56 protein-coding genes and 1 tRNA gene (1 of these 57 running past the window's edge) are annotated in these 55,070 nt (G+C 68.1%); 32 read left to right on the forward strand and 25 right to left on the reverse strand.

Translation table 11 applies throughout. The features are described 5' to 3' along the window. Positions 1 to 195 (forward strand): hypothetical protein (locus EPN98_RS07610; protein ID WP_293362077.1); only part of this gene is annotated, 195 nt, incomplete at its 5' end. Positions 196 to 246: 51 nt separating this feature from the next. On the opposite strand, the gene EPN98_RS07615 is transcribed toward EPN98_RS07610, so the two are convergent. From EPN98_RS07615 to EPN98_RS07630, 4 genes are all read right to left on the reverse strand, one after another. Next, complete coding sequence (locus tag EPN98_RS07615; protein WP_293362078.1) at positions 247 to 879, reverse strand: VOC family protein; 633 nt, start codon at positions 877 to 879, stop codon at positions 247 to 249. Positions 880 to 1,439: 560 nt separating this feature from the next. Next, positions 1,440 to 2,042: a hypothetical protein gene (locus EPN98_RS07620; RefSeq protein WP_293362079.1), complete on the reverse strand. Its 603-nt coding sequence runs from the start codon at positions 2,040 to 2,042 to the stop codon at positions 1,440 to 1,442. A 275-nt stretch (positions 2,043 to 2,317) separates the two neighbouring features. Next, positions 2,318 to 4,234 (reverse strand): CocE/NonD family hydrolase, encoded by a 1,917-nt coding sequence (locus EPN98_RS07625; RefSeq protein WP_293362080.1) that lies wholly within the window; start codon positions 4,232 to 4,234, stop codon positions 2,318 to 2,320. A gap of 44 nt (positions 4,235 to 4,278) precedes the next feature. Next, positions 4,279 to 4,428 carry a hypothetical protein gene (locus EPN98_RS07630; protein WP_293362081.1) on the reverse strand — a complete coding sequence of 50 codons (150 nt, stop codon included), beginning with the start codon at positions 4,426 to 4,428 and terminating at the stop codon, positions 4,279 to 4,281. A gap of 99 nt (positions 4,429 to 4,527) precedes the next feature. On the opposite strand from EPN98_RS07630, the gene EPN98_RS07635 reads away from it, so the two are divergent. Continuing rightward, complete coding sequence (locus EPN98_RS07635) at positions 4,528 to 5,475, forward strand: LysR substrate-binding domain-containing protein (protein WP_293362082.1); 948 nt, start codon at positions 4,528 to 4,530, stop codon at positions 5,473 to 5,475. 67 nt (positions 5,476 to 5,542) lie between these two features. Here EPN98_RS07635 and EPN98_RS07640 read toward each other — a convergent pair whose 3' ends face one another. Then, the gene (locus EPN98_RS07640; protein WP_293362083.1) at positions 5,543 to 6,373 is read right to left on the reverse strand and encodes an outer membrane beta-barrel protein; all 831 of its coding nucleotides are present in this window, start codon (positions 6,371 to 6,373) and stop codon (positions 5,543 to 5,545) included. A gap of 339 nt (positions 6,374 to 6,712) precedes the next feature. Continuing rightward, positions 6,713 to 7,315 carry a TIGR00730 family Rossman fold protein gene (locus EPN98_RS07645; protein WP_293362084.1) on the reverse strand — a complete coding sequence of 201 codons (603 nt, stop codon included), beginning with the start codon at positions 7,313 to 7,315 and terminating at the stop codon, positions 6,713 to 6,715. 215 nt (positions 7,316 to 7,530) lie between these two features. Here EPN98_RS07645 and EPN98_RS07650 point away from each other — a divergent pair, with 215 nt between their 5' ends. Then, positions 7,531 to 9,288, forward strand: coding sequence for an ABC transporter ATP-binding protein/permease (locus tag EPN98_RS07650; RefSeq protein ID WP_293362163.1), 1,758 nt, complete (start codon positions 7,531 to 7,533; stop codon positions 9,286 to 9,288). Positions 9,289 to 9,294: 6 nt separating this feature from the next. Here the strand turns inward: EPN98_RS07650 and EPN98_RS07655 are convergent, their stop codons facing one another. The 5 genes from EPN98_RS07655 to EPN98_RS07675 all read right to left on the reverse strand — a co-directional run bounded on the left by EPN98_RS07655 (position 9,295) and on the right by EPN98_RS07675 (position 15,406). After that, entirely contained in the window at positions 9,295 to 9,711 is a 417-nt protein-coding gene (locus tag EPN98_RS07655; RefSeq protein ID WP_293362085.1) for a group III truncated hemoglobin, read from the reverse strand. Further along, complete coding sequence (locus EPN98_RS07660) at positions 9,711 to 10,403, reverse strand: alternative oxidase (RefSeq protein ID WP_293362086.1); 693 nt, start codon at positions 10,401 to 10,403, stop codon at positions 9,711 to 9,713. Before EPN98_RS07660 ends, EPN98_RS07655 begins: the two co-directional genes overlap by 1 nt. Positions 10,404 to 10,530: 127 nt before the next feature. After that, positions 10,531 to 11,004, reverse strand: a complete 474-nt coding sequence (locus EPN98_RS07665) for a GNAT family N-acetyltransferase (RefSeq protein WP_293362164.1) — start codon at positions 11,002 to 11,004, stop codon at positions 10,531 to 10,533. A gap of 63 nt (positions 11,005 to 11,067) precedes the next feature. Then, the gene (locus tag EPN98_RS07670) at positions 11,068 to 14,310 is read right to left on the reverse strand and encodes an efflux RND transporter permease subunit (protein ID WP_293362087.1); all 3,243 of its coding nucleotides are present in this window, start codon (positions 14,308 to 14,310) and stop codon (positions 11,068 to 11,070) included. A 25-nt stretch (positions 14,311 to 14,335) separates the two neighbouring features. Beyond that, a complete protein-coding gene (locus EPN98_RS07675) occupies positions 14,336 to 15,406 on the reverse strand; it encodes an efflux RND transporter periplasmic adaptor subunit (protein ID WP_293362088.1) in 1,071 nt (356 codons plus the stop codon). A 267-nt stretch (positions 15,407 to 15,673) separates the two neighbouring features. Here EPN98_RS07675 and EPN98_RS07680 point away from each other — a divergent pair, with 267 nt between their 5' ends. The 4 genes from EPN98_RS07680 to EPN98_RS07695 all read left to right on the forward strand — a co-directional run bounded on the left by EPN98_RS07680 (position 15,674) and on the right by EPN98_RS07695 (position 17,769). Beyond that, positions 15,674 to 16,114, forward strand: coding sequence for a VOC family protein (locus EPN98_RS07680; RefSeq protein WP_293362089.1), 441 nt, complete (start codon positions 15,674 to 15,676; stop codon positions 16,112 to 16,114). An 83-nt stretch (positions 16,115 to 16,197) separates the two neighbouring features. Continuing rightward, complete coding sequence (locus EPN98_RS07685) at positions 16,198 to 16,332, forward strand: hypothetical protein (RefSeq protein ID WP_293362090.1); 135 nt, start codon at positions 16,198 to 16,200, stop codon at positions 16,330 to 16,332. Between the two features lie 68 nt (positions 16,333 to 16,400). After that, complete coding sequence (locus tag EPN98_RS07690; protein WP_293362091.1) at positions 16,401 to 16,991, forward strand: hypothetical protein; 591 nt, start codon at positions 16,401 to 16,403, stop codon at positions 16,989 to 16,991. Between the two features lie 94 nt (positions 16,992 to 17,085). Next, positions 17,086 to 17,769, forward strand: a complete 684-nt coding sequence (locus tag EPN98_RS07695) for a superoxide dismutase (protein ID WP_293362092.1) — start codon at positions 17,086 to 17,088, stop codon at positions 17,767 to 17,769. Between the two features lie 34 nt (positions 17,770 to 17,803). Here EPN98_RS07695 and EPN98_RS07700 read toward each other — a convergent pair whose 3' ends face one another. The 3 genes from EPN98_RS07700 to EPN98_RS07710 all read right to left on the reverse strand — a co-directional run bounded on the left by EPN98_RS07700 (position 17,804) and on the right by EPN98_RS07710 (position 19,010). Beyond that, positions 17,804 to 18,271 (reverse strand): hypothetical protein, encoded by a 468-nt coding sequence (locus EPN98_RS07700; RefSeq protein WP_293362093.1) that lies wholly within the window; start codon positions 18,269 to 18,271, stop codon positions 17,804 to 17,806. A 116-nt stretch (positions 18,272 to 18,387) separates the two neighbouring features. Continuing rightward, positions 18,388 to 18,603: a helix-turn-helix transcriptional regulator gene (locus tag EPN98_RS07705; RefSeq protein ID WP_293362165.1), complete on the reverse strand. Its 216-nt coding sequence runs from the start codon at positions 18,601 to 18,603 to the stop codon at positions 18,388 to 18,390. Next, complete coding sequence (locus tag EPN98_RS07710; RefSeq protein ID WP_293362094.1) at positions 18,600 to 19,010, reverse strand: hypothetical protein; 411 nt, start codon at positions 19,008 to 19,010, stop codon at positions 18,600 to 18,602. The genes EPN98_RS07705 and EPN98_RS07710 overlap by 4 nt, the downstream gene beginning before the upstream one ends. An 86-nt stretch (positions 19,011 to 19,096) precedes the next feature. Between EPN98_RS07710 and EPN98_RS07715 the strand changes: the two genes are divergently transcribed. Next, a complete protein-coding gene (locus EPN98_RS07715; RefSeq protein WP_293362095.1) occupies positions 19,097 to 19,531 on the forward strand; it encodes a hypothetical protein in 435 nt (144 codons plus the stop codon). Between the two features lie 76 nt (positions 19,532 to 19,607). After that, positions 19,608 to 20,267, forward strand: coding sequence for a glutathione S-transferase family protein (locus EPN98_RS07720; RefSeq protein WP_293362096.1), 660 nt, complete (start codon positions 19,608 to 19,610; stop codon positions 20,265 to 20,267). A 33-nt stretch (positions 20,268 to 20,300) separates the two neighbouring features. Here EPN98_RS07720 and EPN98_RS07725 read toward each other — a convergent pair. Next, positions 20,301 to 20,376 (reverse strand) — tRNA-Asn (locus EPN98_RS07725). A gap of 346 nt (positions 20,377 to 20,722) precedes the next feature. On the opposite strand from EPN98_RS07725, the gene EPN98_RS07730 reads away from it, so the two are divergent. Then, positions 20,723 to 22,138, forward strand: coding sequence for a Mur ligase family protein (locus EPN98_RS07730; protein WP_293362097.1), 1,416 nt, complete (start codon positions 20,723 to 20,725; stop codon positions 22,136 to 22,138). Positions 22,139 to 22,185: 47 nt separating this feature from the next. Here the strand turns inward: EPN98_RS07730 and EPN98_RS07735 are convergent, their stop codons facing one another. After that, positions 22,186 to 22,569: a gamma-glutamylcyclotransferase family protein gene (locus tag EPN98_RS07735; RefSeq protein WP_293362098.1), complete on the reverse strand. Its 384-nt coding sequence runs from the start codon at positions 22,567 to 22,569 to the stop codon at positions 22,186 to 22,188. Continuing rightward, complete coding sequence (locus EPN98_RS07740; RefSeq protein ID WP_293362099.1) at positions 22,529 to 23,896, reverse strand: acyl-CoA dehydrogenase family protein; 1,368 nt, start codon at positions 23,894 to 23,896, stop codon at positions 22,529 to 22,531. Before EPN98_RS07740 ends, EPN98_RS07735 begins: the two co-directional genes overlap by 41 nt. 116 nt (positions 23,897 to 24,012) lie before the next feature. On the opposite strand from EPN98_RS07740, the gene EPN98_RS07745 reads away from it, so the two are divergent. Both EPN98_RS07745 and EPN98_RS07750 read left to right on the forward strand, forming a co-directional pair. Further along, entirely contained in the window at positions 24,013 to 25,008 is a 996-nt protein-coding gene (locus tag EPN98_RS07745) for a phosphotransferase family protein (RefSeq protein ID WP_293362100.1), read from the forward strand. Beyond that, a complete protein-coding gene (locus EPN98_RS07750; protein ID WP_293362101.1) occupies positions 25,005 to 25,364 on the forward strand; it encodes a DUF6285 domain-containing protein in 360 nt (119 codons plus the stop codon). Before EPN98_RS07745 ends, EPN98_RS07750 begins: the two co-directional genes overlap by 4 nt. A 106-nt stretch (positions 25,365 to 25,470) precedes the next feature. On the opposite strand, the gene EPN98_RS07755 is transcribed toward EPN98_RS07750, so the two are convergent. Continuing rightward, positions 25,471 to 25,749, reverse strand: a complete 279-nt coding sequence (locus EPN98_RS07755) for a hypothetical protein (RefSeq protein ID WP_293362102.1) — start codon at positions 25,747 to 25,749, stop codon at positions 25,471 to 25,473. A 76-nt stretch (positions 25,750 to 25,825) separates the two neighbouring features. Between EPN98_RS07755 and EPN98_RS07760 the strand changes: the two genes are divergently transcribed. The 4 genes from EPN98_RS07760 (at position 25,826) to EPN98_RS07775 (ending at position 29,953) form a co-directional block, all read left to right on the forward strand. Then, complete coding sequence (locus EPN98_RS07760) at positions 25,826 to 26,812, forward strand: WYL domain-containing protein (RefSeq protein ID WP_293362103.1); 987 nt, start codon at positions 25,826 to 25,828, stop codon at positions 26,810 to 26,812. A gap of 42 nt (positions 26,813 to 26,854) precedes the next feature. Continuing rightward, positions 26,855 to 27,016: a hypothetical protein gene (locus tag EPN98_RS07765; RefSeq protein ID WP_293362104.1), complete on the forward strand. Its 162-nt coding sequence runs from the start codon at positions 26,855 to 26,857 to the stop codon at positions 27,014 to 27,016. Positions 27,017 to 27,181: 165 nt separating this feature from the next. Next, positions 27,182 to 29,230, forward strand: coding sequence for a prolyl oligopeptidase family serine peptidase (locus tag EPN98_RS07770; protein WP_293362105.1), 2,049 nt, complete (start codon positions 27,182 to 27,184; stop codon positions 29,228 to 29,230). 54 nt (positions 29,231 to 29,284) lie between these two features. Next, positions 29,285 to 29,953: a Fe2+-dependent dioxygenase gene (locus EPN98_RS07775; protein ID WP_293362106.1), complete on the forward strand. Its 669-nt coding sequence runs from the start codon at positions 29,285 to 29,287 to the stop codon at positions 29,951 to 29,953. Positions 29,954 to 29,972: 19 nt separating this feature from the next. On the opposite strand, the gene EPN98_RS07780 is transcribed toward EPN98_RS07775, so the two are convergent. Together EPN98_RS07780 and EPN98_RS07785 are read right to left on the reverse strand one after the other, a co-directional pair. Continuing rightward, positions 29,973 to 31,763 (reverse strand): VWA domain-containing protein, encoded by a 1,791-nt coding sequence (locus tag EPN98_RS07780; protein ID WP_293362107.1) that lies wholly within the window; start codon positions 31,761 to 31,763, stop codon positions 29,973 to 29,975. A gap of 66 nt (positions 31,764 to 31,829) precedes the next feature. Then, positions 31,830 to 32,561, reverse strand: a complete 732-nt coding sequence (locus tag EPN98_RS07785; RefSeq protein WP_293362108.1) for an SDR family oxidoreductase — start codon at positions 32,559 to 32,561, stop codon at positions 31,830 to 31,832. Between the two features lie 51 nt (positions 32,562 to 32,612). Between EPN98_RS07785 and EPN98_RS07790 the strand changes: the two genes are divergently transcribed. Genes EPN98_RS07790 through EPN98_RS07800 form a run of 3 tightly spaced genes read left to right on the forward strand, consistent with a single transcriptional unit; the run spans position 32,613 to position 34,786 of the window. Beyond that, positions 32,613 to 33,077 carry a DUF4126 domain-containing protein gene (locus EPN98_RS07790; RefSeq protein WP_293362109.1) on the forward strand — a complete coding sequence of 155 codons (465 nt, stop codon included), beginning with the start codon at positions 32,613 to 32,615 and terminating at the stop codon, positions 33,075 to 33,077. Beyond that, positions 33,074 to 34,441, forward strand: coding sequence for an FAD-containing oxidoreductase (locus EPN98_RS07795; RefSeq protein WP_293362110.1), 1,368 nt, complete (start codon positions 33,074 to 33,076; stop codon positions 34,439 to 34,441). The genes EPN98_RS07790 and EPN98_RS07795 overlap by 4 nt, the downstream gene beginning before the upstream one ends. A 27-nt stretch (positions 34,442 to 34,468) precedes the next feature. Then, a complete protein-coding gene (locus EPN98_RS07800; protein ID WP_293362111.1) occupies positions 34,469 to 34,786 on the forward strand; it encodes a cupin in 318 nt (105 codons plus the stop codon). 15 nt (positions 34,787 to 34,801) lie between these two features. On the opposite strand, the gene EPN98_RS07805 is transcribed toward EPN98_RS07800, so the two are convergent. Both EPN98_RS07805 and EPN98_RS07810 read right to left on the reverse strand, forming a co-directional pair. Beyond that, positions 34,802 to 36,841 carry a TonB-dependent receptor gene (locus EPN98_RS07805; RefSeq protein ID WP_293362112.1) on the reverse strand — a complete coding sequence of 680 codons (2,040 nt, stop codon included), beginning with the start codon at positions 36,839 to 36,841 and terminating at the stop codon, positions 34,802 to 34,804. Positions 36,842 to 37,019: 178 nt separating this feature from the next. Beyond that, positions 37,020 to 37,727 carry a PEPxxWA-CTERM sorting domain-containing protein gene (locus tag EPN98_RS07810; protein WP_293362113.1) on the reverse strand — a complete coding sequence of 236 codons (708 nt, stop codon included), beginning with the start codon at positions 37,725 to 37,727 and terminating at the stop codon, positions 37,020 to 37,022. 257 nt (positions 37,728 to 37,984) lie between these two features. On the opposite strand from EPN98_RS07810, the gene EPN98_RS07815 reads away from it, so the two are divergent. Next, positions 37,985 to 38,986, forward strand: coding sequence for a helix-turn-helix transcriptional regulator (locus tag EPN98_RS07815; protein ID WP_293362114.1), 1,002 nt, complete (start codon positions 37,985 to 37,987; stop codon positions 38,984 to 38,986). Positions 38,987 to 39,136: 150 nt separating this feature from the next. Here EPN98_RS07815 and EPN98_RS07820 read toward each other — a convergent pair whose 3' ends face one another. Both EPN98_RS07820 and EPN98_RS07825 read right to left on the reverse strand, forming a co-directional pair. After that, a complete protein-coding gene (locus EPN98_RS07820) occupies positions 39,137 to 40,333 on the reverse strand; it encodes a site-specific integrase (RefSeq protein WP_293362115.1) in 1,197 nt (398 codons plus the stop codon). Next, entirely contained in the window at positions 40,320 to 40,625 is a 306-nt protein-coding gene (locus EPN98_RS07825; protein ID WP_293362116.1) for a hypothetical protein, read from the reverse strand. Before EPN98_RS07825 ends, EPN98_RS07820 begins: the two co-directional genes overlap by 14 nt. Before the next feature lie 115 nt (positions 40,626 to 40,740). Between EPN98_RS07825 and EPN98_RS07830 the strand changes: the two genes are divergently transcribed. From EPN98_RS07830 to EPN98_RS07845, 4 genes are all read left to right on the forward strand, one after another. Further along, positions 40,741 to 40,932 (forward strand): helix-turn-helix domain-containing protein, encoded by a 192-nt coding sequence (locus tag EPN98_RS07830; RefSeq protein ID WP_293362117.1) that lies wholly within the window; start codon positions 40,741 to 40,743, stop codon positions 40,930 to 40,932. A gap of 3 nt (positions 40,933 to 40,935) precedes the next feature. Then, entirely contained in the window at positions 40,936 to 41,964 is a 1,029-nt protein-coding gene (locus tag EPN98_RS07835; RefSeq protein WP_293362118.1) for a helix-turn-helix domain-containing protein, read from the forward strand. Between the two features lie 636 nt (positions 41,965 to 42,600). Next, positions 42,601 to 43,551 (forward strand): patatin-like phospholipase family protein, encoded by a 951-nt coding sequence (locus tag EPN98_RS07840; RefSeq protein ID WP_293362119.1) that lies wholly within the window; start codon positions 42,601 to 42,603, stop codon positions 43,549 to 43,551. Beyond that, the gene (locus EPN98_RS07845; protein WP_293362120.1) at positions 43,551 to 44,444 is read left to right on the forward strand and encodes a nucleotidyltransferase; all 894 of its coding nucleotides are present in this window, start codon (positions 43,551 to 43,553) and stop codon (positions 44,442 to 44,444) included. Before EPN98_RS07840 ends, EPN98_RS07845 begins: the two co-directional genes overlap by 1 nt. A 417-nt stretch (positions 44,445 to 44,861) precedes the next feature. Here EPN98_RS07845 and EPN98_RS07850 read toward each other — a convergent pair whose 3' ends face one another. Further along, a complete protein-coding gene (locus EPN98_RS07850) occupies positions 44,862 to 46,124 on the reverse strand; it encodes a hypothetical protein (protein ID WP_293362121.1) in 1,263 nt (420 codons plus the stop codon). A 137-nt stretch (positions 46,125 to 46,261) separates the two neighbouring features. On the opposite strand from EPN98_RS07850, the gene hxsB reads away from it, so the two are divergent. The 8 genes from hxsB to EPN98_RS07890 all read left to right on the forward strand — a co-directional run. After that, positions 46,262 to 47,701 (forward strand): His-Xaa-Ser system radical SAM maturase HxsB, encoded by a 1,440-nt coding sequence (gene hxsB, locus EPN98_RS07855; protein ID WP_293362122.1) that lies wholly within the window; start codon positions 46,262 to 46,264, stop codon positions 47,699 to 47,701. Then, complete coding sequence (gene hxsC, locus EPN98_RS07860; protein ID WP_293362123.1) at positions 47,698 to 48,843, forward strand: His-Xaa-Ser system radical SAM maturase HxsC; 1,146 nt, start codon at positions 47,698 to 47,700, stop codon at positions 48,841 to 48,843. The genes hxsB and hxsC overlap by 4 nt, the downstream gene beginning before the upstream one ends. Then, positions 48,840 to 49,499 carry a peptidoglycan-binding protein gene (locus EPN98_RS07865; RefSeq protein WP_293362124.1) on the forward strand — a complete coding sequence of 220 codons (660 nt, stop codon included), beginning with the start codon at positions 48,840 to 48,842 and terminating at the stop codon, positions 49,497 to 49,499. Before hxsC ends, EPN98_RS07865 begins: the two co-directional genes overlap by 4 nt. A 302-nt stretch (positions 49,500 to 49,801) precedes the next feature. Further along, a complete protein-coding gene (locus tag EPN98_RS07870) occupies positions 49,802 to 50,476 on the forward strand; it encodes a hypothetical protein (RefSeq protein ID WP_293362125.1) in 675 nt (224 codons plus the stop codon). Between the two features lie 269 nt (positions 50,477 to 50,745). Beyond that, positions 50,746 to 51,558: a hypothetical protein gene (locus EPN98_RS07875; RefSeq protein WP_293362126.1), complete on the forward strand. Its 813-nt coding sequence runs from the start codon at positions 50,746 to 50,748 to the stop codon at positions 51,556 to 51,558. A gap of 255 nt (positions 51,559 to 51,813) precedes the next feature. Continuing rightward, the gene (locus EPN98_RS07880; RefSeq protein WP_293362127.1) at positions 51,814 to 53,154 is read left to right on the forward strand and encodes a hypothetical protein; all 1,341 of its coding nucleotides are present in this window, start codon (positions 51,814 to 51,816) and stop codon (positions 53,152 to 53,154) included. Continuing rightward, positions 53,147 to 53,974 (forward strand): hypothetical protein, encoded by an 828-nt coding sequence (locus EPN98_RS07885; protein ID WP_293362128.1) that lies wholly within the window; start codon positions 53,147 to 53,149, stop codon positions 53,972 to 53,974. The genes EPN98_RS07880 and EPN98_RS07885 overlap by 8 nt, the downstream gene beginning before the upstream one ends. Positions 53,975 to 53,978: 4 nt before the next feature. Continuing rightward, a protein-coding gene (locus tag EPN98_RS07890; RefSeq protein ID WP_293362129.1) for a hypothetical protein crosses the window boundary here: on the forward strand, positions 53,979 to 55,070 show its 5' portion. It continues 162 nt past the right edge of the window; the window shows 1,092 of its 1,254 coding nt (coding positions 1–1,092); the start codon lies at positions 53,979 to 53,981; its stop codon lies off the right edge, out of view.

A 55,070-nucleotide genomic window follows, 5' to 3' on the forward strand; every position in this document is an offset into this window, starting at 1 on the left:
CTGGCGACCATCAAGAAATGGCTGTCGCTGTTCCTGTTCCGCTTCTTCGAGATCAGCCAGTTCAAGCGCTCGGCCGTCCCGAACGGCCCGAAGGTGATCTCGGGCGGCGCGCTGTCGCCGCGGGGGGACTGGCGCGCGCCGAGCGATGGGAATGCGCGGGTGTGGCTGGACGAGCTGGAAGCGAACGTGCCGTAGGGGGGCGTCGGAGGGGACGCTGAGAGAGTCCGAGAAGGGTGGGGTGCGGTCCTAACTCGCGCCCGCGAAAAGGATCAAGTTTCCATCCGGGTCACCGACGATGAAGGTGCGCGCACCCCAAGGCTCGCTGCGCAAGGTCTGGTGAAAGGTCACGCCAGCGGCCTGCAACTCAAGGAATAGCGGCTTGGCGTCATCGAGCGTCAGGGTCGCTGACAGGGCATCCGGTTCCTGAGCGCGGAAGTGTTCGGAAAACACAGGCCCATCGACGCGACGCAGGTTCAGTTTCGCGCCATCGCGTGCGACCTGGGCGTAGAAGGCTGGCTCGCCTGAGATGAACACACGGCGAAAGCCTAGCTTCTCCTCATAAAACGCAAGCGAAACCGCCATGTCAGAGACGAAAAGCTGCGGTTCGGCGGCGATGATGGCCGAGGAGGGCGACGGGTTTGCAACTGGCATGGATGAAAGGCCCTTGGTTAGCGCCAACCAGTTCTCGAATCCCGCCTTCCTCGCGACGAGGTCCTGAGCGTCGCTCAGCTTGAAGGGCGAGGCCAGGATCTCCTGGTCCGTCAGGCCGCTGTAACGTGGCAGCAGCGATCTGATCTGGCCCGCGACGGGAAAATACCGTTCGCGATGCCAACGAAGGTGGAGCTTGGCCTGCTTGCGCAGATTTTCGAGATTCAGCATGGGCGCGTTGCGATTGGGGTGTCGTAGGCGGGCTTAGCCCTTCCGGTGTTGGAACCGATGCGCCCTACAGCAACCCAAGAACCTTACGGATGGGGCTTCACAGGTCAATGTCCGCTAAGGGTCGAAAGCGGGCTTCGGCATAGCGCCGCACAGCAGACGTTCAGCGGCGTCCTCGGAACGTCAGCGATGGGTGGCGAGTGCGAACGTCATCCCCGGGCTTGTCCCTGGGATCCATAGGTCCGCAGCGAGGCTTCGAACTGCAGGCCGCTCGGGCGGCCTGCGCCCACGGCCTTGCCGCTGATGAATGGATCCCCCGGGGCAAGCCCGGGGATGACGTTCAAATCTGGGGAGTCGGACGTCCGGCTGGGTCGACTGTCGACCTCCAGCCCTTCTGACCGTCATCCCGCGACGTGTTCGCGGGAGCCATCGTTCCGCTCGCGCAACGCCTTGCGGCGGGCCGCTCGGGGCGGCCCGCTTCCACGGCCACGCGGCCGAGGGATGGGTCCCGCGAACACGTCGCGGGATGACGGAGGTGTGGGGTGTGCGCGGTGGGATCGGGTTCAACGGCGGGGCAGGGCCGATGTCGGCGCCGCCCTCTCGCGGCCTCTCCCACGGCGCTGCTGCGCCTGGGAGAGGGGCTTAGGATAGCGTGGCCTAGGACGTGTTGACGACCCGCAGGGACGCGCCGCCGAGGAGGCGGTGCGGGCGGCCAGGGTGGCCGCGGGGGCCTGGAGGGCCGGGATGGCGGCCAGGGACGGGGTGCGGGAGACGATGGTCAGGTTGCGGCGGATTCTCGCGCGGTTGACGTCGTCGTCGGCGTGGAGGCGTTCGGACTCGGGCTTTTCGAGGCGCACGTGCCAGTCGGGGCGTTCGTAGGCGTCGTCGCGCTCGGGGCGTTCCGGGCGCTCGGCGTCGGGTCGGCTGCGATCGGCCGGCTGGGCGCGTTGGACGGCGACGGTTCCGGCGGCGAAGCGGGCGCGGAGCGCGAGCGACTGGCGGACGCCGCGGCTCATGTGGTGGTAGGCCGTGGTGAGCGCGAGGAGCGTGTCGGTGTCGTCGGTGGCCAGCGCGGCGTCATGCACCTTGCGGGCCATGCCCATGCCGAGCTGGGCGAGCTCCAGGAGCAGGGCTTCTTCGGCCTTGGTGTCGGCGGTGGGCGACATGAACAAAAGAAGAACATAGGTGAGATGGGGAGTCAAGCTGCCTGACGCGGTGCGGCCGTCTCCGTTCGATTTATTCGACCACGAACCACACGAACCACACGAACGCGCTCCGCCTCCCGGGCGCTAGGAGCAGAGGGCCCCGTTCGTGGGGTTCGTGTGGTTCGTGGTCGAACAACACATCGCCTGCGGCGCGTACGAGGCCGACAGGCCAGCGCGACCCCTCATCCGTCAGCTTCGCTGACACCTTCTCCCGCAAGGGGAGAAGCATGACGAACTCAGACCGCTGATCGAGGCACTCTTGTATCGTCGGTGCGGTCGAAGACCGGGGCGCCGTTTTCGGTCGCGCGGACGGTCCAGGCGATGCGGAAGGCCCTGGGTTCGGAGCGGACGACGAGGCGGGTGTCGATGCGGATCGACCAGCCGGGGCGTTCCATCGCCACGCGGTAGACCTTGGCCGCGGCGGCTTGCCGGCCAGCGTCGGCGAGCGCGACCTCGAAGCGCGAGGCCAGGCGGTAGTCGGTGCCGGTGGCGGGCAGGTGGTAGGCGTAGGCGGGCGGGGCGTGGGCGGCGGCGCCGGTGAGGCCCGTGGGCAGGAAGGCCTCCTGGGTTTCGTCGAGCCACTTCGCCGGGCCCATGGCCGGGCCGGGCAGGGTGACGACGGGTGGGAAGGTCGGCGTCTGCCCGCCCGGAGGCTGCCACGGCAGCCGCACCTCGACGTTCTCGACCGTGAGGTCGGCGCCCGCGCGGCCGGGCCAAAGGGTGGGCCAGCCGTGCGCCGACAGTTCGAGCCCGAGGCGATGGCCGGCCTTCAAGCGCCACGCCGTCGCCTGGAGCGGCAGGACGAGGTCGATCGGCTCTCCGGCGCGAGGCGGGTCGATCCGCCCGGATCCGTCCGGGAAGGCGAGGTTGCTGGCGCCCGTGGTCATCCGGACGGCCCGGCCGTCGGGGGCGATGTCCAGCAGGCGCGCCACGATGAGGCCGCCGGGACGGTTCGAGGTCACGCGGCAGGCGACGACCGGCGCGGAGACGACGTCCATGTCGTCCTGGATCGGCAGGTCGCCAAACAGGGGCGTGGCAGGCCAGGGACCGGGCGCATCCTCGTAGAGATCGCCGGCAAGCGCGGCGGGCGTCGCCGGAGCGGCCCGCAGCACGACCGGATCGCGCACGAAGCGGAACAGGGCGGTGGGCGCGCGTTCGAGCGGCCAGCTCGCGCCACGCCACGCGCCACGCTCCAGCCCGCCCTGGCGGTCGGGCTCGCCGACCCAGTAGCGCAGCGGGGGCTCGTCCATCACGCCGGTCTCGCGGCCCTTCAGCCATTTGTCCCACCAGCGCAGGGCCTCCTGCAGGAAGCCGATGCGGGGGCCGCGCGTGGCGGTGGCGGGGGTGACGTGCTCCCAGGGGCCGATGATGGTGCGGACCGGGCCCTTCCAGGCGGCGGCGATGCGCAGGACCGAGGTGGCGTACTTGTCGGCCCACCCCGAGTAGAGCAGCAGCGGCGTCTCGCCCATCGGCGCGGCCTTGCCCTGCCAGTAGCTGTCGCGCTCGGGGTGGCTGAGCCAGGGGATGATCCAGGGGCGGTCGGCGTCCAGGCGCTTCAGCCACTCGGCCCGCCAGCCGTCGCCGAACACCTGCGGGTCCGGCGGCAGAGCGTTGAACATCAGCATGACGCCGGCCCAGTCGACGCGCGCGGTGTAGGACTGGCCGCCCAGGTTCTGGATGTCGGTGGTCCAGCCGTCGTCCGAGACGCCGCCCAGCACCATGGCCTTGAGCGCGGGCGGCTTGCGCCCGGCGGCGCGCAGGGCGGTGAAGGCGGCCCAGGAGAGACCCGAGAGGCCGACCGCGCCATCGCACCAGGGCTGGGCGGCGGCCCACGCCACGGCGGCCGCGGCGTCGTCGATCTCGGTCGGGAGATATTCGTCCCGCAGCAGGCCGGTCGAGTTGCCCGCGCCCGCCGTGTCGACCGCCAGCACCGCGTAGCCGTGACCCGCCCACCAGGGCAGCAGCGGGTCGATGACCGGGCGGAAGATGTCGTAGGGGCGGTAGGGCGAGAGATCGAGGATCGCGGGGACGCGCGTGGCGCTCCGGGGCCGCCACAGCCGTGCCGCCAGGACGCGGCCGCTGGGCACGGGGATGCGGATCAGCTCCTCGATCAGCGCCCCGTCGCCGGGCGCCTTTGGCGTCTCCGCGTCCATCGTCCCTCCAGGCGTTCAGTAGAAGCCCGGAAGGCGAAGAGGGTCTAGCGCAGGCCGATCAGGCGGATCTCGGCCGGCAGCGTCGTCGCCTTGCGGCCACGGAGGCGTCGCACGATGGCGCGGTAGGCGGGGACCACCAGTTCGGTCCAGTAGCCGAAGGGAACTTCCTTATGGATGCGATGCAGGTCTTCCATGACCCTCTCCCGTCTCGGGGTTGAATTTGTAAGGGGAAGATGGTCTTGAGAAGGCCGAACCTCAAACCGGTTCTCCTGCTGTATTCATAAGTCAAGCTTATGCATGATCCTCTCGCCACCGTGCCGCTCAGCGCGATCCGCGTCTTCGAGGCCGCCGCCCGCCTGGGCAGCTTCACGCGCGCGGCGGGCGAGCTGGGGATGACCCAGGCGGCGGTGAGCTGGCAGGTGAAGGCGCTGGAGCGGCGGCTGGACCAGGCGCTGTTCCGCCGGTTGCCGCGGGAGGTGACGCTGACCGCCGCCGGCGAGCGGCTGTACCGGGCGGCCAGCGAAGCGGTCACCGCGCTGCGCACCGCCATCGCCGACATCACCGACCAGGGCGCGGGCGTGCTGACCATCAGCGCCCTGCAGACCTTCGCCACCCAGTGGCTCGCGGCGCGGCTGGGGGCGTTCCAGGTGGCCAACCCGGACGTGGCCGTGCGGCTGTCCAGCGAGAGCCGGATGATCGACCTGATGCGCGGCGACGCCGACGTGGGGATCCGGTCCAGCCGCCATGGGCAGTGGCCGGGCCTGGAGTCGATCTACCTGTTCCCGGCGGCCCAGACGGTGCTGGCGACGCCGCAGGCGCTGGCGGGCCTGGGCCCGTCGCCGCGGCCGGGAGACCTGATGAGCCTGGAGCGGGTGGGTTCGGAGGAGGAGTGGGCGCTGTGGTTCGCCGCGGCCGGGGTCGCCGACTGTCCGGACAGCATCGCCGCCGGTCTGCGGATCACGGGCGACTCACAGGTGCTGGAGGTGGCCGCGGCCATGGCGAACGGCACGATGGCCATCGGCTCGCCGGTGATGTTCGCCGCCGACATCGCGGCGGGGCGGCTGGTGCAGCCGTTTCCGATCGTGTTCGGGGAGAGCGGCTATTGGCTGGCCTATCCGGCCGACCGCCGGCGCAGCCGCAAGATCGCCGCCTTTCGGACCTGGCTGCTGGACCAGATCCGGGCAGACCCCGCGGCGCGCAACGAACTGGCGCGCCGCGGGGCCGTGTCCGACGTCTCCTGACCTACGCCCCGGAGTCCGAGGCTTCAGTTGCACCCGCGATCGGGAGACGCCGGCGCGCCAGTCCGGATCAGAACCGGTAGCTGGCGGTCACCTTGAAACTGGTGAACTCGAAGTCGTCGTCGGTGCGGCGGAAGTCCGTGCCCGCCGTATTGACGAGCAGGAACGGGTTCGTGGCCGCCGTCGTGCCCGAATTGGCCGCACGCACGCCGAAGTCGTCGTCATCCAGGCTGGTGCGCAGGAATTCGGCGCCGATGCTGACATTTTGGGTCAGTTTGTGTTCGAAGCCCACGCCCAGCTGATAACCCTTGGCGTCGCCGCCGCCCACTCTGGGGAAGGCGTTGACCGTGTTGGTGGTGGTGAAGCTGTGCTTCATGTTGCCCACCGCATAACCGCCGGTCGCGTAGACGAGGCTGTCGCCGAAGGCGTAGCCGCCGCGGGCGCGGACCGCCCACATGTCGTTGAGTTTGCGGGTGAAGTTGTAGGCCGCGGGGGTGATCGAGAACGCGGTCACCGCATCCTGCAGCTCGAGGCGGCTGTACTCGATGACGCCGCCGACCACGAACTGGCCGATCTGATAGTCGTAGCCGCCGCGAACCGAGAGCTCGACGTCGGACTTGTCGTCACCACGGCAGCCGCCGGGCGCCGCATTGGTGTTGAACGAGCCGGGGCAGAAGCCCGTCGAGAAGGCGTCGGCGCCAGCGGCGGTGCGCACGGTGTCGCCGAAATTGCCGTCGAGGTTGGTGTCGAAGCCGATCGACTCGCCCTTGCTTTCCGAACGGTCGGCGTAGCCGGCGGTCACGCCGATGTAGGGGCCGGTCCAGTCGGCGGACTGCGCGCTGGCGGCGGAGGCGAACGAGAGGGCCGACAGGGCGGCCGCGGCGAGGAAAATGGTCTTCATGGGGAGAAAGCCCGTCCAGGTTGTATCCGGACCTGCAGAATGGCGGCCCGTTGTCGCCTCTACGTTGATCTTCGTCATCTGGATGCGGCAGGCTGACGCAGAAACTCGCCTGTGTGGCGAGTTTGTCACAATCCTGGCGTGGTGAAGCTTGCGCTCAGCGGCTGGCCCCCAGGCGGCGATGGCGCGGCAGCGCCGACCAATTTGACCACGAACCACACGAACCACACGAACGGGTCGAATAGGAAAGTCCGGACCGCGATCAGCCCAACTCGTTCGTGTGGTTCGTGTGGTTCGTGGTTCCGAATGACAGCGCCTGCGGCGCGCACTGGGCTCGCCGGGCTAGCCCCGGCGGCCGACGGCGGCTTCGGAGGGATAGGGCTCTGCGCCCTGGGCCAGCAGCGCCGGAACGATCTCGTCGACGGTGGGGACCGCCACCCAGGCCTGCATGAACTCCGGGGGCGTCAGGCGCTCATCGACCGTGTGCTGGAAGAGCTTGAACAGCGGCTCCCAGAAGCCCCGGGGGTTGTAGAAGATCACCGGCTTGGCGTGCAGGTCGAGGCGGCGCCAGGACAGCAACTCCACCACCTCTTCCAGCGTGCCGATGCCGCCCGGCAGGATGATGAAGCTGTCCGAGCGCTGGAACATGAGCATTTTCCGCTCATGCATGTTGTCGACGATGATGTGCTCGACCGTCTCGAGGGCGCGCTCGGCGCCCACCAGGAAGGTCGGGATGATGCCCAGGACGTCGCCGCCGGCCTCGTGCGCCGCGCGCGCCGTGGCGCCCATCAGGCCCACGCCGCCGCCGCCGTAGACCAGCTTGATGCCCGCGTCGGCCAGCGCCTTGCCCACGCCCCGCGCCGCGCTGAGGAACTCCGGATCCGCCTCGTCGGAGGAGCCGCAGAACACACAGGCCGATTCCAGGCGTTGGCGGTGACGCCTCATGACGCATACTCCAAAGGGGGAAACTGACGAACCGCTTGTGTCGGCGGCGAACAGGCCCAAGTAGCTAGGTTCAGCGCTAAGTCGCGCCAAGTAAACCCCGTGAAATCGCCCAGGAGCCTGAGTCCGCTTTGGTCCACGCCCATGTCGCCACCGGCCGCTTCAGCGGCCCCGGGTCCGTCGAGGCCAAGGACGCCAGGTTCAACTTCTGGGGCTCGATGGGCGACCTGATGGCGCTGGTCATGCGCTCGGGCGCGCCGCAGCTGCGGTTGCGGATCGGGGCGGCGCTGGTGCTGGTGGTGGTGGGCAAGCTGTGCGGCGTGCTGGCCCCGGTCATGCTGGGCGACGCGATCAACACGCTGAGCCCGGTCCAGCAGGGCGGGCTGGTGGTGGGGGCCAGCTTCGTGGGCCTGGCGGTGGCGTTCGCGGTGTTGCGGCTGCTGGCCGCGTGCGCGCCCTATGCCCGCGACGCGATCTTCACCCGAGTTTCGCAGTCGACCATGGCGCGGGCGGCGGTGGAGAGCTTCGGGCACGCGCTGTCGCTGTCGCTGGACTTCCACCAGACCAAGCAGACCGGCGCGCTCTCGCGGGTGATCGACCGCGGCGCGCGCTCGACCGACTTCCTGATCCGCAGCCTGATCTTCAACCTGGGCCCCACCTTCGTGGAGCTGATCCTGGCCATGGCGGTGATGGTGGTGCGCCTGGACTGGCGTTTCGCCCTGACGGCGTTCGCCACGCTGGTGGTCTATGCGGTCGTCACCTTCAAGATCACCGACTGGCGGCTGTCGCACCGGCGCGAGCTGAACGACGCCGAGACGCGCGCGGCGGGCCTCTCCTCGGACGCCCTGATGAATTACGAGACCCTGAAGGCCTTCGGCGCCGAGGACCGGCTGGTCGACAGCTATGGCCGCGCCATGGCCCGGTATGTGGACGCCAGCGCCCGGGCCAACGGATCGCTGAACGCCCTGAACGGCGCCCAGTCGCTGATCCTGAACGTGGGCCTGGCGGCGCTGACCGTGATGGCCGGCTACGAGGTGGCGGGCGGGCGGCTGCAGCTGGGCGACATCACCATGGCGGTGCTGCTGCTCTCCAGCCTCTATGCGCCTCTGGGCATGCTGGGCTTCCAGTACCGCGAGATCCGCCAGGGGCTGATCGACATGGAGCAGATGGTCGCGCTCCAGAAGATCACGCCCGACATCGTCGACGCCGCCGCCGCCCGGCCGTTGCCGCCGGCCAGCGGGCAGGGGGCGGCGCTGGCCTTCGAACACGTGAGCTACCGCCACGACGCGCGCGCCTCGGGCCTGCTGGACGTGACCTTTGTGGCGCGACCCGGCCAGACCGTCGCGCTGGTCGGCCCCTCGGGATCGGGCAAGACCACCGCCGTGCGGCTGGCCATGCGCCTCTTGGACCCGCAGGAAGGCCGGGTGACCCTGGACGGCGTCGACCTGCGTGAGGTGCGGCAGACGGATCTGCGCCGCGCCGTGGCGCTGGTGCCGCAGGACGTGGCGCTGTTCAACGACACCCTCTACGCCAATGTCGCCTTCGCCCGCCCCGGCGCGACGCCGGAAGAGGTGCGCGCCGCCGCGGACGCCGCCGAGCTGGGGCCGTTCATCGACGGGCTGCCCAGCGGGATGGAGACCCGGGTGGGGGAGCGGGGCCTGAAGCTGTCGGGCGGCGAGCGGCAGCGGGTGGGCATCGCGCGTGCGCTGCTGGCCAACCCGCGCCTGCTGATCCTCGACGAAGCCACCAGCGCGCTGGACGGGCCGACCGAGGCGGCGATCCAGGAGACCCTGCGCAAGGTGAAGGCCGGGCGCACCACCCTGGTGATCGCCCACCGCCTGTCGACCATCGTCGACGCCGACCAGATCCTGGTTCTGCGCCGGGGCCGCATCGCCGAGCAGGGGACGCACGCCGAGCTTCTGGCGAAGACCGGGGAGTACGCGGCCCTGTGGCGGCGCCAGACCCGTGAGGCCTGACCGGCGCTAGGCGTCCAGCGGCGGGATGATCCCGCGGCTTACCGACAGCCCCAGCGCGAGGCTCCGTCCGATCATCCGCGAACGCTCGACGAAGAGGTCCGCGGCGGCCGGGGGGCAGACCTCGCGCGCCGTACGTTCGAAGAGATCGAGCCACAGGGGAAAGTGCTCGTCCCGGATGTCGGGCCGCCGGGCGTGGGCGGCCATCGGCGAGCCCTTGAAGCGCCCCGTCATCAGCAGCACGGACGACCAGAAATCGCAGAGCTTGGCGAGGTGCTCGTCCCAGTCGGCGATGGCGTCGTTGAAGATCGGCCCCAGCACGGGATCCTCGCGCACGCGGCCGTAGAAGGTGTGGACCTGGCGCCGGATCAGCGCCTCATCGACCCCGGCGGGGGCGCCGGGGCCGATGCGCGGTTTCGCGTCCATCAGGCGGCGTCGCGCCAGTGCGGCTGGAGCTGCTCGTGCGGCCAGGCGGCGGGGATCACCTGCGGCTGGGCCAGTCCGCCCAGTTCGTTGGCGAAGCTGTGGTTGACGTCGCGGTGGTGAGTCTCGTCGGCGCGGACCACCTCGACCACGTCGCGCAGCGTGGCGTCGGCCGGCAGGTTCCAGTAGCGGATCGCCAGCGCCGGAGCCGCCACGTTGGGCGAGCGGCCCTCGTCGATCTCGGCGAGGTAGTGGGTGTAGCTCACCACCGCCTCCTCCTCGAAGTAGCCCACGACCCGGTGCGCGGTCTTCGGCGAGACGAGGTAGAGGCCGAAGAAGAACATGTAGAAGACCCATTGGGCGGCCACGACCACGAAGCGCTCGAAGGCGGTGGGCTTGGCGACCTCGATGAAGGTCATCAGGTGCATCCGCTCGTTCTCGGCCTCGTCCATGAGCGTCTTGATCCACCCGCGGTCGTCGCACATCCGGCGCAGGCACTTCAGGTGATTGAGCGTGGCGCCGACCATGCCGGGCACCGCCGCGACGGTCTCGAGCACCACGGCGCGGTGGCCGTAGCGCTTGGCGAAGAAGGTGTCGGCGCAGAACCGCAGCGCCTTGACGAAGCCGAACGCGATGCGGTCGGACGCGCCGCGCGGCGGGTGGTGGATCGTGAGGTCTACGAGGGGAGCGTTCATCGGGATAACCCTTGGTCGATCGGCCAATCACGCTGGCCGCTACTGACCCTGAGATAGGCCTGCGCGCCCCCCGCCGCCATTGCGGTGCGCTCCCTAAGTACCGGTACGGAGAACTTGGCCTTGGGCCCTAGCCGAGCGCTTTGCCCATGCGCACCAGGGGCACGGGCGCGCCCCCGCGGGCGTCCTCGATGGCCTCGATGTCCTCGTAGCCGCACTGGCTGTAGAGCGCGCGGCCCGACAGGGTGGCCATCAGCTCCACGCGCCTGAACCCCTCGGCGCCGGCCGCGGCCTCGCACAGCCGCAGGATCAGCCGGCCCACGCCGCGGCGGGCGAAGGCGGGATGCGTGTACATGGCCCGCACACGCGCCGGCTCGGTCGCGGGGTCGAGGAGGGCGGCGTCGCGGCCCGGGGTGTGATCGCCGCCGTAGAGGGTGGCGCGCCGGCTCCAGCCGCCGCAGCCGGCGATGGTCTCGCCGTCCAGCACCATGAAGTAGGTGCCGTCCGCCAGGAGTTGCCGGTCCAGCCCCATGATCATCCGGCTGGACGCGATCTGCGCAGGGTCCAGGAACCCCTTCTGCAGCTCGGCGATCGCGGCCTCCATCACCTCGGCCAGCGCCGGCGCGTCGGCGGGCGTGGCGATCCGGTGCGTCAGTCCGCCCAACGGCTACTCGGCCGCGCGCGGGATGTCGTCGGCGCCGCGCGGGGTCTCGACGGTGCGCGCCCGCGTCGGGGGCTTGCGGCCCGGCATGTGGTCGCGCACCCAGCCGAAGCGGCGGGAATAGACCTTGGGCGCGGCCAGCATCACCGGGGTCAGCACCAGGGTCAGCAGGGTCGCGAACGACAGCCCCCACACCACCGAGGCCGACAGCTGGACCCACCAGGTGGAGCCCGGCGCCTTGTACTCGATGTGGCCGGTGTGGAAGTTCGGGTGGATCTGGAACATCAGCGGCAGCAGGCCCACCACCGTCACCAGGGTCGTCAGCACCACCGGCCGGAACCGCTGGGCCGCCGCCCGGATCGCCGCCTCGTCCGCCGCATAGCCCTCGTGTCGGAGGTGATAGAAGGTGTCGACCAGCACGATGTTGTGGCCCACGACCACCCCGAACAGCGCCACAACCCCTGTGCCCAGCATGATCACCGAGATGTAGGGGAAGGTGTTCCCAAGGTTGACCTGAACCCCCAGGAACACGCCAACCGTCGACAGGACGACCGCGAACAGGGTCACCAGCACCCCGTAGAAGCTGTTGAACTGCCACAGCAGGATCACGAACATCATGAAGAGGCTGGCGGCCATGGCCGCGGCGAAGAAGCCGACGGCTTCCTGGCCCTCCTCGTCGGCGCCGATGAACTTCCAGGTGACGGCGTTGTAGGGCTCCAGCGCTTTCTGCAGCGAGGGGCGCAGCTCGGCGATCTTGAGGTTCGATGCCGCATCGCCCTCGGTGTTGGCCTGCACGATCACCAGTCGCTGGCCGTCTCGACGCTGGATCTGGGTGACCTGCTGAGCCGGCACCCGCTTGATGAAGTAGCTGGCGGGCACCGGGCCCGTCGGCGTGGTGATCTTGAGCTGTTCCAGCGCGGCCACGTTGCGGTCGAGGGGCGGGAAGCGGACGCGGATGTCCAGCTCGTCCTCGGCGTCGTCGGGGCGGAAGCGGCCCATCAGCACGCCGCCGGTCAGGAACTGGATGGTCTGGCCCACCGACAGCACGTCCACGCCGTACCGGCCGGCGGCTTCGCGATCGACCGTCAGGTTCCATTCGATGCCGGGCGAGGTGCGGTTGTCCTCCAGCTCGATCAGCTGGCGGTCCTGGGCGAAGCGGGCCTTCACCACCTCGGCCGCGGCGTTGAGCTGAGACGGGTCGTGGCTGGAGAGCTGGACCTGGATGTCCTTGCCCACCGGAGGGCCGTTCTGCGGCCCGCGGACCTCGAGCTGCAGGCCGGCGATCTGGCCCAGCTTGCTGCGCACCTCGTTCTCGATGTCGTAGCCGCTGAGGCCCTCGGCGATGCGTTCCTCGTAGTCGATGAAATCGACGCGGATGCGGCCCACGGTGTCGTTGGGCGCCGAGTTCGGCCCGCCGTTCGAGGTGAAGCCGCCCGAGCGGACGTAGATCGACTCCACGCCCTTGATACCGTTCAGGCGTTGCTCGACCTGCTGGGTCAGGGCGTCCTGCGCCTCGGGTGAGAGGTTGCCGCGCGCCTTGACGAACACCTGCACGAACTCAGGCTCGTCGGAGAAGAAGAATTCGGTCCTGTGCGGGGTGACCACGAACCAGGCGATGATCGCCGCCACCAGCACGAAGCCGCCTGCGAACGTGCGGGTCGGATGATGGGTCATCGAAGTCAGGGTGCGGGCGTACCAGCCCATGAAACCCTTCATCTCGCGAGGGTCGCCGTGCTCGGACTTGGCGATTTCGGCCAGGTGTTCCTCGTCCACGGCCGCCTTGCGGGCGAACAGCGAGCCCAGGGCGGGCGTGAAGATCAGGGCCACGAAGATCGACGCGCCCAGCACGAAGAACAGGGTCAGCGGCAGGAAGCTCATGAACTTCCCGGCGATCGAGTTCCAGAACATGAAGGGCACGAAGGCGCACAGCGTTGTCAGCGTGCCGTTGGCCACCGGCCAGAACATCCGCTTGCCGGCCAGGGTGAAGGCTTCTTCCTTGGGCAGGCCCTCGGCCATCCGCCGGTCGGCGTACTCCACCACCACGATGCCGCCGTCGACCAGGATGCCGACCGCGAGCACGAGGCCGAACATCACCATCATGTTCAGCGTCACGCCCATGCCGGTCATGATCAGGAAGGCCAGCAGGAAGCAGATCGGGATCGAGGCGCCGACCATCAGCCCCTGGCGGATTCCCAGGCTGGCGACGATGATCATCATCACCAGCAGGCTGGCCATCAGCAGGCCGGATTCGAGCACGACCAGGGTGCGCCCGATGAACTCGCTCTCGTCGTAGAGGTAGTCCAGCCTGACCGTCGACGGCCACTTCTTGGCCTCGGCCTCGGTCACCTTCTGCACGGTCTTCACCGTCTCGAGGATGTTGGCGCCGCCGCGCTTGGACACCTCGAGGATGAAGGCCGGGTGGCCGTTGAAGCGGCTGATCGAGCTGGCTTCCTTGAACGTGCGGCGCACGTCGCCAATGTCGCCCAGGGTGACCACGCGGTCGCCGTTCTTCTTGATCGGCAGCGCCAGGATGTCGTCGGGCTTCTCGACGACGCCCGGCACCTTCACGGCGAACTGGCCGGCGCCCGAACGCAGGTTGCCCGCGGGGACGAGCTGGTTGTTGCGGCCGATCACCTGGGCGATCTCGCCGGTGGTGACGTTGTAGGCCTCCATCCGCAGCGGATCGATCAGGACTTCGAGCACCTCTTCGCGCCCGCCGGCCATGAAGACTTCCAGCACGCCCTCGGTGCCCTCCAGGCGCTCCTTCAGGGCGGTGGTGATGCGGTGGAGCTCGCGCTCGGGCGCCGAGCCCGAGATGACGATGCCGATGATCGGCTCGCCCGAGAAGTTCTGCTCCTGGATGATCGGCTCTTCGGCGTCGGGCGGGAACTTGCCCCGCGCCAGATCGACCTTGGCGCGGACGTCCTCCAGCGCCTTGTCCTTGTCGAAGTCGGCTTCGAACTCGAGGGTGACGATGGCCGAGCCCTGGCGGGCCACGCCGTTCATCGACTCGATGCCTTCCATCGTCTGGAGCTCGAGCTCCAGCGGCTTGACCAGCAGGCGCTCGGAGTCCTCGGGCGACACGCCGGGGTAGGGCACGATCACCGAGATGTAGGGCAGGTCGATGTCGGGTTCGGATTCCCGGGGCATGTTCAGGTAGGCGAACAGGCCGAACAGCGCGGCGATCAGGGTGACGCCCAGCACCACCTTGCGCCGCTTGATGGCTCCGTCGATCAGGGGGCCGATCATGATTCCCTCCAGGACCCTCCCGACGCTAGCGCGTCTGGACGATCCGAACCTTCTGGCCGTCGGCCACGAACGACTGGCCCACCGTGATCACGTTGACCGCGCCGGAAAGGCCGCTCACCCACATGCCCTGTGCGGTCTCTTCCTGGACCGTCACGGGGGCGAACGCCACTCGGCCGTCGGGCAGCACATGACGCACGCCCTGGCGGCCCGCCGCGTCCAGAACCAGCGTCGAAACCGGCACCAGATGCGACGACCCTGTGCCCGACGCGACGCGCAACTCGGCCGACAGGCCCGAACGAACGTTCATCTGCGCGTTCGGGACAGCCACCTCGACGTGGTAGGTCCGCGTCTGGGGATCGGCGTCGCGCGAAACATAGCGCACCTTGCCGCTCAGCGTCTGGCCGGAAACCAGCTTGGCGGTCGCGGGCGCGCCGACCCGCAGGTTCGCCGCCTGGGTCTCGGGCACGTCGCCCACCACCAGCAGCGGGTTCAACTCGATCAGGGTGCCGCAGGGCTGGCCCGGCGAGAGATAGGTCCCGACCTCGGCGTCGCGCCGGTCGAAGACGCCCGAGAACGGCGCGCGGATCTCGACCTGGCGCAGCGCGATCTCGGCGGCGCGCACCTGGGCGGTGGCGGCGTCGAGGTTGGCCTGGGCCTCCAGCACCTGGGTCTCGGAGCGATAGCCCTTGGCGGCGAGGTCGGCCGCGGCTTTGCGCTGGAGCTGCCGCGACTTCAGCACGGCGCGCGCCTGGTCCAGGCTGGCCTGGCGGGCGTCGACGGCCAGGCGGCACAGCACCTGGCCCTGCCGCACGAAGCTGCCCTCGGCGGCCGGCACGGCGGCGACCACGCCGGCGGTCTCCGAGCGCACCACGACGCTGCGCGCCGCCTCGGTGCGGCCGCGCATCAGCACCTGGACTTCACGCAAGGTGGGCGGGGTCAGCTTGACCTGGACGCTGGGCGGGCCGGCCGCGGCCGCGGCAGGCGTGGGCTTGGCGTTCGCCGTCTTGTTGCGACCGAACAGCGTATTGATCCCGAAGAACAGGATCAGCACGCCCGCAATGGCGAGGATCACAACGTATTGTGACTTCAAACGCATAAAGCCGTATCCCCAGTCTCAGCAGAGTGCGCCGTGGACCCCACCACACGCAGGCGCCGTCTGATCGCGGCCTGTCCTGCTTTTGATGCCGCCGTTATGCCAGCGCAAATGAAATTGCGGTCACACAACGACCCGGGTCTAATACGCCATTGCGAGCCTGGATTGCACTGTGACGCGGGAACGCGTTGCGCGCGACCCCATCCTCGCCGCCGTCTTACGCGGCAAACGAACCGTCCGCCAGTGGACCCGAACACGGACCCGACAGCCTTGCGATATCTGCACACCATGGTCCGCGTGACCGATCTCGACGCTTCCCTCGCGTTCTACTGTGACAAGCTGGGGCTTAAGGAAGTCTCCCGCGTGGAGAACGAGGCCGGCCGTTTCACCCTGGTCTTCCTTTGCGCGCCGGGCGACGAGGCCGCGGCCCGCGAGAACAGGGCCCCCACGGTGGAACTTACCTACAACTGGGATCCCGAGGCCTATTCCGGCGGCCGAAATTTCGGTCACCTGGCCTATGCCGTCGACGACATCTACGCGGTCTGCCAGCGCCTGAAGGACGGCGGCGTGATCATCAACCGGCCGCCCCGCGACGGCCGCATGGCCTTCATCCGCTCGCCCGACAACATCTCGGTCGAGTTGCTCCAGGCCGGCCCGGCGTTGCCCCTGGCGGAACCCTGGGCCTCGATGCCGAATGTGGGGAGCTGGTAGCGCTCTGCTTGTGAGCTTGTCTCACGAGCGCGGGGCCGAATCGTCGTTTGCTGTCGGCTACGGGCCGGGACGACAGTCTGGGCATGAAGCGCGACGATCTCATCGCCGGGTTCACGGCCGCCGCCGACGCCCATGAGGGCGTCGAGGCCCTGCTGCTGGGCGGAAGTCTCGGGCGCGGGAGGGCGACGCCTACAGCGATGTCGACCTCATTATCGTAACCTCTCCGGCCGCGCACGCGGCGTTCGTCGAGGGCGTCCGCCCTTGGGCCGCGAGCATCGCGCCGCCTGTGCTGTGGCGACAGATCTATCCGGGACTTCCGCTCTTCCACGCGGTGACGGCGGACTACCTGCGCTACGACATCACCGTGACCACGGCGCAGCACGTGGCCGAGAGCGCGGACCGCGTGCGCTCGCTGGTGGACAAGACGTGGATCCATGCGCGCCTGGCGCCGTCGCGGGAGCGACCGCCGCTGTCGGCGCAGGCGGTTCACGACGTCGCTGAAGAATTCCTTCGCATCCTGGGCCTGCTGCCGGTCGGCGTCGGGCGCGAGGACTGGGCGGCGGTGGCCGCGGGGGTGGGCCTTTTGCGTCAGCAACTCCAGGCGCTGATGATCCTGGAGCAGCGGCCCGTGTCGCCGCCGGGGGCGCTGGCGCTCACACGCCTGCTGCCGCCGGAGGACCTCGCGCTGCTCGCCCAAGTCGCCGCGCCGCCGGCCACCCGCGAGGGCGGGATCTCGGGCAGCCTGGCCCTGGCCAAGGCGTTCCTGCCGCGCGCCCGGCGGCTGGCGTCACAGGCGGGCGCGTCGTGGCCTCAGGAGTTGGAGACCGCCGTTCGAGACCACCTTGCCCGCGAGCTGGCCGTGGATCTGCCCGGCTAGCTGGGCGACCGCCTGCATCCGGCGGATCATGGCCTCCGGCTGGTGAAACCCGGGGAAGAGGAACACTATCGGCTCCTGTCGCAAGGAGGCCCGCATGCCCGACATCCACGCTGACCGCCGCGCCCTGCTGGGGGTCGGCGTCCTCACGGCCGCGGTTCTGGGGTCGGGCGCAGCAAAGGCTGCGGCCCCCAGGCCTCAGCCCCGACCGCTGGGCTTCGATCCGGCCGCGGTGCCGGGCCTGTCGGAGAAGCTGCTGCGCAGCCACTACGACAACAACTACACCGGCGCGGTGAACCGCCTGGGCGCGATCTCGGCGGAGTTGAGCGGGCTCGATGTGGCGTCGACGCCCGGCTACCGGCTGAACGGCCTCAAACGCGAGGAGCTGATCGCCTGGAACTCCATGATCCTGCACGAGGCCTATTTCGCGGGCTTCGGGCCGGCCGAGCGTCCCAGCGCCGGACTGGCCCAGGCGGTCGAGCGCGACTTTGGCAGCCATGACCGCTGGTCGGCCGAGTTCGCGGCCATGGGCAAGGCGTTGGGCGGCGGCTCGGGCTGGGTGTTGCTGACCTGGAGCCGCCGTGACGGCCGGCTGGTGAACACCTGGGCCGCCGATCACACCATGACGCTCGCCGACGGCGCGCCCCTGCTGGCGCTCGACATGTATGAGCACGCCTACCACATGGACTACGGCGCCAAGGCGGGCGCCTATGTCGATGCGTTCATGAAGGCCGTCTCGTGGAAGGCCGCCAACGCTGTGTTCGCGCGGGCAGCCGCCTGAGCGCGGCGGCCAGTCCACGTTCGCCCAACGCGCGCTAGCGGCAGCCCTGCGCCAGCTCGGCCAGCAGGCCGTCCAGCCGACGGTCGAGATCGGCCTTGGCCTTGTCGTAGTCGGAGTTCCACGACGGCGTGACCCAGGACCGGGCGCCCTTCATCACCGGCGCCTCGGCGGCGGCGTCGAAGGCCACGACAACATCGGCGTCCGCGACGTCGGCGGCGGTGACGGGCAGCGCCGGCTGGGCCGCCGGATCGACGCCGTCGGCGCGCAGGCGCCGGGCCAGCTCGGGCGAGACGTGATCCTCCGGCGAGATCCCGCGCGAGCGGACGTCGAGCGGCAGGCCCCTGGCGGCGGCCCGCCGCTTCAGGGTCTCGCGCGCGATGGCGCTCTTCACCGTGCCGGCCGGGCAGACGAAGAGCACGGTCGGGGGCCGACACGCCGCTGCGACGGGCGTGGCGGCGAGGGCCATGGGCAGGGTCAACAGACGGCGGCGATTCAGGCGCATGCGCGCACTCCATGCGGAGCCACGCGGTGGTTGGGCGCGGACGCCTGACCGGGACACCGCTTCATCCCGACGTCGTCAGGGCTAGGGCCTGTCGCGGCCCCGCGCAAGCTCGGGGTTCAGCCCTGCCACTGGAACACCTCCTCGAGCCCGCAGCCGAAGACCTGCGCGATGCGGAAGGCGGCTTCCAGGGATGGGGAGTACTTGCCGGCCTCGATGGCGGCGATGGTCTGGCGGGTCATGCCGATGCGCTGGGCGAGGTCGGCCTGGGTCATCTCGCCGTGTTCGAAGCGCAGGCGGCGGATCTGGTTTGCGATCGGGGGCGCCACGCTCAGCCGCCCCGCCGGAACATCACGATCTGGGCCACCGACACCGCCAGCGCGGCCACCACCAGTCCCAGCAGCGCGAAGTTCATCAGGTCGACGGCGCCATGGCCCAGGTGTCCCGGCACGCCCAGCGCCAGCACGCAGATCATCAGCGTGTAGTAGCCCGCGGTGTGCGAGCGGTGCTGGATCAGCTTCTCGCGTTCGTCGCGCGGCATCCGCGGGTCGCCGGTGAGCCCCGCTGCGAAATGCAGGACGCACTGCAGCGCCACCAGCCCGCCCACGCACAGCAGCAAGAGATGGAGCGTGTCGAAGCCCCGCGGGCTGACCACGCCGCCCGCGATCGATCCGAAATAGACCCCGAAGCAGATCAGGACCGTCGCCAGGGTGATCCAGGCCGACTTCTCGCGGAAAGACATGTCACGCTCCGTGTCAAAAATCTTTGACATCATGTCTGGTAAATCTAACGTGAGGTTAAAGGCATTCGCCATCGAAAGGAACGTCCATGCGCCCCCCGACCTCCATCCTGATCGCCTCCGCGTTCGCCGTGCTGTCCACCGCCGCCTGCGCACAGCCGCATCACGGCCAGTCGGGCCACGGGCAGTCGGGCCACGGGGCGCCCGCCGCCGCGGCCGGAGGGCAGGCCGTCGACCTCCAGGGCGACCCGCGCGGGTTCGTCGACAACCGCCATATACGGGGCTTCTACGCCCTGTCCGTCGAGACCCTCGGCAAGGGGACGAAGGGCGTCGACATCGCCGCTTATGAGCAGAAGTCGTACGCCTACTTCCGGGCCTTCGGCGCCGAGCGCGGCCCCAGCCCCGAAGCCATGCAGGATCACCTCAAGTTGATCCCGCGACAGGTGGTGAAGATCGTCGAGGAGGACCCTCACGTCCTCGATAGCTTCGAGACGTTTACCGAGGCGCTGATCGGGCCGCGGTGAACGCGCCCGGCTTGCGGCTCGGCGCGCCGCCCGATACTGGTTGCATAACGCAAGCAGTTATCAGGACGGCCGGTCGATGCTTCAACTCTACGGACACCCCTTCGCGGCCTTCACCTGGAAGGCGCTCATCGCGCTCTACGAACGTGACGTCCCGTTCGAATTCCGGATGCTCGACCCCGATCATCCGGAGAACGGCGCCTTCGTGGCGCAGGCCTCGCCGACCGGGCAGTTCCCGGTGCTGGTGGACGGCGACCGCACGGTCGTCGAATCGGCGGCGATCATCGAGTACCTGGATCTCCACCACGGCGCGGCGCCGCCGATGGTCCCTGCCGATCCCCGCACCGCCATCGAGGCGCGGCAGATGGACGGGGTGTTCGACGACTATGTGATGATCCTGCTGCAGCGGGCCGTCTCGTCGGTCCTGCGCGAGGAGGCCAGGCGTGACCCCTACATCGAGGACGAGGTGAAGGCGGGCCTGGACCGGAGCTATGCCTGGCTGGAGCGCTGGATGACCGGGCGCACCTGGGCGGCGAACGAGTCCTTCGGCATCGCCGACTGCGCCGCGGCGCCGGCGCTGTTCTATGCCCATTGGGCGTTCCCGATTCCCGAATCGCACGTCGCGCTGCGGGCCTATCGCGCCCGGCTGCTCGCCCGCCCCTCGATCGCCCGCGTCGTCGAGGAGGCGCGGCCCTGGCGCGAGAACTTCCCGCTCAAGGGGCGCGGCTCCCCCGATTGAGGGGCGAAGGCTGTGATGCGAGGGAAATCGCGGTGGCTCCCCGAGCAGGACTCGAACCTGCGACAAGCCGGTTAACAGCCGGCTGCTCTACCAACTGAGCTATCGGGGATCACACCGAGGGCGGGCGTATACGCCGGGTCGCAGGGTCGTGCAAGCGTCGTAGAAAACGTGTCGCAGGAACGGCCTCGCGCCTCTCGGACAGGGGCCGAAAAAAAGAGCCCGGCGCGTGCGCCGGGCTAATCAAAGTCGGTGATGGTGGGGTGTCTTCAAAGAAGACGCCTTCAGACTCGGCTGTGGTGGTTAAGTCAGGGTTAACCGCGAAGCTCCGCGGGAAACTTCTCCGAAAGGAAACGGTGAAGCTTCGCGGGGCGGGGCCGGAGCCCTTTGCCGCGCGGGTCTTTACGGCGACGGCCAATCGGTCGAAACCGGGACGCAAGTCTTTGAGAAGAGGGACGATGCGCATCCATTTCACCGGCATCGCGGGCGCGGGCATGGCCGCGGCGGCGCTGATGATGCGCGAGGCCGGGCACGTGATCACCGGCTCGGACGAAGGCGCGTTCCCGCCAATGTCCACCTACGTCGAGGGCCTCGGCTTTCCGGTCACCTGGCGATTCGACGCCGCAAATCTGTCGAGCGACCTCGACCTGCTGGTGCTGGGCGCCAGCGCCAAGCTGGGCGGCGATCAGAACGTCGAGGTCCAGGCCGCCCGCGCCCGCGGCGTGCGGGTGACCACCTTCCCGGAACTGGTGGGGGAGGCGACCGCCCTTCGCCGCAACACGGTGGTGGCGGGCTCGTTCGGCAAGTCGACCTGCACGGCGCTGATGTCCCACATCCTGCGCGCCAACGGCGTCGATGCGGGCTGGATGATCGGCGCCATCTCGCCCTCGCTGCCCGACACCGGCCACTGGGGTTCCGCGCCCGAGGTGGTGCTGGAGGGCGACGAGTACATCGTGGGGCCGAACGACCGGCGCTCGAAGTTCGTGCTGTACCATCCGCGCGACGTGCTGCTGACGTCGCTGATCCATGACCACGTCAACGTCTTCCCGACGTTCGAGGCGTATGTGAAGCCGTTCGGCGAACTGCTGCGCCTCTTGCCGGCCGAGGGCCTGCTGGTGGCCCGCGAGCATCCGGCCATCCGCGCGATCGCCGGCGAGGCCGCTTCGCGCATTGTCTGGTACGACACCCAGGTCTGCGACGGCTGGTATCCGGACGGGATCGTCTACGGCGACACCACCCGCTTCACCCTGGTCGGCCCGGGCGGGCGGCGTGTGGCGATCGCGACCACGCTGCTGGGCGAGCACAACGTCGAGAACATCGTGGGCGTGGGCGCCTATCTGCTCGAGCGCGGCCTGGCGGACGAGGCGGGGCTGGCCCGCGCGGTCGAGAGCTTCGCCGGCATCCGGCGGCGCCTGGACCGCCTGACCAAGGTCTCGGCCGTGCCGGTGATCGAGGGTTTCGGCAGCTCGTACGAGAAGGCCCGCTCGGCCATCGAGGCCATGCTGCTGCACTACCCGCTCCGGCCGCTGACGGTGGTGTTCGAGCCGCACACCTTCTCCTGGCGCAACCGCGACGCGCTGCCCTGGTACGACACCGTGTTCGAAGGCGTGGCCCGCGTGCTGATCATCCCGCCGCCGCACCACGGCGAACAGAGCCACCAGCAGTCGGGCTTCGACGAGATCCTGGCCCGCGTAGCAGCGACCGGCACGCCCGTCGAAGGCGTCGAGACCGCCGAAGCCGCCACCGCCGCGCTAAGCCGCCTGGCGGGCGACGAGGTGGTGCTGCTCTTATCGTCGGGTCCCTTGCTGGGCCTGCCCGACAGCCTGCCGCCGGTGTTCGACGCGCTGCACGGGCGGCGGGAAGCGGCGGCTTGAGCCATGGATCCCGCGAACAAGTCGCGGGATGATCAATCTATTGAGGGTTAGCGCGCTGGCTCAGGCCTCAGCGCGTAGATCTGTGCGGTCACGCTGTATGTGCCGAGGTCTACCTCGATCTCGACCCGCGCGTACTCCTCGCCCTCGAAGGCGTCGAGGCGCGACCAGTGCGCGGGCAGGTCGTCCGACGTGAATAGCTGCACCCGCACCTCGGGCCCAAACGGGTCAGGGTGCAGGCCGGGATAGCCCTGGGCGGCGCCCCAGCCGCTCTCGAGCAGCCGGCCGCGCACAGCGCCCGGCTGCCATTCTCCCGCAAGATCAGCAAGCTGCCCGTGGTTCTTCTGTCCCGGCGCCAGCGATCCGTAGACCGCCAGGCGCCGGAAGGCGGCGTCAGCGCGAGGCGTTGTGGTGGGCGGGGACGGGTTGGACATACTCGTTCTTGGACGCCTTCTCGGCCTCGTTCATCGCCTTGAACACCGGGTCGGCGCGCTTCGGACCGAGGTAGCCGAACAGGTAGGCGCCCACCTTGCGCATCTGGATCTCTTCCGAGCCCTCGGTGATCCGGTAGCGGCGGTGGTGGCGGAAGATGTGCTCGAAGGGCTTGTGGCGTGAATAGCCGATGCCGCCGTGCACCTGCATGGCCCGGTCGGCGGCCTCGCAGACCAGCCGGTTGGCCCAGTAGTTGCACATCGAGACCTTGTCCGAGATCGTCTTCTCGATCTCCTTGTGCTCCATCCGGTCCATCTGCCAGGCCGTCTTGCGGATCAGCAGGCGCAGCATCTCGCACTGGGTCTGCAGCTCGATCAGCGGCCACTGGATCGCCTGGTTCTCGGCCAGGGGCTTGCCGAACGGCTTGCGGGTACGGGCGTACATGACGCTCTCGTTGATGCAGAACTGCGCCGCGCCCAGGCTGGAAGCCGCCTGGCGGATGCGGTTCTGGTGCACGAACGACTGGCCGATGCCAAGGCCGCGATCGATCTGGCCCCAGTAGCTGTCCTCGGGGATCCACACGTTGGTGAAGCTCACCCGCGGGTGGTCGGTCGGCATGTTGAAGGTCCACATGTACTCTTCGACCTTCACCCCGGGCGTGTCGGCCGGGACGATGAAGCAGGTGATGCCCGTAGCGTCCCCGTCCTTGCCGGAAGTCCGAGCAAAAACCATGACATGCGTGGCGACGTGCATGCCCGTCGTCCACATCTTTTCACCGTTGATGAGCCAGCCCGGCTGGCCGTCCTTTTCGTGCGGAACGGCGCGGGTCTCCATCCAGGTGGCGTCCGAACCGTGGTTGGGCTCGGTCAGGCCGAAGCCCGTGCGCATGCCGCCGTTCAGCAGCTTGTCGGCGTCGCGCTCGTACTGGGCGTTGGTGGCGAACTCCTTGAACATCAGCACGAAGGGGTTGTTGCCGACGATCGAGTGCTCGGTCTGCAGATCGTTGAAGAGACCCAGGCCCTTGGCCGCCAGGTGCTCGCGGATGATGGCCATGGCCAACTGGCTGCCGCCCTTGCCGCCCATCTCCTTGGGCCAGGCGAAGCGCAGGTGCCCGGCCTCGTCGGCCAGCTTGCGGGCCTTGGCCAGCAGCTCCTCCCACTCGCGGCGCGGCAGGCCGTTGTTGTCCCAGTCGGTGCGGGCGTGTTCGCGGCGATGGTCGAAGAAGCGGTCGTTATCGTCGGCGTGCTGCAGCGGCATGATCACGTCGTCGATGAACCGGTCCAGCTCGTCCAGGTAGTCCTGGATGTCCTGCGGAATGTCGAAATCCATGGCCGTTCTCCCAGCAATCTCTTGGGCGGACTTGACGTAGGGGACCGGTTTACAACGCCGCCCCAAGCCCGCCAGATCGGACCCAGTCTAGACCAGCCGAGAGGTTCCGCCGGGTCATGGAAGTTGATGTTCGAGCGGGCCTCCAGAAGCTCGCCGCGAGACTGGGAGGCGAGGGCGCCACGCTGACCGAGGCGCAGCGCCTCTCGGGCGGGGCCAGCATGGAGACCTGGGCCTTCGGGTTCGAGGGGCGGGACGGGCCCGAGCGCCTGATCCTGCGCCGCCGCGCGACGGCGTTCGACGAGGAGACCGCGCGGTCGGTCAGCCTGGCCACCGAAGCGGCGCTGATCCGCGCGACCGGGGCCAACGGCGCCCGCGTGCCGACCGTGCGACACCTCTGCGACGCCGAGGACGGGCTGGGCGAGGCCTACGTCATGGTCCGCGTCGACGGCGAGACGCTGGGGCGCAAGATCACCTCGGACGCGCGGTTCGACGGCGTGCGCCCGGCGCTGGCGCGCCAGTGCGGCGAGTCGCTGGTCGCCATCCACAAGACCACGCCGCCGCCCGGGCTGAAGCTGAAGGCCGTCAACGGCAGCGAGGAGCTCGACCGCTACGAGGAGGTCTATCGCGCCACGGGCGCCCAGCGGCCGATTCTGGAGCTGGCGTTCCAATACCTGCGCCGTCACGTGCCCGACCCGGTCGAGCCGGTGCTGCTGCACGGCGACTTCCGGAACGGGAACATCATGTTCGACCCGGAGAAGGGCGTGGCCGCGATCCTGGACTGGGAGCTGGCGCACCTGGGCGACCCGGCCGAGGACATGGGCTGGATCTGCACCAACTCGTGGCGCTTCGGGCGGCCCGACCGGCCGGTTGGCGGGTTCGGCGAGTACGCCGACCTCTTGGCAGGCTACGCCTCGGCCGGTGGGTTGGACATCGACCTGCCGCGGGTGCGGTTCTGGCAGATGCTGGGGTCGCTGCGCTGGGGCGTGATGTGCCTGACCATGTACCTGTCGTGGCGCGACGGCGTGACCAAGTCGGTCGAGCGCCCGATGATCGGCCGCCGCGTTTCGGAAACCGAGGCGGACCTGGTCGTCTTGCTGGAGGAAGGCCTGTGATCTCGCACCCGAGAACCGAAGAGCTGGCCGAGTCTGTCCGCCTGTGGATCGACGAGATCCGCCCCACGCTGGACCCGCGCAACGCGTTCCTGGCCCGCGTCGCCGCCAACGCCATGGCCACCATCGCCCGCGAGCTGACCCTGGGCCCCGCGGCCGACGCCGAGGCCGTGGCGCGGATGAGCGACGTGCTGGGCCATGGCGGGACCTACGACGAGCTCAACACCGAGCTCTGCGCGCGCATCCGCTCGGGCGAGCTGACGACCGAGAGCCCGGGGCTGATGCTGGCTCTGCAGGTGATGGCTAAGAACCAGCTCGCCATCGACCAGCCGAGCTACAAGCCGGAAGGCAGTCTCTAGGCGGGTCGACGAGCGGGGCGCGGCGGCGGGGGCGCGGTCGTGGGGGCGTTCGTTCGCAACGCGCGGATGGCCTCGCGGTAGAGGTGGGTCGGAAACGGCGCGGACATCACGCCGCCTCCAGCACGCGGATGATCTCGCTCTCGCGTTCGTTCCAGAGGATCGCCACGCGTCCGGCGCGGTCGGCCTGGGCGCCGAGGGCGGCCTCGACTTCCGGCTCGTGGCGGCGGCGGTCCGACAGGCGCAGCAGGGTGCATTCGCCGCCCTGGTCTACCGTGACGTCGTGGAAGCGGAGCACGGCGTCGACGACGGCGCTGGACAGCGGGGCCGGGCGCGGATCCTCGATCGGGCGGACGATGCGGGGCTTGAAGCGACGGTAGGAAGCCATCTGATTAACTCCTTGCGGGGTTTCGATGGTTCTGGTTTTGTCTGCCGCATACGACAAAATCGGACGTAGGTTTTCCATGCGACACGAAAAAGGCGCGCGGCTTCTCGAGCTGGCCCGGCTGATGGCGGCCAGCGCTGAGGGCGTGACGCTGGACGAGATCACCGAGCGGATGGCCGTCGGGCGGCGCACGGCCGAACGCATGCGCGACGCGGTGCGCGATCTCTTCCCCGCGATGGAGGAGGTCGAGGAGGGGATCACCAAGCGCTTCCGCATCCCCGGCGGCCTGGACGGCCTGTTCCAGGTTCCGACGGCCGAGGAAATGACGGCGCTGTCGGCCGCAGCCGAGATGATGGACCGCCAGGGCTCGGGCGCGCGGGCGGCGGCGTTGCGCTCGCTGGAGCAGAAGGTGTTATCGGCCACGCGGGCGGCGGCGCGGCGCAGGCTGGCGCCCGACCTGGAAGCCCTGCTGCAGGCCGAGGCGGTGGCGGTGCAGGCCGGTCCGCGTCCGTTCGAGGACGATCGCGTGCTGGCGGCCGTGCGCGAGGCGCTGAAGTCGCTGTCCACGATCCGCTTCCGCTACGAGGGCGGCTCACAGCCGGGCCGGACGCGCGAGGTCACGCCCTACGGGATCCTGTTCGGCCGCTCGAACTATCTGGTGGCCGAGGAGTGGGGCGCCGGCACAGGCCCGCGGAACTGGCGCCTCGACCGCATCCAGGACGTGGAGATCACCGGCCGCGCGGGCGGCAAGCCCGAGTCGTTCTCGCTTCAGGCCTATGCCGACGAGAGCTTCGGCATCTACCAGGACGACACGCACGACGTGGTGCTGCGCATCCTGCCGCATGGGGCGGATGATGCGCGGCGGTGGCGCTTCCATGCGCGGCAGAAGCTGGAAGAGCAGGCCGACGGCGGTGTGATCGTGCGCTTCCGCTCAAGCGGCATGCGCGAACTCGCCTGGCACCTGTTCACCTGGCAGGACAAGGCCCAGGTGATCGAGCCGCAGGCGCTGAAGGACATGATGGCGTCGGAACTGGAGATCGCCACGCGAACCCACGTCCGATTCTGACGTACCCCCCGGCCAAGGTCTCCCCACCAACGGAGACACGCCATGACCACGCTCGACTACGCCGCCCTTTACGAAGCCAACTATCGCCCCTCGCGCCGGCTGAAGCGCCTGGTCGCTCGCATCCTGTGGGTCGGCCTGCTGATCGTGCGCCCGAACCTGGCGATGGAGGTGCTCGCGGAACGTCGCTCCGCCAAGGGATGGTGAAGCAGGGGACGTCTTGCTCAGACCTGTCCTGGCGGGGCATTTTCTTTGCCGAAGCGGCCTCCACTTCGGCGGAAAATGCTCTAGCGTCCCGGCCAGAATGTCATCGAGAGTTTCCCGCCTATGCGCCTTCCCGCCCTTGCGACCGCGGTCGCTGGAGTCCTGTTGATGGGCGCCGCCGCGCCGGACGACGATCCCTACACCTGGATGGAGGAGATCGAAGGCGCCCGGGCGCTCGACTGGGCCAAGGCCGAGAACGCTCGCTCGCTGCCGCAGCTGCAGAATGATCCGCGCTATGCCGGCCTCTATGCCGACGCCCTGAAGATCGCCACCGCCAAGGACCGCATTCCGGGCGTTACCTTCTCGGGCGACGGCTCGCTGCAGGACTACTGGCAGGACGCCGAACATGTGCGCGGGGTCTGGCGCAAGACCAGCGTGGAGAGCTACCGGTCGGGCAGTCCCGACTGGAAGACCGTCCTCGACATGGACGCGCTGGCCAAGGCCGAGAACGCCAACTGGGTCTGGAAGGGCGCCGACTGCCTGCAGCCCGAGGACCGGCTCTGCCTGGTCAGCCTGTCAAATGGCGGCAAGGACGCCGTCGAGGTCCGCGAGTTCGACACCACCACGGGCCAGTTCGTCGAGGGCGGCTTCCGGCTGCCCGAGAACAAGCATCGGTTCGACTGGATCGACAAGGACACGCTCCTGCTGGTCACCGAGTGGAACAAGGGCGACGTCACCACTTCGGGCTATCCCTTCATCGCCAAGCTGTTGAAGCGGGGCCAGCCGCTGTCGCAGGCCAGGCAGGTCTTCGCGGGCCAGAAGACCGATGGCGGTTACGGGGTGCAGTCGATCGTGCTGCGCGACGCCGACGGCAAGGTGCAGGCCGTGATGATCCAGCGGCCGTTGGATACCTTCAACGCCGAGTACTACCTGCTGGTGGGCGATCGGCCCCTCAGGCTCGACCTGCCGAAGAAGTCTTCGGTGCAGGGCTACCTCGACGGCCGCGTGATCGTGAGCCTGGAGGAAGACTGGACCGCGAAGGGCATGAAGGAGGGCGACCTTGTCGATTTCGACCTGGCAGCGCTCAAATCCAAGCCCGGCGACCTGAAGCCCAGCCTGGTGCTGCGTCCGACGCTGAGCCAGAGCGTCGAGCAGGTGGCGACCACCAGGGGCCGGTTGGTCATTGCGCTGCTGGACAACGTGAAGGGCCAGGTCCTGAGCTATCGCCGCAACGGCGGGGCCTGGACGTCGGAGACCTTGGACCTGCCCAAGGACTCAACCATCAACATCGTCTCCGCGGCCGACGCCGACGACCGGCTCATCCTCAGCGTCTCGAGCTACCTGACGCCCAGCAGCCAGTGGCTGGCGGACGCCAGCGGCGGCAAGCCTGCGCAGCTGCGCACGCTGCCGGCGCGGTTCGACGCCTCCAAGTCCGTGACCGAGCAGCACTGGGCCACGTCGAAGGACGGCACCAAGGTCCCGTACTTCGTGGTCCGCGGTAAGGACGTGAAGTTCGACGGGACCAATCCGACGCTGCTCTACGCCTACGGCGGCTTCCTGGTGAGCCAGACGCCGGCCTATGCGGCGACCGTCGGCAAGCTGTGGCTGGAGAAGGGCGGCGTCTATGTCGTCGCCAACATCCGCGGCGGCGGCGAGTTTGGTCCGCGCTGGCACAACGCCGGCCTGAAGCTGAAACGGATGGCCGTCTACGACGACTTCTTCGCGGTCTCGGAAGACCTGATCGCGCGCAAGATCACCAACCCGAAGAAGCTGGGGATCATGGGCGGCTCGAACGGCGGCCTGCTGATGGGCGTGGCCCTGACCAAGCGGCCCGAGCTGTACAACGCGGTGGTCATCCAGGTGCCGCTGTTCGACATGATCGGCTACGACCACATCGGCGCGGGCTCGTCCTGGATCGGCGAGTACGGCGACCCGAAGGTGCCGGAAGAGCGCGCCATGCTGATGAGCTATTCGCCCTATCTGAACCTGGCCCGGGGCAAGCCCTATCCGCGGGTGTTCATCGAGACGTCCACCAAGGACGACCGGGTGCACCCGGCCCATGCGCGCAAGGCGGCCGCGCGCCTGAAGGAATACGGCTACGACTACCTCTACTATGAGAACATCGACGGCGGTCACGCAGCCGCCGCGAACCTCAACGAGCGGGCTGTGCGCCAGGCGCTGGAGTACACCTACCTGATGCAGCAGTTGATGGACTGACGGACAGGGCGCGCGGCGATTGAGCCGCGCGCCCGCCGCCGCTAGCGTCGCCGAATGTTCTGCGAGATCCCAGACCTGCTGACGCCCGCCGAAGTGGCCGAGCTGCGCGGGCTGGCGGCCCGGCTACGGTTCGTCGACGGCCGCGTCACCAACCCCGACAGCCAGGTGAAGAACAATCTGCAGGGCGACCTGGGCGACCCGTTCCACGACCAGGCCTCGAAGATCCTGCGCGGCGCGCTGAGCCGGCATCCGACGTTCGTGGCGTTCGCGTTTCCCAAGCTGATGGCCCCGCCTGCGCTGTCGCTCTATCGGCCGGGCATGAACTACGGCGCCCACGCCGACGCCGCGTTCCTGCCGATCAGCGCGCGGCCGATCCGGGCGGACCTGTCGTGCACGATCTTCCTGACCGATCCCGACCAGTACGACGGCGGTGAGCTGTCGGTGCGGTTGGGCACCCGCGAAGTCGACTTCAAGCCCGCGCCGGGCGCCGCGGTGGTCTATCCCTCGACCACGATCCACCAGGTGCGGCCCGTCACCCGCGGCGAGCGGCTGTGCGGCATCACCTTCATCGAGAGCAGCATCGTCGACCGCACGGGCCGGGAGCTGCTGTTCGAGCTGAACGAGGTGCTGGCCGAGGAGGGCGACAAGCTGAGCTGGGACGCCCGTACGCGGCTGTCTCACGTGGCGACTTCGCTGCATCGGCAGTGGGGCGACGCGGGATAGCGCCACCCCCGGTCGCCACCTAGTTCTCCCCGGCTGCCCAAGCCCCGCCCGCCAATCGCACCAGCTGCACGAACTCGGCGCGCTCGCCGTAGGGGTCGGCGCCGCGGCCGGACTGGGCCAGCGAGAGGATGTCGTTCCAGCCGAAGGCGTCCGAGACCCGCGGGTCGCGCTTCAGCTTCTGGCCGAAGCCCGCCACCGCCACGGCCCATTGGGTCGGCTCGGGCGCGGCGCGCAGGGTGGGTGACAGCTGCGCCTGGGTGATCGGGCGTTGGATCAGCTGCGATTTCGCCTGGCCCGGCAGCTTGTAGCGGATCTTGAGGAAGGCGAGTTCGCCGCCGCCGCCCGTCGCCGGCGCCGCACGGCCATAGCGGAGCGGATCCGACGAGCCCTTCGCGCCGGCCGGCGTGATCTCGTACAGCGCTGTGACCGAGGCGCCCGCGCCGACCTCGCCCGCATCGACCTGGTCGTTGTTGAAGTCCTCGCGGTTCAGGAGGCGCGTCTCGTAGCCGATCATCCGGTACTCGCTGACCTGGGCGGGATTGAACTCGATCTGGATCTTCACGTCGTCGGCGATGGGAAACAGCGACTTGGTGAAGTCGGTCCGGAACAGCTTGCGGGCCTCCTGCAGGCTGTCGACGTAGGCGGCGGTCCCGTTTCCGTTCTGCGCCAGGGCCTGCATCATCGTGTCGTTGTAGTTGCCGCGGCCATAGCCGTAGACCGACAGGTAGACGCCGCTCTTGCGCTGGTCGGAGACGAAGTCCTTCAGCTTCGACGGGTCGGCGATCCCCACGTTGAAGTCGCCGTCGGTGACCAGGATCACGCGGTTCACCGCCTTGGGATCGTAGTTCTGCCGGGCCAGCGCATAGGCCAGGGCCAGACCCTGGCCGCCGGCGGTGGAGCCGCCCGCCTGCAGGACGCCCAGCGCACAGCGCATCTTCAGCTTCTGGCGGCCGTCGGTGGGGGCCAGCACCGCGCCGGCCGATCCGGCGTAGGCGACCATCGCGACGCGGTCCTGCGGCCGCAGCTGTTCGATCAGCAGCGACAGCGATTTCTGCGCCAGGGGCAGGCGGTCGGGGCCCATCATCGAGCCCGAGGTGTCGATCAGGAACACCAGGTTCAGCGGCGGCGCCTCGGCCCGGGGCACGTCGAAGCCCTGGATGCCGACATGGAGGATCTGGCGCTCGCCCGACCAGGGCGAGGGGGCCAGCGCCACATACGAGCTGAACGGCGTCGCCCGGTCCTCGGGGCGCGCGTAGCCGTAGTCGAAGTAGTTCACCAGCTCCTCGACCCGCACGGCGTCGCTGGGTGGCCGCTGGCCGTCCTGCAGGAAGCGCCGGACGTTCGAATAGGCGGCGGTGTCCACGTCGACCGAGAAGGTCGAGACCGGGTCGTCGGCGACGCGCTTGATGGGGTTCGCCTGCGCGTTCGGATAGCGCTCGGTGTCCATCGGCTGTGAGGGATAGGCCTGATAGACCGGGGCGACGACTCGTCGGGGTTCGGCGCGGGCCTTGCCGCCGATCCGCCCGCCGGTGACGACCAGTTCCTGGACCTCGGCTTTCGAGCGCGCGATGGGCGCCGCCGGCGGCGGAGGAGCCAGCGGGGCAGGATAGACCTGGGATGCGGCGACGCCGCCGAAGTGGCGCGGGGCGGCATAGCTGTCTGCGGTGGGCTGGACCTGGAAGCCCAGGGCGGCGCAGGCTTCGGGGGTGGGCCCGTCGGAGACGGCGAGTTCGGACCTGGCGCCGGCCGGCGCTCCGGTCTGGGCGGCGACCACGGTCGTCAGAAACAAAACACGCAGGCGATGGGCCATGGGAACCTCCGATTTCGGCGTCTCTCACCGCAACTACGCAGCCGGCCGGAAATCGGGGTTAGAGCGCTACCTGACGAAGCTGGCGCCGTTGATGTCCAGCACAGCGCCGGTCATCGAGGCGGGCGCCTCGAGCGCTAACCAGGCCGCCGCGCCGGCCACCTCGGCCGGGTCGGCCACCCGGCCCAGGGGGATGTCGGCCAGCAGCTTGTCGCCGCCGCGGCTGGCCAGATAGTCCTCGGCCATGCCGGTCATCGTGAAGCCGGGGCAGACCGCGAAGGCGAGGATTTCCTCGGCCGCATAGCCGCGCGCGATCGACTTGGTCATGCCCACCATGCCGGCCTTGGAGGCTGCGTAGTGCCAATGGGCCGGGCTGTCGCCGCGATAGGCCGCGCGGCTGGCGATGTTGACGATGCGCCCGCCGCCCCCTCGGCCAGTCCTGGCGCGTTCGCGCCAGTGCAGGATCGCGGCGCGGCAGAGGTCAGCGCTGGCCTGCAGGTTGATCTGCATCGTGCGGCCCCAGCCGGCCTGCCAGTCCTCAAGCGTGGCGTCGATCGCGACGGGCTCGAAGACGCCGGCGTTGTTGATCAGCACGTCGATGCGGCCGTCCAGCCGATCCAGCGCCGCCGCCCAGAGGCTGGCCGCGGCGGAGGGGTCCGAGAGGTCGGCGCCGATGATGTCTGTCGCGTCGGCGCGGCCGTGCCCCACCACGCGCGCACGTCCTTGCAGACTGTCGAGGATCGCGGCGCCGATGCCGCGCGTGGAGCCGGTCACCAGAACATGAGGGAGAGCGTTCGCCATGGCTTGCGTTAAGGTGCGGGCCCGAGCGGTTCAAGTCCGAGGAGCTTCCGGATGACCCTGTACCTCGCAGCCCTGCTCATCGGCGTGATCGCGGGTCTTCGGGCGGTGGCCGCGCCCGCGGCTGTCTGCTGGGCGGCCTCGCTGGGAATTCTGCGCCTGACCGGTACGCCGCTGGCGGTGCTGGGCACGGCGATCCCCCTTTGGATCGCCACTATCGCGGCCGTGTTCGAGCTGATCTCGGACAAGCTGCCCATGACCCCTAGCCGCAAGGTCCCGGTCCAGTTCGGCGCGCGTCTGCTGATGGGCGGATTGTCCGGCGCCGCCATCGGCGCATCGGGCGGCGCGCTTGCGATCGGCGCGGTGCTGGGCGTGCTGGGCGCCGTCGGCGGGACCCTGGGGGGTGCTGCGGTCCGCGGGCGGCTGGCCGGCATGTTCGGCCGTGACCTGCCGGCGGCCCTGATCGAGGACCTGACGGCTGTGGGCGGCGCGGCCCTCATCGTCTTCGTCCTGCTGTGAGGACCTTCGAAGCGATCGTCATTGGCGCGGGGCAGGCCGGGCCGGCCCTGGCTGGCCGGCTCAGCGCAGCGGGCCAGTCGGTCGCCATCATCGAGCGCAAGCACCTCGGCGGGACCTGCGTGAACACCGGCTGCATGCCGACCAAGGCCCTGGTGGCCAGCGCCAGGACCGCGCACGTGGCGCGCCGCGCGGCGGACTTCGGCGTGGTGCTGCCCGGGCCGGTGGGCGTGGACATGGCCAGGGTTCGCGCCCGCGCCCACAAGGTGACGATGGACGCTCGCCACGGCCTGGAGGCCTGGGTGGGCGGCATGAAGGGCTGCCAGCTGATCCGCGGCCAGGCCCGCTTCGTGGGCCCGCATGAGATCGAGGTCGACGGGCAGCGCCTGACCGCGCCGCAGATCTTCATCAACGTCGGCGGCCGCGCCCTGGTCCCTGATATGCCGGGGGTTCATGACGTCGCGACCCTGAACAACACCTCGATCCTCGAGCTGGAGACCGTCCCGCGCCACCTGGTGGTCGTGGGCGGGAGCTATATCGGCCTGGAGTTCGCCCAGATGCACCGCCGCCTCGGCGCTGAGGTGACGGTGGTGGAAAAGGGACCGCGCCTGGTCGCCCGCGAGGACCCCGAGGTCTCGGACGCCATCCGCGCGATCCTGGAGGGCGAGGGGATCACCGTGCGCACCAACGCCGCCTGCATCAGCTTCAAGCCGCACGCCGACGGCGTGGAGGTGGGCGTCGACTGCACGTCGGGCGAGCCGTCGGTGGTCGGTTCACACGTCCTGCTGGCCGTGGGCCGGCGGCCCAACACCGACGACCTGGGCCTGGAGGCGGCGGGCATCGCCGCCGACGCGCGCGGCTACATCCAGGTGGACGACCAGCTGCGCACGAACGTCGAGGGCGTTTGGGCGTTGGGCGACTGCAACGGCAAGGGGGCCTTCACCCACACCGCATGGAACGACTACGAGATCGTGGCCGCCAACCTGCTGGACGATGACCCGCGCCGGGTGTCGGACCGCATCGACGCCTACGCCCTCTACATCGACCCGCCGCTGGGCCGCTGCGGCATGACGGAGACTGCCGCCCGCGCCGCCGGCCACAACGTCCGCATCGGCAAGCGCCCGATGAGCCGGGTGGGCCGCGCGGTGGAGAAGGGCGAGACCCAGGGCTTCATGAAGGTGGTCGTCGACGCCGACACCGACGCGATCCTGGGCGCCGCGATCCTGGGCGTCGAAGGCGACGAGGCGATCCACACGATCCTCGACACCATGGCGGCCAAGCAGCCCTACACCACCCTGCAGCGCACCATGCACGTCCACCCGACGGTCTCGGAACTCATCCCGACGGTTCTGGGGGAACTGGCCTGAGGCGCGGATGGCGCCTACATCGCAGCCATGCCACGCATCGTCACCGACGCCCGCCAGTTCACCGCCGACCGAGCCTGGGGCGCGCGCGACCTCGCCGAGATCGAGGGCGCCAGCGTGCGGCTGCATTGGACGGATCAGCCTTACAAGTGGCACGTCAACGATGGAGCCGAGGTGTTCCTGGTGCTCGATGGGCAGGTCGACATGCACTGGCGCGAGGACGGGCGGGAGCACGTCACGCGCCTCGGCCCATGCGACATGTTCCTGGCCGGCGTCGGCGATGAGCACGTGGCGCGCCCGCTCGGCGAGGCCCGGATCCTCGTGGTCGAGAAGAAGGGGTCTGTCTGAAGGCGGCCCGGCCAGTCAGAACAGAAGGCGCGCGCGCGCGGTGACGATCACCGGCAGCCGCGTCGTGCGCTGCTCGCGGAAGGCCACCACCCCCGCCGAGCGCGGGCCGCTGAAGACCGTGCGGTCGCGGGTGCGTTTGCGGGCTGTGAAGTTCTCGAACTGGAAGCGCATGAGAACGTCGGGCCGCGGGACCCAGTCCCAATACAACTTGTAGAGCGGGTCTTCCTCGATCCGGCGGATCTCGTTGATACGATAGACGGTGCTCTCGAAGCCGTAGCCGGCCTCGAAGCCGACCGTGGATCGCCAAGCCGGCAGGCTGCGGCTGATCTCCAACTGCGCCTCGAAGGGACGCTCGCCCGAGATGCGGCGGTTCTCGCCCGTCACCGGGTCCGAGACCTCGGAGCGCCGCCAGGTCCCGGTCAGGCGCACGACGCCCGCTGAGAGGCCGAGCCGGTCCGTGGGGAAGGACACGTTGAGGGTGGCCGAGCCGCGGGAGCCCGAGCCGATGTTGCCTGGCGCATCGAAGCGTCCGGCGATCGGTATCAGATCCACGACGTCGTCGACCTCGGCATGGTTGACCGTCAGGACCGCGGCGCCCGTTCCCCAGAAGCGGCGCTCGATGGCCCCCTCGAAGAGCCATGACGTTTCCGGCTCCAGATCGACGTTGCCGGCGTTGACGGTGTCGTCCTCGAAGGCCGAGTTGGCGGCGAAGTCCTCGAAGTTGAGCTGGCCCACCTCGCGTTCCACGCGGGCCCGGATCTGGGTGGCCCCCACGGTCCAGGCGGCCGAGGCGCGCGGCTTTGCGAAGCTGAGGGTCTTGGACTGGCTGGCGCCGCCCGTCTGCCGGATGGTCGAACTCTCGTAGCGCAGTCCCGCTTCCACGCTGAGCCCCGGCGCCGGACGCAGGCTGGCGGTGGTGAAGAGCTCTCCCCGATCCTCCTTCACCTCGACGTTGGCCGACGGCAGCGCGACCGGGGCGCCGTCCACCGAGAGCGCCGAGCGGGCGTCCAGGGTGTTGAGCGCGCCTTCGCCGCCCGCTTCGAGCTCGCCCCAGGCGAAGGCCCGACGCAGCGAGGCGCGGAAGATGCTCTCATAGGCCACCGAACGCTCGCTCGAGGCCTGACGGCGCGTGCGGCCCGCCGAACTGGCCTGGATGGTCGTGCGTTCCGTGCGGGCGAGGGCGAGAAGCCGAAGGGTCAGGGCGTCGGTCAGCTTGCGCTCGTAGTCGCCGCCGATCTCGTACTCCTGGTCGCGTTCGCCGATGCGGGTGGTCTCGGAGAAGGCGGCTCCGGCCGAGGTCGTCAACGCGCCGAGCTCGCGCCGCTTGATGCTCTGGCGTTCGGCCGAAGCGTTCATCCGCAGAAGCGAGCCGTCGCGCTTGTACTCGCTTGCGGCGTTGGCCGTGACCGACTGATCGCGGATGCGTGCGTCGAAGTCGCCGGCCTCGATGACCGCGTCCGTCGGACCTACCCGCCGCAGCGCGCCGTCGCCCGAGTCCGTGCCGAGGTCCCGCCGGCCGCTCACCTGGGCCTCGGCGCTGAAGCCCGGCGCTCGCCAGCTGAGCTCACCACGCACGAAACCGCCGGCAAAGCCGTTCGCATAGGTCTTGCTGAAAAGGTGGAGGGCCTGATCCGACGAGGTTCCGCCCTTGCGCACCACATTGGCCACCACGCCCTGGCCCTGCATGTCGATGCCGGGGGCCCCGCCGCGGATCACTTCGATCCGTTCCACCGATCCCAACGGAATGCGGGACAGGACCGAGTCGATGGACTGTGACTTCGACGCAGGCCTTTCGCCGTCGATCAGCACGTTGCCGCCGCCGCCCGTTCCACGCGAGCTGTCGCCCTTGTCGAGCACGAAGCCCGGCGTTCGCTCGATCATCTCCCGCGCGGAGGTGACGCGCATCTCCTCATAGTAGCTGGCGGGGTAGGCGACGACGCCGGCGGACGCCGGCGGGGGCTCGGAGGTCTGTGACCTCGCCGGCGTTGCAACGACCAGGATCGCGGCGCCCGCCAGAGCTGTTGCCGCGCGACTGCAGGGGAGTGGAAACGCCATGTCGCCCGCGGCTATGCCGGGCGTTGGCGACCGGGTCCAGACCGAGGCTGTGCTCTAGCCCCAAAAGTTGGAAACCCGACCGAGAATCGAACTGGGGCGCCCGGATATGGAGTCCGCCAGCGTGGCGAGGGTTCGGCGGGTCTCGGGAGACGCGTGACCCGCCGTGGTCGCTCCGGGATCAGGCGAGGACGGCGCGCCGCCGCCGCAGGGCCGACCCGGCAAGGCCGAAGCCGCCGATCATCAGCGCCCAGGTGGCCGGCTCGGGAACAACGCCGCCGCCGCCGGCGACGGTGCGGCTGAAGTCGCAGCTGTTGTCGCCATGCGTGCAGGTCGCGCCGAAGGGACTGAAGGTGCGGAACACGAAGTCCCCGTTCGCATCCTGGCCGTAGGCGTCGAGGGTGATGGCGGTCTCATAGAAGTTGTAGATACCCGGCGCGGCGGGGCCGCCGGACGGCGTGAAGGTCAGCCACAGGAAGTCGAGCGACTCGCCGCCGTTGAGCGTGAAGTTCACGGGCGCGGGGTTGAAGTCGAACGCATATTCGCCCCCGCTGCAGCCCGTCGGAAAGAACGAGCCGCCACAGCCGACATATCCGCCGATACCGACGCCGTATGACTGGTTCACATCGATCCCGGCGTCGGCGATCTCGGACAGGCTGGGCCCACCGGAGGTCACGGCGCCGAACTCGTCCACACTGAGCGCGACCGAGGACTCGTCCAGGGTCAGCCGCAGGTAGACATGGATGACATCGTTGGGACCCGCCGTGCCGTTGGGCTGTACGAACGAAAGGCGGCCGGTGGCCAGCGAGGATTGCGCCGAGACCGCGCCGGCGGCGAACAGCATGGCGGCCCCTGCCAGAGCCCCCAGCGTGAGACTTTTGAGAGACATCCTGTAACTCCCTGTGTGACTGGGAGCCGTGACCTCTGCGATCGCTCCCCGAGCTGTAGGCCACAAGGCTAGGTGGCGGCTCAGGTCTCCACCATGGAGCGAATGCTTCATTCGCTCTGTGGACGCGCCATAATTTCAGTAGATTATTCAATCATCAGGGGAGAATTTCCCCGCCGTGGGGATCTGCCGCTGCGAATAGAGCAAATGCTCTATGTCGCGCGCCGCGAATATTGGGCAGTCTATTGGACGGCATGGGCGTGCGAGCCGAACGGGACAGTCCGGACAGTTTCAACGAGATCATTCTGGGTCTCTATGAGGACGTGTTCCGGCTCGCCGTGGACCGCTTCAAGGAGGACTCCCTCGCACGGCTGAGGGTGGCGATCCCCTTCGACTCCGCGATCTGGGGCTCCGGCGCGGAGGACCCCCAGCTGATCTTCGGCATCGCGGCCTGCGATTTCCCGTTCGAGCGGCTGCTCGCCTACTCGGCGCACTGGCAACGGCACGACGTCCTGCGATCGGCCGTCTCGCGGCGGCCGGGCGATTGCCTGCGCAACGAGGACCTGGGCCCGGTCGAGGACCACTATGCGTCCGAGATCTATCGCGAGTTCTGCGGCCCGTCGGGGATCGAGCACGCCATGGGCGTCACCCTGATCGACTCCGTGACCAACGTCGGCGAACTCGTGTTCCTGTTCCGAGCCGACCGCCGCGCGCCCTTCAGCGATCTCGAGCGAGACCGGCTGGCGCAGATCATGCCGCACCTTGTCGCGGCCTGGCGTCATAGGCTGCTCTGGCATGTGGCCGGCCATGCGCGGACGGCGGACCTGTCGCCCGGGGGACTGCCGAGCGGGCACGCCGTCGTGGACAGCGCCGGACAGGTGCACGCCTCGGACGCGGCCTTCGGTCTGCGCATGCGCGCCCTGTTTCCGGACTGGCTGGGCCCGCAGCTTCCGCCGGACCTGAAGGCCGCCACCGCAGGCGCCGCCGCCAGCGTACGGGTCTGCGGCCAGACGTTCCGCCTGCACCGGGGTGGGGACCGGCATATCGTCAGCCTGGCGGCGGAGACCACGCCGCCGCTTTCGCCGGCCGAGGCGCGCGTGGCGGAACGCTTCGCCAGCGGCATGACCGCCCCCCGCGTGGCGCTTGATCTGGGGATCAGCCGCGCCACGGTCCGAAACCATCTCACGGCGGTCTACGAGAAGCTGGGCGTCCACTCCAAAGTGGAACTGGTCCGCAAGCTGGGCGAACTGTCCCCGAGCTGATCGCGGTCAGGGCGGCCGTGAGCCGTATCGCTGGGATATCGGAGAATGGAGGCCCGACCGAGAATCGAACTCGGGTGCACGGATTTGCAGTCCGGATTCAGCCTATGAAATCGTTGAAGTTTCCGGCCGCATGTCGCGTTCTTGTCGCGTCTACCCCAGCAGCGCCTGCTCAGCCGCAGCCATCTCCTCGCCGTCGTCGCCGGTGGGAAACAGGTGGCCGTACACGTCCGATGTCATCACGACCGACGCGTGGCCCATGCGCTCCTGAACCACCTTCAGAGGCAGGCCCAGGCCGCCGTCCGCCTGCCGGTTGATGCACCATGAAGCGTAGAAGTGCCTGAGGGCATGCAGCCCGGTGTACTTGGCCGCCAGGATCGGCTGGCCCTTGTCGTCCAGCTCGCCGGTAGCGACGGCCACACCGGCCCTGACTTGCGCCGGCATAAGGCCGCGGCTGCGGATTGCGTGGTGACTCTCGACGCCGCCGGCCTTGTTCGGGAATACCAGGCCCAACTCGCCCTTGGGGCATGCCAGGCGCCATTCCTTGAGCGCGTTCGCGACCAGCGGGGGCAGTGGAACGGTGCGCTCTCCGCTCTCGGACTTCGGCGCCCCGATCTCATTGAAGCGATCGGCGCGCTGCTGGACGCGCAGCTCCCGGCGGTCGAGGTCGAGATCTGACCAGCGAAGGCCGCGCAGCTCGGACGCGCGCAGGCCGGTGAAGATGGCCGTGAGTAGGAGAGGGCGCCAGCGGCCCTCTAGGGCGCCCACGATGGCGCGGACCTCTTCCTTGCTGGGGATGTGAACACCAACGCGCAGCTTGCCCTTCTGCCGCCGCTCGGCTCGGCGTTCCTTGCCGCCTCGGCGAACCCGCATGTCGCGAACTGGGTTGCGCGTGGCCAGGCCGCGTTCTTGTGCGTCGGCAATCATCGTTCCCAGGCTGACGAGGATCTTGCGGATCATCGCCGGTGAGCGGCCCTCGGCGCGGAGCCGGTCTTCGAACTCTCGGATTGACGGGATGCTGAGGCTCGACAGCTTCCACGACCCGATGAACGGGTCGATGTGCAAGCGCTTGTGCTGGCCGTACTGGGCGAGCGTGGTGCGCTCCAGGCCGGCCGCCTCGGCCGTGGTAACCCACATCGCGCCGGCGGCCTTCACCGTCACGCTCGCGCTATCGGCGACGTGGACGCCCTCCCGCACTTCTACCGCCGCGGTGGCGGCGAATGAGTCGGCCTCGCGCTTGCGACCGAACGTCTTCAGCCGGCGCGTCCCCTTTGCGTCGATGTAGTCGACGACCCAGCCTTCGCGGGCCTCGCCCTTGGCCGTGGTCCACTGGCGCTTACGAACGCTCACGGAGCGCCTGTTCGACTTCAGCACGGACGATGTCGCGAAGAGCATTTTCCACGCGAATTCGGTCGATCACGTCGTCGATACTGATGGGCCCTTTTCTCGCGTCCATCTGATCGCGCTCATACTTAAGGCCAAGCTCGATCAGGCGGACGACTTCCTGAGACGGCGTGTGGCCCTTGGCCTTAGCCTGCTGCTCAACGACATCCTTCACGGCCTGCGTGACGCGGATGTTGAATGGAATGCGCGTCTCAGAGCGCAGGCTGTTGGGTGGCCGACCTGGGCGCTTCTTTTCCATCGGCTCACTCCCTCTACAATTAATTGCAAGGATTAGTGCGAAAAAACTCGTTGTCAATGGAGGCGAACAAGGCTTCATTTATCGCAAGGGTTAGTTGCAACAAATGGAGCAGACGATGGCAGACGACGCCAAGGATGATCTGATCTGGGGGGTCCAGCAGATCGCCAAAGAGATCGGGCGCGGAGAGCGCCAAGTCTATCACATGCTCAGCAGCGGGGCCCTGCCCGTCGCCCGCAAGGTCGGGGGACACTGGGTCGTGCCGCGTCGGCGGCTCTGGGCGTTCTTCAACGGCGCCGAAGCGGCCTGACACATGAGCTTCGCCGCACTTGGAGCGCTGCGTGCGATCGACGATTTCGTTGCGGCCCGGCGAGAGCAAGGCTTCGACGACCTCGATCAATTCGACGGGCTTCCACCTGATGAGATCGGGTGCTCTGCGCTGCTCGTCCTTTACGTGCTGGCAGAGTACGCCGGTGCGGACGGCTACGCCTTCCCCTCTCAGAAGACCCTGGCGAAGCGTTGCAGGCTGCACGACCGTACGGTGCGGGGCATCCTGCTGGCGCTTGAGCGCTGGGGCCTGATCGAGCGGCAACCCCGGATCCGTAAGGACGGAACTTGGACCTCAGATCGCATCCGGCTTGCCTACTATCAGCCTGAACAGCAGCCGGATTCGGACTGCAGCCCTGCGGGTCTTAGGCCCGCTGGTGGTTTGCCGAGACAGCGGGGCGCAAGCCCGAAGGCGAGCAACCAGCGGGCGTCAGGCCCGCCGGACCAGAGGGCCTCAGGCACCGATCCTGCGGGTCTGACGCCCGACCCCACTACGTTTGAACCAGTCACTGAAACTATCACCTCTCCGCGAAAGCGCGAGTTGGATGCGGACTTTGAAACTTGGTGGGAGATCTATCCTCGGAAGACCGAGAAGCGCGCGGCGCGTGAGCTGTTCGAGGCTGCAATCCGTCGTCACGGGGCCACGGTCGATGAGCTGTTGAGCGCTGCGCAGCGCTACGCGATCGAGGTCCATGGCCGCGACCTGTCGATGGTGAAGAACCCGACGACTTGGCTGCAGCGGCAATGCTGGTTCCCCGAAGCCGAGGCCGCAGTCCTTTCATCGCCCGAAGGCTTTCCGGGACCAGAGTTCGACCTCCCGCCCCGGGTGGTCTCAGACCTCTTTGCGGCTGCACCTGACGTAGGCGCGTGCCTGCATGGCGCGACCTGGCGTGAAGAAGATCGAACCATCGTGACGGTTCGTCGCTGGGGCGCCGACGAGCTCGTGAAGCGGGTCGGTGCCGTCCGTCTGCGGGCGCTGGGCCTGCGCGCCGAAGCGGCGGCAGGAGGCCGGTGATGGGGACCGGGGGGGGGAGGGCAAAACTTCACGACTTCCGACCCTCGGACCGGTACCCAGTGCATCGCTTTTGCGCGCAGGTTTTTTGCCAAACGCTTTTTTTGCCGAGCAGGTGTCGCGAGCGTCCTCATTGGCAACGTCGCGTCGGTAAAGCGCGCTGTCACGGACCGCGCACGTCTGCTCCTGACTCTTAGGTGACGATGGGAAGGTCCGCTTTCGGGATGTTGCGCAATTCGCCCGGGGGCCCACGCAGACCGCTTCACCTGCTTGCCATTGTGCTTCCAAGGGATGAGGCCCACCGCATCGGGGCGACCGTTCAGCCGGCATTCGTCAGGCGCGCCACGACACGACGGTCGGTCGGCGATCGGGGGTTGGGCTCGATACTCGAAGGCGACGACAAGACGTGACGATGACCGACAGTGGCGTTGAGGTCAGCCCGGGTCAGGCGAGAAACACCAACGCGTCCGCAGAGTAGGCAAATATAGCTCGCCCGCGGCAGAGTTCGTCGCTCAACCGTCACCTGCATCGCTCAACGTTTTAAGGCATGCGAAACGACGGTGAGCCCGCCTAGATTGTAATTGATTATCCCTCTACGTGAGCGCTACGAATAAGACTGCGTTCTGGGGAGGGCGCAGTATGTCAGGGAGCGCCGAGGCCCCGACCGGGCCGCTGAAAATCCTGAGCCTCGATGGAGGCGGAGCCAAGGGCTTCTACACGCTCGGCGTCCTTCGCGAGATCGAAGGACTCGTCGGCAAGCCGCTATGCGAGGAATTCGACCTGGTGTTCGGGACCAGCACCGGCGCCATCATCGCCGCGCTCATCGCGCTTGGCTACAAAGCCAACGAAATTCACGACCTCTACCGCGAGCACGTTCCGCGGATCATGAAGGCAAAGCTACCGAGCCAGAAGTCCGGGGCGCTCAGCGACCTCGCCGACCTCGTCTTCAAAGACAGGATGTTCGGCGACGTTAAGACCGGCGTCGGGATCGTCACCACAAAGTGGGAGATAGAGCGCCCGATGATCTTCAAGGGGAGCATCACCCAGGCGCACGGGCGCAAGGGCACGTTTGTACCCGGCTTCGGCGTGCGGATCAGCGATGCCGTCCAGGCGTCGTGCTCGGCCTATCCGTTCTTCCAGAAGAAGGTCGTCCATACCGCGGCCGGCGACGACATCGTCCTTGTCGACGGCGGGTACTGCGCCAACAATCCTACGCTCTACGCGATTGCGGACGGGACGCGTGCGCTCGGGCGCGACCCGGCGGACCTGCGTGTCGTCAGCGTCGGCGTCGGCGTCTATCCGGAGCCGAAGCGCAACGCGTTCGACGCGATGCGCTGGGCCAAATACCTCCAAAGCGTGCAACTCCTTCAAAAGACGCTGGAGATCAACACGCAGTCGATGGATCAGCTCTGCACCATCATGTTCAAGCACGTGCCGACGGTCCGCATCAACGACACCTTCGACAAGCCCGACATGGCGACCGACCTCTTCGAGCACGACATGGCGAAGCTGAACCTGCTGCGCCAGCGCGGCGCGGAATCCTACGCACGTGATGAGGAGCAGATCAAAACGCTGCTGGGAGTCGGCTGATGGGCATTCCGGAATCGCAGCTCGAAACGTGGTCGCACCAGGGTTCGGTCAAGCAGTCGCGCGACACCTATGCGACCATCAGAGGCGTGCTCGATCATTCGAGCGCGCCGTACGCCAGCAAGGATTATGAGATCTTCCTGCAGGGCTCGTACGGCAATGACACGAACATATTCGCTGACAGCGATGTCGACGTGGTGATCAAGATAAACTCGGTCTACTTTGACGACACGTCCGGCCTAAGCGAGGATGATCAGACAGCCTACAAGTCGGCGTGGTCGAAGGCTGGCTATCCGTACAGCGATTTCAAGACGGACGTTACCAGCCACCTCGCCAAAAACTTCCCCGGCAAGGTAACGCCAGGCAAAAAGGCAATCCTCGTTGAAGGTGAAGGCAACCGGCGCGACGCCGACGTGCTGCCGGCGGCCCAGTTCCGAAAATACCATCGCTTCCGCTCATGGAGCGACCAGAGTTTCACCGAGGGGATTTGCTTCTGGGATAAGGCCGGCAACCAGATCATCAACTATCCCAAGCAGCACTCAGAGAACTGCACGACCAAGCACCAGAACACCAGCCAGCGCTTCAAGCCCGTGGTCCGCATCCTGAAGAACATGCGCAATCGCATGATCGATGACGGCTACCTCCAGGACGGGGTTGCGCCCTCTTACTTCCTTGAGGGCATGCTCTGGAATGTGCCCAATTCAAAGTTCGGCAGCACCCGCGAAGACTGCGTCGTCAACTCCCTCAACTGGCTGATCACCGAAGCGGACCGCTCGAAGCTCTCCTGCGCCAACGACATGTATTATCTTCTGCACCCGACTTCACTGGTCACGTGGAGGGCTGAGAAGATGCAGACCTTCCTCGACGCGGCCGTGAAGTACTGGAAGGAATGGTGACCAGCCCGACGCGTCACAGGTAATGGAAGATCTGATCCAAGGTCAGAATGGTCTGCAGCGCGCGGGCCATCGTGTAGGTCTCCGCTGGTGCAGCTCCATGGCCGACGCCGTGTCGCGATGCGGTCACGCCGCCCCCGACGGGGTCGAAATGGCCATAAATGTTCTCAGTCAGGTAGCGCTGGAACTGACCCGGAAAAAACAGGCTGTCGTCGTCGACCTTTTGAGTTGCGGCATCGGTAGCGAATTGAATGAGGCCCGGTGTCCGTGCCTTCGAGACGTCCCGTACCTTTGACTAGACGTCGGTACCGGGGCGAGCCCCATAGGCCGCGGAGCAGGCTGAACGTCCGTTTTCGGCCCTGGTCACAAGGACCGCTCCTGGCGCAGCGCTGTCCGTCGGCTGGCCAGCAACTCTAGATTCTATTGGCCCGCTAGCTCGGCGAGCTGCGCCAAGTGCGCTTGATAGAGGCGCAACAACGCGAAGGCGTCGCTAGGCGCGTTGTTGCGGGCGAGGATGAATGCTCGCTGATCGGCGGTCAGGCCAGCGGGATCTCGCGATAGGGCCTGAGCGCGCCAGTAGAGCTCGTTCATCTCCCGATCGGCGGCGGCGAGTTCTGGCATGGCGCAGACCAGCTTCAGCGTTTCGGCGGTCACCTTCGTGCAGTCGAAGGCGGGACCCGTGGCGTCGGGCTGGGGGAGGTAGACAGGCGACAGGTAGCCGAGGTCGCCGAGGAACCAGCGCAGCGCCTCGGGGTAGGTGCGGAACTTGACCTCCTGGCCAGACGGGCAGGGGGCGTCGTCGGTGGATGATCTGCAGGCGAGCGGCAGCTCCCAGTCGTCCATAGGATCGTAGCTCGTGAGCATAACCTGCCAAGCCGTCTCCAGCTGGCCCGCGCGGGCGGCGGCGGCCACGTAGGCGGGACAGGCCCCATTGGCGTGCGCGCGGCACTCGGCCTCGACCTCCGCCATGTAGTTTGCGTACACGCGGCGGAAGCGGAGCTGGGCCGAAACATCGACGGCCCGCCCGTTGCGCACGGCCAACACCTGTGGCGGCGTGTAGCTCCCAGCGAAGGAGGCAAAGGCGTAGTTGAAGCGGCGGTCCCAGAGCTGGATTTCTCGGTGACCGTCTCCGTCTAGGTCCTCAGGGAAAGCGGGGAGTTGCGACCCCTCGATCACGCCCACCTCAACCTTTCGCCAGGCTCCATCGAGGTAGTCGAGGAGGCGTACTACGCCGCAGCCGTGCGCGCAGGTGCCAAACGTTGTGAAGAGCACGGCGCTTTGTTTGCTTGCAGGGTCCAGGCGGCCAACGCCCAGCTGGGCTGAGGCTTCGCCGAAGCTGGCTTCGCCGGCGAGCGTCGCAGCCCGACCGTCCGGCCCCCGAACCTCCACGACAGGAACGCGGCCTTCGGGGGTGACTCGGGCGCTAAGGGTAAGCCCGAGCCCATCGGCGACGAAAGCGTTCGGCCCGGCGGGGTTGCCCTCCGTCCAGCTGAACAGGGTGTTGGCGGGTTGGGGGACGCCCGGAACCGGCGCAGAGGCTGTCTCGGCCAGCGGCGTGACGGGCGCGACGGAACGGCTGCCCATACCGCGGACAGCCGCAGTCACGAGCACGACCCCCAGGATCCATAGCGCTGCGATCAGCCAAGAGCGCGACCGAGGCGGCGAAGCGGGAGTCTCGCTCATGATGCGATGCCCGTGTTAGGCCCGCAGGCAGGTGTCCAGAACATGGTGAGTTGCATCCCCCCGAATGCGCAACCGCCACCATTGCAGCTCGCGACACGTCCGCCTAGGCTGCCGCCTCAACTCGCTGGGGGGCGGGTGTGCGACGAACGACAGATCTTCTTGACGGCCGTGTCCTCGTCTCGAATGACACGGGCGGTTACGCGGTGCTTGACGCCATCGACGGGGTTCGCCTCGCTGAGCGCCCGTACGAGCTTGCGCCATCGAGACGCGACGATCTTGAGGCGCGCGGCCTCCTTACGCCGTTGGGATCCGCCGACTGGAGCGAACTTGAACGGGCGGCGCACAGAACCCGCAAGTCCTTCCTGCTCGACGGCCCTGCGCTGCACATCTTCGTCGTCACCCTGCGATGCGACCATAGCTGCCAGTACTGCCAGGTCTCGCGGGCGGCGCTGACCGCGCAGGGCTTCGACATGAGCCTCACGGATGCTGAGGCCGCACTTGACCGCGTGTTCGAGAGCCCCTCGCCGACGCTGACTATCGAGTTCCAGGGGGGCGAACCTGCTCTGCGGTTCGACCTGGTTCGTCACATCGTGGAAAGCGCGGTGCGGCGAAACGCCGAAGCGGGACGGACCCTGCGATTCAGCATGGTCTCGACCCTGCATCATCTTGGCTCGGACGAACTCGCCTTCTGCCGCGAGCACGGCATCCATCTCTCCACGTCGATCGATGGTCCTGCTCAGTTGCACGACGCGCAGCGACCAAATCCGACACGGGACGCCCATGCGCGCACGCTCGAGGGTTTGGCGCGGGCTCGCGAGGTGCTCGGCGGTGACGGCGTGGTGGCCTTGCCGACCGTCACACGCGCCGCGTTGGCGGACCCTATCGGGCTGGTTGAACACTACCGCGCCCTAGGGTTCCGCTCCATCTTCCTGCGTCCCGTCAGTCCCTACGGTTTCGCCCGCAAGACGAAGCGCGTCCATGGCTATGACATGGACGCCTTCGTGGGCTTCTATGTTCGCGCGTTGGATCACATCCTGAACCTCAACGCCCAAGGCGAGCCCTTCGAGGAAATCTACGCGGGCATCCTGCTGCGGCACATCCTGACACCCTTCCATTCCGGTTATGTGGACCTGCGCTCGCCTGCAGGCGCGGGCCTCGGGGTCCTGGTCTACAATTACGATGGACAGGTCTATCCCTCGGACGAGGCGCGCATGGTGGCCGAGACGGGAGACCGCCGACTGGCCTTAGGGGACGTCCAAACCTCCCTCGATGAGCTTCTCGACTCCCCGGCGATGGCTTGGCTTCGCCAAGGCGCTGTCGCCGAAGAACTCCCTGGCTGCGACCGCTGCGCCTTCGTGCCGTTCTGCGGCGCGGATCCGGTCTACCACGGCGCCATTCACGGCGATCCCGTGGGCGACCGGGCGACGAGCGAATTCTGCGCCAAGCACATGGGCTTGTTCCGGCATCTCTTCCGTAGCATCGCAGATGGCGACCCGACGACCCTGCGCACCTTCACGGCCTGGGCGCTGGGCAAGTCGCGTACGGACATCGCCGAGCCGGGCTACGTCGAGCGATGACGGGCGCCGTCCCGCTTCATACCCACGCGCGGGTTTCCGGCGTCGACCGGCCTGAGATCCTCAAGGTGCTTTCGCCTGAGGAAGCGGTCGGCTCGCACCTTCCGCCGCAAGACGTCCTGCTGTTCGCGGAAGGCATAGACGGCCCAAGCCTCACTCGGCCCGGCGATGCGCCGGCTCGCGTGGAGGATCTCCGCGACCGCAGGGTCATCCGACCGGGCGACGTCGTACGTCTGCGGCCGGGCGGCAGCCTGGTGTCGGTACTCTATCGCCGGGGTTCCACCTCCAACACGCTCTTCGCCACCGAGCGCTGCAACAGCCTCTGCTTGATGTGCTCCCAGCCGCCGCGCGATGAGGACGACCGTTGGCGTGTCGACGAGATGTTGCGGGTGATCAGCCTGGTCGACCGCGAGGAATTGCAACTCGGGATCACCGGGGGTGAGCCTACGCTGCTCGGCGAGGATCTCGCGCGGGTGTTGGACGCCATCAGCGTCTACCTGCCCGACACCCAGGTCCAGATCCTCACCAATGGTCGGACCTTCGCCGACGCGGCCCTGGCAGAGCGGCTGGCCACGATCCATCGCGACCGTACGGTCTGGGCGGTGCCGCTCTATGGCGATGTCGCGCGCCTCCACGATGAAGTGGTCGACGTCGAGGGTGCCTTTAGGGAGACCCTCGACGGCCTCTATCAACTCGGGCGGCTCAGGGCTCGGGTGGAGATCCGGGTGGTGCTGCACCAATTGACCATCCCGCGTCTCGCGCAACTCTCCGCCTTCATTTATCGACGGTTGCCCTTCGTGAATCACGTCGCGCTGATGGGCTTGGAGCCGATGGGCTTCGCCAAGACCAACCGCGACCGGCTCTGGATCGACCCGGCCGACTATCAGGCGGAGTTGGCGGCAGCGGTCTTCCACCTCGCCGCACGCGGCCTGCCGGTCTCGATCTACAATCTCCCGCTCTGCGTGCTTGACCGGCGGCTTTGGCCGTTTGCGCGACAATCCATATCCGGGTGGAAGAACATCTATCCGCCGGACTGTAAGGATTGCGTCGTGCGCGATCACTGCGCCGGCTTCTTCGCCTCCGCCGGCCCGACCTGGCGAAGCCGCGCGGTCCGTCCCTTCCAGTTTGAGGAGTTTGCCGCGTGACTTGGCGCGAGCGTTTGGCCCTGTTGCTTGGGGCGGCCAGCCCCTTCGCGGCGGGCGGACCTGTCATGGCGACGCCGTCGGTCCTGCCACGGTTGCAGGACGGGCGAGAGACTGTTTCGCCGATCCAGCCGCTCGAATTCTGGAGCGACCCGGCTCATGCCGATCATGCGCTTCAGTTGGCGGGGCATCGCAGCCACAGCAGCCATTCCAGCCACCGGAGCCATTCGAGTCACGTGTCCGGCTCCGGGCATGCGTCGCACTATTCCGGCAGCACGGTCACGACCCCGTCGCCAGTCTACCGCGCGCCGGCGCCGGTCTACACGCCGCCAGCGCCCGTCTACACGCCGCCGACCCCACGGGCGCCGTCGACTGGAGGCCGGACAAGTTCGCCGGTCCGAGGCTTGCCGTCGACGGCATCGCCGACCCCACCCGCAGGTCTCACATCCAGTGGTCGCCTGACGCAGGACACAGTAAGTCAGTTCGTTCAACGCGTGCAGATTGCCCTGATGGTGAAGGGCTACGACCCAGGACCAGCCGATGGCGAGCTCTCCCCGAAGACCCGCGATGCGCTCAGGGCGTTCCAAACCGCCTCCAACCTGGAAGTGAGCGGAAACATGGATGTGCCGACCCTCAATGCGCTCGGCGTGCTGAAGTAGGTCTACTGCGCCAGCAGCCGGGGAGGCACACAAGTTGCAGGCTTCCGCTCAAACGTCCGCCATGCGCACCGATCCCAAGTTCCGCTTGTGGCGCACCTCTGCCTCAGAGGTGCCGACGGTTAATGTCCGCTATGGGTCGAGTCCATTCGACCTTCACATCAATCCCACGAACGTCAGGTTTCGGGCTCGGAGCCAAGGTCCGCTACCGGCGCGCAGAAGAACTCGTCCGAGCGGGATGGAGAAAATCTGTCAGGCCGTGCGCCCGCTCTATAATGCCTCTATTTCCGGGGCCGGAGGTGACGTTGATCAAACCCCCTGGACGTCCGGACAGAATGCGCCGGCTTTCGAAGGCCGAACTTGCGGACATCGACGCACGCCTTCGGCAATGGCAGTCGTTTGACGAGATCGACGCGGTGTTGAAGGCCGTGCGGGAGACCACCGGTTTCTATGCGGTCGGCCAGGGTGGCCTCAAGATTTGGCGGGAGGCATTCGTGGCCGTCTCGTGCGCGTTGCAAACCCACGCGAGGCGCATAAGGCTTGGCGGCGACCCGCCGGATTTCGAGCTCGACTACGGTGACCACGTGCGCGCGTTCGAGCTCGTGGACGTGTTTCCGGTCGGTCGGCGGCTCGGCCGCGAATACGACACCTTCGCCGACCTCTGGAACAATTCCCAAGGCATTCCCCTGGAGCACGTCGACATGGAGGCGGAGCTAGAGGCCTTGCCGGCGGACTTGGAGGCTCAGCTGCAGGCGAAGGCCGCGAAGGGGTATAGTCCGTCGCCGATCCTAGTGGCCGACATCCATCATGCGATTTTCCCACAGAGCGACATTGGCGATCTCAGCCGGCTGGCTGGGATAGCGCGGCGATACCTGACCCACTTCCCTGAGGTCTGGCTGCGCATGAGCAGAAATCTGGTGCGGGTATCTCCTTTCGGCGAAACGCGCATCCATGGCGCCCATGACGCGGGCGGCGACTAGCGGCGGCTGGGGTCCTGTCGCGGCTCTGGGCCCGCGGCGGTCGAGGCCTCGCTCTGTGGTCGCGCCGACGCGGCCTTGATTTGCAACCAGTACTCCGCCTGATCCTCCGACCCAGCCACCCTGGCGTCACCGGAGCGGTGCCGCCAGGGTAGGTCCTCGACCGTCACGCCCCGCAAAATCTGTGGTGGAGCGTCTGGGAGTTGCCTTGTTGGAAGCGGCCTCCATGACCTCAATATGACAACTTTCGCCGACCGGGGAAACGCGACCTCATGACAAGTCTGATCACCTGGGTTTCACGCGATCATCAGCGCTTTGCAGCGCTGCATGTCGCCAGTGACAGCCGCGTCTCATGGGAGGTGACGGCCGGCCGCTGGGACGCCGGCCGCAAGGTGTTCGCGTCCAAGGTGACGCCTGATATCTGGGCCTACTGTGGAGATGTATTGTTCCCAGCGCTTGTTCTGAGCCAGCTTGTGAGCGCGGCCGACCATGGTCTGGTGCTCGGCGAGGGCCCACCAGAAATTCGTCATGCACGAGCGGTGGAGGCGATGCAGGCTTCCTTCCGTCGTCGACATCGGGCCGTCGAACGCGACTTCACAATTCTCCACGCGAGCCGAGAGGGGGAGGGGCGTGACGCACGCCCCCGGCTTTGGAGGACCTCGGTCGTGGTGAAAACCGGCACGTGGGTCGACGAGGAGTTGGCGATCGACGAGAACTTCGCGGGTGTGGTTGAGCGTTTCGGGACTGGCCGAGTCTCAATGACGCTTGCCGGTCAGCCATGGAAGGGTAGTGCGGTAGGTGAAACAAGCCGGGCCGTCTACAGCGGCTTTTGCGACTCGCTGAAGAGCGGAAAGGACCCCTCGACAGGCGGCGCCCCTCAACTCGCGTCACTATTCCCTAGAGGCCCTGGCCGTACCTCCGGCGTACTACATGATGGGGATCTTTATCTGCATGGATTGCCGATCCTAGAGGTTTGCGGTGCTTCCGAGATCGAATGGTATGATCGACTCTTCCAACGTATTGATCCAACGACCAGAGCGCGCCGCCTTGGCGCGGCCCGTCAGCCGAGGCCAAAAGGGATTTGAAGCCTGAGCGCTGCGTGCGCTTGCAGCGGCCCGTGAACGTCCGCTGTCGGGCCGGGACCCAACTTCCGCTCCTGGCGCAAACCTGCCGCCGTCTGAGTGTGCAACGACGTCCAAGGCGCGGCGTTTGGCCTGCCGCTGAGATGCCGCGTCCTAACAGCCTGGAATTGCAAAACCCCACAGCCTATAGTCAAGCCTATGGGGGCGCTGTCAGCACTTACTCAGTTCTTCGGTAGGAGTACGCCCTTCGCGACTCCTATGAACGACCCGTTCGTACAGCTGGACCGATCGGTGATCTCGGCCAAGCTCAAATTGCGCGAGCGGGGAAAAGAACAAGGCGCGGCAGGACTTCCGCCGCATGACACTGCAACCCTGGATACTGTCGAAGCTGACGTCGCGGTTGAGATCGGCGAACACTACTCACGGGCTCAGATCGAGTCGGCCAACAGTATCCGCACCTACGACACCCGGCTGGGCGATCTTGTCCTGCTCTCCAAGCTCTCCTCGATCGGGGCCGAAGCCCGCCGCGCAGTCGGCGATTTCAAGGCCGAGGTCGTCAATTGCAACAATCGCCTGGCCAACAGCCGGGCCGCGATCACCGACTCCTACCGCGATCTGGCGAGCTTCCGGGAAGAGAACCGCCTGACGCGGCCGGCCCATGCCGCGCCGCCGGCCATCTCAACCTACGGCTACATCCTTCTGGCCTGGTTCATGGAGACGGTGATGAACGCGTTCCTCCTGCGCCTCAATGATGACATGGGCTACCTGGGCGGGGTGATCGCCGCAGCCACCGTGGGGGCGATCAACGTTCTGGCCTCGGCCTTCGTGGGGCGGATGGTCTGGCCCCGCGCCAATGTGCGCGACGGGCTCCAGCGCGGCCTGGCCTGGGCCGGCATCGCCGCCTGGATAGTCTTCGTGCTGGTCTGGAACCTTCTGGCGGCGCACTTCCGGGACGCCAAGTCGGCCGGCGCGGAACTCCCGGAACAGGTAGCGCTGACGCTGATGGGCTCGGGCCTGGACAGCATCTTCTCCTGGGGCCTCTTGATCGCCGGCGTCATCTTCGCGGTGACCGCCGCCCTGGCCGGCTATCGAATGGACGATCCCTATCCCGGCTACGGCCACGCCACCCGTCGCCACGATGCGCGCTGCGAGGACTACGCCGCCGAGGTCGAGCGGGCGACGCAGGAGTTGAAGGACATCCGGGACGAAGGCATCGACGAGGCCACGGCGGTGCGCGAACGGCTCGAACAGCAAATGGCCGAGCGCAACCAGATCCTAGCTGCTCGGGAAGCGTTCTCGCGGCGGTATGTGGAGTACGGTGACCAGCTGGAGCAATTGGCCAACGCGCTGTTGCAGGACTACCGCGCGGCCAACATGGCGGCGCGATCGGACCCGCCGCCGGCTCACTTCAAGACCGCCTGGACCCTAAAGCGCCACCCGCTCCCCTTGGCCACGCCGCCGGAGGTTGCGGCCGGCGCGGTGGAGCAGGCGGAGGCGACGCTCGAACGCGCCGTGGCCGAGATCGCCGCGGCCTTCGACGCGGCCATCAGCCAGTTCGAGCCGCTGGACGGCCTGCGGCGGAGGCTGGGCGATGGCTAAGCGAGCGCGACGCGCCTCGGTGGCGGAAGAGCGGGCGGCCCGCGAGCGGCGCTCGGGGCTGTTCAAGATCGCGGGCGTGGCTGTCGCGGTGGCTGCGGTGGGCGTCCTCTACTACAGCGTCATGAGCGGTCGAAAAGCGCTCGATCCCGAGACCCTGTGCCCGGCCGAGCCGACGAGCATGACGGTGCTCCTGGTCGATGTGACCGATCCGCTGAACCCGGCCCAGCGCCAGGACTTCATGAACCAGCTGGCGGGCCTCAAGAACTCGATCCCGCGCTACGGCCAGCTCACCGTCGCCAAGGTGGACGCCACGTCCGACAAGCTGCTGGCCCCGGTGATCGTTCGCTGTAATCCCGGGACGGCTGCGGACGCCAACAGCGCCACCGGCGATCCGGGCAAGCTGCAGAAGCAGTGGGAGGAGGGGTTCAGCCGGCCGCTCGACGCCGCCTTCGAGCAGCTGTCCAAGGCAAGTGGCGCGGAGACGTCGCCGATCCTGGAATCGATCCAGTCGGTGAACCTGACCGAGCTGCAGAAGCCCGCCACTCGGGACAAACCCAAGCGGCTGATCATCGTCTCCGACCTGCTCCAGAATACCGCCGAAGCCAGCTTCTATGGCGCCCTGCCGACACCCGAGACGTTCCTCGCCAGCCCGGCGTTCCAGAAGGCGCGCACCGACCTGCGGGGCGTCGAGCTGGAGCTTTGGATGCTGCAGCGGCCAGACGGGGCCGCCACTCAGCCGCGCGCGCTGCCCGACCTTTGGGACGCCGCCATCTCCAAGCAGGGCGGCTTCGTGAAACGCGTCTACAACGTCAGCGGATAGCTCCATGTCTCAGTCGCACCCGACCGGCTTTGTCGACCGCCTCGCCGAACGCGGCCTGATCGACCGATGGGGCTTCCTTAGCTTCGCGTTCGGCGGCGCCGTCCTGATCCTGCTCGCCAAAAGCCTGCAGGCCAACGCCGCAGTGGTGGCGGCGGGCGCCGTGGCGGCGATGACCGCCTACGCGCTGGTCGTGCAGCGCTCGGGCAGCGGACGGCTGCGCGCCGACCAGGCCGGCGACAACTGCTACTACCTGGGCCTGGTCTACACCTTGATCAGCCTCTCCTACGCCATCTTCACTTTCGACCCCGCCGACACCGCCACCACCATCGTCCAGGGCTTCGGGATCGCGCTTTCGACCACCGTGATGGGCTTGGTGCTGCGGGTGTTCTTCCACCAGAGCCGGCCGGACTTGGTGCAGACCGAAGACACCGCGCGGATCGAGCTGGCGGACGCGGCCGGCCGGCTGAAGGCCGAGCTGTCGAGCATGGTCGTGAGCTTCAACGACTTCGGCCGCCAGACCCGCCAGTCGCTCGAAGAGCTCAGCGTCGAGGTGGTGCGCAGTCTGAACACGGCGCGGGAGGCGTCGGATGCGGCGATCCGCGCGGCGTCGGCCGAGGCCAACGCGGCCCTGGCGGAGCAGAACACCGAAGCGCTGGCCAAGGCCAAGCGCATGTCCGCCGCCACCGAGAAGGTCGTGGCCGGCATCGAGCGGCAAGCCGAGGCGCTCGGCAAGGCGGCCGCCGCCACCGACGGTATCTCTGCGGGCCTGGCCGCGCTCAACGACGCGGCGAGCGTCACCCGCGCCGCGATGCAGGCCCAAGCCGAGCAGGCCGGCGAGCTCAATCGCCTCCAGGCCGAGGCCCAAGCCAGCAGCCGCGATCTGCGCGATGCCGCCGTCCAACTGGTGGAGAACGTGCGCGCGCTGGATGAGACCGCGGGCCGCTTCGACCGCCTCGTGGCCGCGCGCCTGGCCGAAGTGCGGGCCGCGCCTGAGGCCGTTGTCGCCGAAGCGCGCGTGTCGCTCGAGCGGGCGTTGGGTGAGCTGAGCACGACCCTGCAGGCCACCGTCGCCGCCCAGCGCGACGCCGCGGCGGAC

Source organism: Phenylobacterium sp., assembly GCF_004299445.1.
Classification (GTDB): Bacteria; Pseudomonadota; Alphaproteobacteria; order Caulobacterales; family Caulobacteraceae; genus Phenylobacterium.

Coding starts and splice junctions, on each gene's coding strand:
- EPN98_RS07775 (WP_293362106.1), top strand. CDS start 29,285: ATGTTCTGCGAGATCCCAGACCTGCTGACGCCCGCCGAAGTGGCCGAG.
- EPN98_RS07710 (WP_293362094.1), bottom strand. CDS start 19,010: ATGTCTTTCCGCGAGAAGTCGGCCTGGATCACCCTGGCGACGGTCCTG.
- EPN98_RS07840 (WP_293362119.1), top strand. CDS start 42,601: ATGTCAGGGAGCGCCGAGGCCCCGACCGGGCCGCTGAAAATCCTGAGC.
- EPN98_RS07770 (WP_293362105.1), top strand. CDS start 27,182: ATGGGCGCCGCCGCGCCGGACGACGATCCCTACACCTGGATGGAGGAG.
- EPN98_RS07620 (WP_293362079.1), bottom strand. CDS start 2,042: ATGTCGCCCACCGCCGACACCAAGGCCGAAGAAGCCCTGCTCCTGGAG.
- EPN98_RS07720 (WP_293362096.1), top strand. CDS start 19,608: ATGCTTCAACTCTACGGACACCCCTTCGCGGCCTTCACCTGGAAGGCG.
- EPN98_RS07880 (WP_293362127.1), top strand. CDS start 51,814: ATGAACGACCCGTTCGTACAGCTGGACCGATCGGTGATCTCGGCCAAG.
- EPN98_RS07850 (WP_293362121.1), bottom strand. CDS start 46,124: ATGAGCGAGACTCCCGCTTCGCCGCCTCGGTCGCGCTCTTGGCTGATC.
- EPN98_RS07835 (WP_293362118.1), top strand. CDS start 40,936: ATGAGCTTCGCCGCACTTGGAGCGCTGCGTGCGATCGACGATTTCGTT.
- EPN98_RS07760 (WP_293362103.1), top strand. CDS start 25,826: ATGCGACACGAAAAAGGCGCGCGGCTTCTCGAGCTGGCCCGGCTGATG.
- EPN98_RS07665 (WP_293362164.1), bottom strand. CDS start 11,004: ATGGAGGCCGCGATCGCCGAGCTGCAGAAGGGGTTCCTGGACCCTGCG.
- EPN98_RS07655 (WP_293362085.1), bottom strand. CDS start 9,711: ATGGACGCGAAACCGCGCATCGGCCCCGGCGCCCCCGCCGGGGTCGAT.
- EPN98_RS07825 (WP_293362116.1), bottom strand. CDS start 40,625: ATGGAAAAGAAGCGCCCAGGTCGGCCACCCAACAGCCTGCGCTCTGAG.
- EPN98_RS07625 (WP_293362080.1), bottom strand. CDS start 4,234: ATGGACGCGGAGACGCCAAAGGCGCCCGGCGACGGGGCGCTGATCGAG.
- EPN98_RS07695 (WP_293362092.1), top strand. CDS start 17,086: ATGCCCGACATCCACGCTGACCGCCGCGCCCTGCTGGGGGTCGGCGTC.
- EPN98_RS07745 (WP_293362100.1), top strand. CDS start 24,013: ATGGAAGTTGATGTTCGAGCGGGCCTCCAGAAGCTCGCCGCGAGACTG.
- EPN98_RS07885 (WP_293362128.1), top strand. CDS start 53,147: ATGGCTAAGCGAGCGCGACGCGCCTCGGTGGCGGAAGAGCGGGCGGCC.
- EPN98_RS07670 (WP_293362087.1), bottom strand. CDS start 14,310: ATGATCGGCCCCCTGATCGACGGAGCCATCAAGCGGCGCAAGGTGGTG.
- EPN98_RS07740 (WP_293362099.1), bottom strand. CDS start 23,896: ATGGATTTCGACATTCCGCAGGACATCCAGGACTACCTGGACGAGCTG.
- EPN98_RS07805 (WP_293362112.1), bottom strand. CDS start 36,841: ATGGCGTTTCCACTCCCCTGCAGTCGCGCGGCAACAGCTCTGGCGGGC.
- EPN98_RS07715 (WP_293362095.1), top strand. CDS start 19,097: ATGCGCCCCCCGACCTCCATCCTGATCGCCTCCGCGTTCGCCGTGCTG.
- EPN98_RS07765 (WP_293362104.1), top strand. CDS start 26,855: ATGACCACGCTCGACTACGCCGCCCTTTACGAAGCCAACTATCGCCCC.
- EPN98_RS07810 (WP_293362113.1), bottom strand. CDS start 37,727: ATGTCTCTCAAAAGTCTCACGCTGGGGGCTCTGGCAGGGGCCGCCATG.
- EPN98_RS07875 (WP_293362126.1), top strand. CDS start 50,746: ATGACAAGTCTGATCACCTGGGTTTCACGCGATCATCAGCGCTTTGCA.
- EPN98_RS07755 (WP_293362102.1), bottom strand. CDS start 25,749: ATGGCTTCCTACCGTCGCTTCAAGCCCCGCATCGTCCGCCCGATCGAG.
- EPN98_RS07635 (WP_293362082.1), top strand. CDS start 4,528: ATGCATGATCCTCTCGCCACCGTGCCGCTCAGCGCGATCCGCGTCTTC.
- EPN98_RS07630 (WP_293362081.1), bottom strand. CDS start 4,428: ATGGAAGACCTGCATCGCATCCATAAGGAAGTTCCCTTCGGCTACTGG.
- EPN98_RS07735 (WP_293362098.1), bottom strand. CDS start 22,569: ATGTCCAACCCGTCCCCGCCCACCACAACGCCTCGCGCTGACGCCGCC.
- EPN98_RS07730 (WP_293362097.1), top strand. CDS start 20,723: ATGCGCATCCATTTCACCGGCATCGCGGGCGCGGGCATGGCCGCGGCG.
- EPN98_RS07845 (WP_293362120.1), top strand. CDS start 43,551: ATGGGCATTCCGGAATCGCAGCTCGAAACGTGGTCGCACCAGGGTTCG.
- hxsC (WP_293362123.1), top strand. CDS start 47,698: ATGACGGGCGCCGTCCCGCTTCATACCCACGCGCGGGTTTCCGGCGTC.
- EPN98_RS07660 (WP_293362086.1), bottom strand. CDS start 10,403: ATGAACGCTCCCCTCGTAGACCTCACGATCCACCACCCGCCGCGCGGC.
- EPN98_RS07800 (WP_293362111.1), top strand. CDS start 34,469: ATGCCACGCATCGTCACCGACGCCCGCCAGTTCACCGCCGACCGAGCC.
- EPN98_RS07790 (WP_293362109.1), top strand. CDS start 32,613: ATGACCCTGTACCTCGCAGCCCTGCTCATCGGCGTGATCGCGGGTCTT.
- EPN98_RS07685 (WP_293362090.1), top strand. CDS start 16,198: ATGAAGCGCGACGATCTCATCGCCGGGTTCACGGCCGCCGCCGACGCC.
- EPN98_RS07640 (WP_293362083.1), bottom strand. CDS start 6,373: ATGAAGACCATTTTCCTCGCCGCGGCCGCCCTGTCGGCCCTCTCGTTC.
- EPN98_RS07700 (WP_293362093.1), bottom strand. CDS start 18,271: ATGCGCCTGAATCGCCGCCGTCTGTTGACCCTGCCCATGGCCCTCGCC.
- EPN98_RS07615 (WP_293362078.1), bottom strand. CDS start 879: ATGCTGAATCTCGAAAATCTGCGCAAGCAGGCCAAGCTCCACCTTCGT.
- EPN98_RS07830 (WP_293362117.1), top strand. CDS start 40,741: ATGGCAGACGACGCCAAGGATGATCTGATCTGGGGGGTCCAGCAGATC.
- EPN98_RS07785 (WP_293362108.1), bottom strand. CDS start 32,561: ATGGCGAACGCTCTCCCTCATGTTCTGGTGACCGGCTCCACGCGCGGC.
- EPN98_RS07650 (WP_293362163.1), top strand. CDS start 7,531: ATGGGCGACCTGATGGCGCTGGTCATGCGCTCGGGCGCGCCGCAGCTG.
- EPN98_RS07645 (WP_293362084.1), bottom strand. CDS start 7,315: ATGAGGCGTCACCGCCAACGCCTGGAATCGGCCTGTGTGTTCTGCGGC.
- EPN98_RS07780 (WP_293362107.1), bottom strand. CDS start 31,763: ATGGCCCATCGCCTGCGTGTTTTGTTTCTGACGACCGTGGTCGCCGCC.
- EPN98_RS07675 (WP_293362088.1), bottom strand. CDS start 15,406: ATGCGTTTGAAGTCACAATACGTTGTGATCCTCGCCATTGCGGGCGTG.